Origin of the sequence: Methylohalobius crimeensis 10Ki, from assembly GCF_000421465.1 — a bacterium.
Taxonomy (GTDB): Bacteria; Pseudomonadota; Gammaproteobacteria; order Methylococcales; family Methylothermaceae; genus Methylohalobius; species Methylohalobius crimeensis.
This window is the reverse complement of record NZ_ATXB01000001.1, coordinates 2,702,710-2,752,995: the sequence shown is the minus strand read 5'-3', so window position 1 is coordinate 2,752,995 and position 50,286 is coordinate 2,702,710. Positions and strand designations below refer to the sequence as shown.

Here is a 50,286-nt window from a genome sequence, read left to right as displayed (position 1 = left end):
ACGCCGGCTTGGCGATGGAGCGGCGCTGGTTACCGCCCGCTGAAGTGGTGCGTGGATGCCGGCCAGGTGCGTTATTACCACACTGTTTATCTCTGGAAGGTGCATGAAGCGGTGAACGTGGCCGTGGGTTGGGAAAAAGGCGCCAAGGAACCCTGGCTGATCCTGAGCGATGAATGGACCGATGAAACGACCCTCGCCGATTACGGCAAGCGTTTTGCCATCGAGGAAGGGTTTCTGGACCATAAATCCAATGGGTTTCAATGGGCGTCTTCCCGGCTTCGGCAAGCCGAGGTCTTGGATCGGCTGTGCTTTGTGATGGCGGTGGCCACCTGGATCGTGACCTGTCAGGGGACGGCAGTGGTAGCCGAGGGGCAGCGTAGAACCGTCGATCCGCATTGGTGTCGGGGCTTGAGCTATGCCCGTATCGGCTGGAACTGGATCCACCATGCCCTGGCTTGCGGGAAGGCGCTTATCGATCGGTTGTGGTTGCCTTCCGCCGACGACCCCGCTCCCGTGCCTACGGCCTCGGATCGTTCGCGCTGGATGGAGGAATTACCTTGGCAATATACCTTTTGTATCCCTGACTCCACTACATGACTGATTTTGCATGGAAAAATGAGTTTTGTCAGGCAGTCAGCTCTATACCTAGAAATTTTCTTCCTGTTTGCGATTCTATAAAACGCTCTAAAGTTGTTAATGGAAATTTTGGGTTCTCCACTGCTTTACGAGTCTCTGCATCCAAATTGAGCGACAATGCAATACGGTGAAGTTTTTCTGAATTTAGAAAACTTCGAATCTGAGCTAATGAAACACCTACTTTATCAGAAATTTCTACTGAAGTAAGACCCTCCTCAGCCAATTCATGATAAAACTTTGCTTGTTGAAGTGATGACCATCTTCGCTTGGAATCACCGGTGTGTAATGCAGCGATTATTGGTGCTGCCGATAGTCTGTTTTGAACAATCAAAACATCGATCACTCCTAATGCTGCTAGGTCTGCTTTGGAAGATAATTTCCTAAAAGATCTTACTTGTGAGGGTGTAGGAGCTAATTCTGGGTTTAAAAGTAATTTAATTGCTGCAAGGCGCCGATTTCCCTCAAGAACTATATATCGGCGTCCTGTACTCATTACTATGAGACGTTCGTTTTTAAATAAACCATGCTTTGAAATAGAAGCCGCCAAGCTTTTAATGTCTTCATGGGCAAGCAATTCATGTAAAAGTTGCCGCTGGTTATCCGACCGCCTGTCAGCAGGAATTCGAGTATTTTTAGAATCGAATAAAAAGCTTCCTACTTTAACCTGTGTGGATTTTGCATCTATCGGCAACTTGCTTCTCCTATAATAATAAAATAGGTTCATAATAAATCGGTAAAAAACCGGATCAGACACCATTTTCGCAGAAAACAGAGAAAACAGGGTCAGACACGATAAGAAAAAGGTACACTTCCTTCAATCATTCAATAATTTCCCGCAAAAACACAAGCTTTGGCACCATATTATGTTTCCGGTCGCTTTGAAATATTATGGTCGCGTTCCCTTTGAACTTTCGCTTTTCATAAAGCCTTTCAGGACTGACTCCGGGATCTAATTGCAGCTTTATGCGTTCTTTGCCGATCGCTGGAACCACTACGGCCCAGCCGCGCTTTGTGCTGTCTAGATCGGTAGCGCGCAATTCCATCGAGATTTTTTCGAAATCCTGAACAAATTCTTCATTCTCGGGGTCGGAGACGATATCCGGGATCGCTTTGACCGTTTCAGGAGTAATTCGCAATTCCTCGTTGCCGTTGAAGGTGATGGAAGCCCCAGGGTCATTTTTGGCCGGTTTCACCACCCGGGCCGCGTATTTAGCCAGCTTTGCCTTATTGGCTATTGCACCATCCACGAGTGCCTTGAATTCCTCGGCTGACATTTCCATCATGCCGGCGCCGATATTGATGATGGTGTTATTGTTCGCTTCGATGGTTGCCTGTTGTTCGGGCGTGGCCGACTGCTCCCGGCCGAGATAATAAGCGACGCTGCTTAGGATAAGGACAAGAATGATCGCCGATAGTAGTTGTGGATTGCTCATGATTTTATCCATGCCCATACGCTTGCGTGCATGGCTTATAAATTGATCGAGGTTTTCTTGGCTTCCGAATAGGAATTTGACGACAACATCTTCCCAAATGCTATCAGAACGTAACTCCTTTATAAAAATATCGACCGCTTGGACCTTCGTTCCCGGAAAAAGGGATTCGAGAACTTTTGGCGAATGACGGATCACTTCCTCTAAAGACAAGAGTGATTCGGCCACTTCCTTGATCGGCACCAGCTTCTTGTTGGAATAGTAAATTTGCTGGCTTACGGTCAGCTCCATTAGCGTGCTCTCCTCATATCCCTAAGCCAAAAAAGTGAAAAAGGGGGGGTAGACAAGGCATCACTCGGATTTCGGCGCCGGCCTGACTTTGGTGACCTTCAACAAGTCCCGCCAACTGATGATCCCAAGCGGCTTGTTCTCGTCATTGACGACGGGTATGCAGGAAATCGTGTGCTGGTTGAATATTTCAAGCGCATCCCGGACATCCGCATTCAATGGCAAGGTGATGGGGTCCCTGGTCATGATTTGATGCGCCTTTTTATGCAGGCATGCCCGATCCTTTTCCGTCTCGGCGAGGGTTCCTATCCTCGGACTCAGGACTTTCAACAGATCTCTATCGGAAATCACGCCACGCAAGATGCCCGATTCGACGACCAGCAAATGATGGAAAGGGCTGTTGTCCAGGATGTCCTTCACGATGAGGAGCGGGTCATCCATCTGTACCGTGACGGCGCCATGGGTCATCACTCTTCCCACATCCATTCTTATCCGTAGCCTCCTAAGAAAAGGGGATGTCTCTCATAAACACTTCGCCATTGACGATCCCGTTCATTTGCCACAACAGCGTTGCTGTTTTTGAATTGGCGGGCAGGGCACATCGCCAAACGAGCAAAACACGCAACAATCGCCCTCATTCGGCCGTAGCAGGGCGCCGCAGCCCTTGCAGTCATAAAAGTACTGACAGGCGTCCCGCGGCATTTGCTCTTTCTCGGAATGGCCGCACTTGGGGCAGGTGATGGTTGACTCAAGGATAATTGCCATTGTCGTTGCCTACTCTGAGTGGGTGTCCTTCACAGACCCGGCGGTAGGGCCTCGAACGACGCCCGCTGTTTCTGAAAAGCCTTGATTTATTTTCCAAGTCTAGCCGTTGGATCGGGTTTCGCAAGGCATGGTCTTCTTACCACGAGCTCACTATAGCCGCCTGAAGCTCGTCCCCAGTGACCGTTATAACCAAAATTCGATTTGAAAAAGGACTTTTTTGGCCATTGGGAGGTCCAATTATTTGGCCTTCATAAAAAAACGAGGAGGAGAGCGATGAAGATCCTATCTTTTTTAGCCGTTAGCCTGCTACTTACTTTGAATCTTCCTACATCCAGCCGAGCGGATGTGACCCACACCACGGCGTTGGCGCTTGAACACGCCGGGGCCTCGGTTGCCCATGCCGAGGACGGACAAGTGCCCAACGCACTCGAAGATGCCCAGGAAGCCTTGGAAAATTCCCAGGCTTCGGTGAAAGCGCATGAAGAAGCCCACGAGCACATTTCCAAGGCGATCGAGCATCTCGAGAAAGCGGTCGAAAAAAAGGAAACCGGAAACATCGCCGAGATCAGGGAGCATGTCCACCGGGCTATGGAGCATATTCATTCCGCGCATACGTTCGCCGGCGACATGTTCGCCATGCGGGCCCTCAGTCAGGCGGCAATGGCCTGGGCCCACGGAGAAGATGAAAACGCCCAGCGGATTGCCCGCGACGCATCGGAGGCACTGGAGTACGCGCGTCAATCGGCCAAACTGCACGACAAAATCCACGCGCACATGAGCAAGGTGGTCGAGCATCTGCAAAAGGCGGTGACGGCGCTCCAAGCCAATGACGGCAACGCCGGCCGGGAACATGCCCATCGCGCCCTGGAACATCTGGAGCTGGCTTCCAGCGTCGCCCGTTCTAACGCGGGAACGATGCATTCGATGCTCGCCTTGGAACATACCGGCGCGGCGAAGGCCCATTGGATGGCCGGCAAAATGGACCTTGCCACGAGCCATACGAATGAAGCATTGGAGCACCTCAAAGCCTCCATCAAGGCCCACGAGGATGCCCATGCCCACATGCTCAAAGCCGCCGATCATGTTGAGCTGTCTTTGGAAAAAAAGACAACGGACAAGGAAGCCGCGATGGAACATCTCAGCAATGCGATTCATCATATCGAGACCGCCAACCAATGATCCCTTCAGAAACAGAGGGCAGGGATGCCCTCATCGTTTTCTAGATTTGACAAGAATTTTCCGATTTGAAAACTGTCTTATAAAGGGGACAATACTGTCCCCTATTTAATAAATAGCAGAAAAGGAGAGGAGGTTAGATCATGGCATTGCGCATTAACGATGAAGCACCCAACTTTACTGCGGAAACCACCCACGGACCTATCAATTTCCATGATTACATCAACGATGGGTGGGCGATCTTGTTCTCTCACCCTAAAGATTTCACCCCGGTCTGCACCACGGAATTGGGCTATATGGCCGGCTTGGAAGCTGAATTCGCCAAACGCAACTGTAAAGTCATTGGTCTCAGTGTGGATTCAGTGGAAGATCACCTCAACTGGGAAAAAGACATCGAAGAAACCCAAGGCCACAGAGTCGGCTACCCGATGATCGCCGATACCGATTTGGCCGTGGCCAAGCTGTACAACATGCTGCCGGCGGACGAGTCGGGCACCTCCGAAGGCCGCACCGCCGCCACCAATGCCACAGTGCGCTCGGTTTTCATCATCGGTCCGGATAAGAAAATCAAAATGATGATGACCTACCCCATGACCAGCGGACGGAATTTCGACGAAATTCTGAGGGTACTCGATTCCATTCAACTCACCTCCCGACACAAAGTCGCCACTCCGGTGAACTGGAACAACGGCGACGACGTCATCATTGTCCCGACGGTATCGGACGAAGAGGCCAAGTCCATTTTTCCGGAGGGATTCAAAACCCTCAAGCCGTATTTGCGCTTGGTCAAGCAGCCCGATTAATCCGCCACCGAAGACCGATTGTGGGCTTTTCCGAGCCGGCAGGATTTCCAAACTCGAGGAGGGAGAGCAACTGCTCTCCCTTTTGTTTTTTTAGACTACACTTCAATTTGGGGGAGTTCGCTACTTAAGGGGATAAATTTTCCCGTTAGAAAGGCAAAAATTTTCAGCGCGATATAGCTCCTCCAAAAAAGAAAAAAAATCACCGCCGGCGTATACCGGCGGTTTTTTTTTTGACTCTTGATGACCAAAAATTAACACTAAATAGGCTAAATCCCATGCCAAAAGCCAAAATTCAAATCCGACCGTCGACACAAAACAGCGTGACCAAATTGTGACTTGCTCTTGTCAAATCGTGGGAAATTGTGGCTATTTTTGTCACACTCACGCGGGGCTATCGATTTAAGTTGCTGATTTAAAACAACCTATATTTATCTTTCTGCCTTCGGGAGGCAGAAGTCGCTGGTTCAAATCCAGTCACCCCGACCATTTCCCGCAAAGCCGTCACGGTATTCTAAATTTCCAGGTTGGTAGCGATGCAGCTCGGACTGTTCAGCAGTTCCGACAGGGGCATGGGCTTACCGAGAAGATGTCCTTGAATGTTTTCCACTCCTGTGGACCAGGCGCGATAAAGGTCTTGTTCGGACTCCACGCCTTCCAGCACCGCCCGAGTGCGCAGTTGTTGGCACATGCGCACGGTCAAATCCAAAAGACCGCGCAAATTGCCGCCGTGTTCGAGAAGCATTCGATCGATTTTAATCTCGTTGAAGGGCAGGTGGGCCAGTCGCTCCAGATTGGCGAAGCGGCGTCCGAAATCGTCGATTGAGATCTGGACCCCAAGCATGTGGGTGCGAATGATCGAACAATAGGCCGTGACGTCGTGCTCGACGAGTTCCGACTCGGGGATTTCGAGTACGCAAGCCGAGGGTTTGACGTCCCAGGCATTCAATTGCCGAAGCAACCAATTGGGGAACTCCCGGTGCGCCAGGTCCTGGGTCGTCAGATTGATGCTGAAATGAATGTCATGGCCTGTGGCGGCGAATGAACGCTGAGCATGGGCGCCGGCTTCCAGCATTTTTTGGAGCAACTCCCGGTTGCGGTTGGTTGCGATGAGATAGGGCAAAAAATGCCCCGGTTCGAGGATGCCCCGGCCGGGATGTTCCCAGCGCGCAAGCACCTCGAATCCGGTCAGCCTCAAATCCGGTAAGCGGTATTGGGGCTGGAAGTGGGCAATGATTTGGTCTAGGTGGGGCGAATCGCCGTTGGTCTCTTCGTGCGCATGGCCGGTATTCGGGCAGCGATCGAGCAGTGCCTTCAGGGCGCGAAGGCTCAGGGGCTTGGCCAAAATGCCGATTACCTTGAGTCCCAGGTATTGGCCGTAATGACGAAAGGTTTCCAGCTCGGTATCGCCCCACCCCGAGATGAGAATCACCGGCGGAGGCTCAAAGAGATCGGCGAGCCGTTTCAACACATCCAGGCCATCGCGTTTCTCTCCGTGTAAATCGACGACGAGGGCGTGGTAGCCGGACAACTTTTCGGGAATATCGGGGTGATTGCAGGTGTCGGTTGGTATGCCTTGCCTGCTCAAATGCTCACCGAGTTCCTCGAGCAGTTGCCGGTCGTCGTCAACGACCAAAACCGGTTTATCGATCGTCGTCATCTTCTCTTCCTGGCGCACTGAAAATTCACCCCCCTTTTGGGCGGCTCTATCGTCAAGATTCAGTGGAATTTGCGTAAAAAGGAGAACGAGCCTTGGAAGCGCGACGCGGCAGATTCGCTCTGATTTTGCTCAGTTGTTCCTGGACTCCCATGGCATCGTGCAAAGGAATCGTCCGAAAGACCGGAATTCCAAGGTTTTTCGCTGCCCGTTCCGTTTTATGAGTGCCGGGCTCATCGTTCCCTTCAGTGACGATGACCAACGCATCCACTTGTGTGCCTTGCTTCAGTCGATGGAAAGCGTGGTCATCGTCGACAGCGATAAAGGGGTACATTCCCAGGAGATATGCCGTTTCGATCCATAGATCGATGAAAACAGGGGGTAGTCCAAGTAGGAGCAGGTGCGGATTTGACACAGGTATGTCCATTGGGCGCTCCAAAAACAAGATAAGGGGCATATCTATAGTGGAATGTTATGAGATGACGTGTGTTTTTGTCGACAAATAACGCTTTCAAAATGAGACCGTTATTGGCCCTCTGGGGGGCGGCGGTAATTTTTTCTTTTCTACGTTAAAAATCTGGGTGAAGCCTTGAGAAGAAAGCTTTCAAAAAATTAATGAATCCAATAGCTTCCAAGAATTTTTCCGGGCATTATTGAGGAAAATCCCTAAACGTGGATGTGGTCGTGCTATTAAATGGTATAAAGTAACGATAACAACGGGCCAATATATAAAGGATTGTTTGAGTCCGTATATTGACGTACCGACTACCTGAGATTTTGGATTAACCGCGAAAGGAGTTAACCATGAGAAAAAACAATTCCTCGGATAAAAAGGGCCTAACGGGGCTGGCTGGTTTGATCGAAAAGCTTAACCGGTTGGGAAAAAACAGCGATAGCGATGAAGGTCGGCAAGAGTTGAATGGAAAAAGGGTTCGTACCCCGAAAATCGAACCCCCTATTCCGCCATATGGCAAATTTTATTGGGAGTGGGATCCTCGCTACACGGGAGTACCGGAGTTATTGAACCCGACGGTGGATGTATTCGAGGAAGTGGATCGCATCCTGGTGATAGCGGAGGTGCCCGGAGTGGGGTTGGAGGAGGTGGACGTCGAAATCAATGACAATGCACTCACCTTTGAAGCAGGCCGTTACAAGAGAAGATATCGAAAAGAGTTACTGTTGCCGCGCTTCTATTCCCGTGACCAGATACAAGTGGACTGTAACCACGGGCTGTTGGAAATCAAATGCTTGGATCATTAGCTTTTCGCCGTTTCCACAATCCTCAGCGAGGATCCGATTGGCGAAATGACACGGATGTCTGCGGGAAGGTGTACTTCCACCGAATGCAGCATACCCACAAATAACAATCCACATTCACCCTTCCTTAGTGTTTTATCGATCCGCTCGGCGATGAAGGCGTCGCGTTTGCGGAGAAGTTCAGCGGCTCTGTTTTCTATCTCTTGTAAGTCAACCTGTTCCCCGGTCAAATAACTTTGCTGTAGGCGATATTCTTCCAGTAAGAGTGGTAGCGATTCGGTTCCCATAAGCGTCGCCCCTTTTTGGCATAACGCCAGAAGCAGTTGATGGTTGCGGCTTTCGGTACATGCCAAATCGGATACGATTTGGTGTTCGTCGCCGCATATGGGAAGGCCGTCTTGATAAAGACGGCAACGGGAATAAGGCAGCTTCAAATGTTCGATGACTTCCTCTATTTGGGACCAACCTTGTTCTATGGAGCGGCAATGCTCCTCCCAGCGTGTCTTGCCCCATTTATCGATGATCTGCTTTGCGGCTTTCTCTTCCAATTCTCCTAGTTCGGCCCGGCCATGCAGAATCGGAAAGAGATATAAGGTCCTCTTTCGGCAAGTCGTCCGGGCTGTATTCCCTTTTTCCGATGCCGTCGAGTTCGCGATGGGCGGTTTCGAACCCTCTGTGCCAGCGGGGATCGATACCTTCGATTCCATCTCGCTCAAGCGTTGCTCCAACCCGGTTAGCGTTTCTTCCAGTAGGGAAAGCTCTTGGTCCTGCCCGGACTTGTCAAAGACAGCCGGCCGATTCCACCAATCCAGGCCGATTTCCTTGGCCCTGTCTATGGAGCACACCACCAGGCGCAGTTGAATGGTGAGCAGTTCCACTTGAACCAGATTGATCCGAATATCACCGGCGATGACGACTCCCTTATCCAGTATGCGTTCGAGCAGATCGGCCAGGGTTGCGCTGTCGGTGGCATGTTGCAGGCTGTGGGAACGGTTAGGCATGATTCAGTCCTTATTCGTCAAAGAGATGGCCTAGCGGGCCGAGATCGAGGTTCAAATCCTCCGGGCGTAGATTCAGGAGTTCGCGCAATCGATCGATTTCTCTTGCTTGCTGCATGAGGGTTTGTCCCAACTGTTCGATGCGTTCTTCGCTCAATTCATCCGTCTCCATGCGTCGCAGGGCTTGGCGTTCCAGTAATTCGTGCAACAATTTGATCAGGATCAGCACCAATTGGGCCAAGCCGTTGGCGGTTCTTTCGCCGACCAGTTGAGGCGAGGAAGAATCGTCCGGGGGCCATGCGTGGTCCGATGCCTCGGCGGAATCGGCCGCGGAGAGACTGATTCGCAGGCCGTGATTCATGCCGAGTCCTCCTGTCGCGCGGCGGAACTCAAAACCAGTTGAAATTGTAAGCGGAGTAAATCGATGTCGGCCACCGTAAGAGTCGCATCTCCCGCGACGACCACGCCGGTCGACAGCAGGCGGTCGAGAGCGCCGCACAGAGAACCCTGCTCCAGTCCTTGGCGGACTTGAGCGGATGCTATGGTGTCTGCCGAGGTTGTGGGAATGGTTTTATTCGTCATTGGCTTGTCGGACGTCGATGCCATAGCCTTGTTCCTCCAATTCTTCCATTCGGTCAAGTAAACGTTGCTCCTGGATGTCGAATTCTTCTTCCTCCATTTCACCCTTCTCCAGCTTCTCATAAAGCTGGCTTAGATCAGCGGTGATCGATTGATACTCTTCGTGAAGGGATTCTTCCGCGACCTTGTGGATTTCGCGGAAAATCCACATGATTCCCCGCGCCGGAGACATGATGATGTTGTCGATGAGCAGCATGGTCAAAGCGCGACGTCGATAGTCACGAAATTGTGGGGCGGCCAGGGACCGTTGTAGCGGAATACAACATGATCATCGTCGAACTGCTTGGCCGCTTTGTTGACGGCGCCTTCGAAATCAGCTAATCCGTCCCGAGCGACCAAGCAGGCCATATTGACGACTTCCTTTACTTCTTTGACCGCGTTGCGACGGTTCTCCAAACAAACCGCATCCAAGGTTTGGGTGATGGTTTCGTAGGCTTGATCGCGTGCCTGTTCCAGGATCTCTTCGAAGCGGCGCCCCACTTCCACCATGTCTTCGCGGCGACTGCCGTTTTGCAGCATTTGGTCGCGCAGCATCCGGAGTTCCGGGAATCGGCGGACGTAGTAGTCGAACTCGTTGGATGTCTCGAGGATGACCCGCAACCCCATTTCCACCTTGCCCGAGAGCCGTCGCAAATGATCAAGGAAAGAGCGCTGATGAATATTTAGCATTTGCCGCACTTCGGTAGGGCAGTCGGCGATGATCCCGAACGCCATGGGCAAGAGACTGTCAATCTCCATGAGATGGCGTAGCACTTTGTGATGCGCAGCGATATGGCGACGTTCGGGCCGGATGCGGGTGGCCTGGATGTCGCTGATGATCGCCGTCGTTTCACCTTCGCTCAAGGCATAGATCGGTGCTCCGCTAATGCCGGTGACAGCAGCTTTGCGAAAAGGAGCTGAAGATTTCACCACGGCATACAAATAACAGCCAGAGCGGTGCTGTTTGTTGTTGGTAGCGGCGTGATTCATTTCCGTCAACCCTCCGAAGATGTCGTTGCCGTTCTTTTCCTATTCGACGAACGCCGAGGCTGATTAGATGCCTTACGGGTGTTGGAAGCCGCCGTTTGGGTTGGCTCCACGGTCGGCTCGGTAGAGGATTTCCAACCCTCCATCCGGCGAAGGTTGCCGGCTTCGGTTTTTATTTCCATCAGAGCGCCGCAGACCCAGCAGCGCACCGGCCCGGTATAGTCGTCGTAGGCTTCGTCAAGCTGGAAGTTATGGCCACAAGTGATGCAATTGATTTTCATCCCTCAGTTCCTCTCTATGTCGATGGATCGATAAACTTCATTGCGATCGACGTCGTACTCAATATTTCAAGCGGAGACTCGGCGGGTGTGGTTCCTTGGCGGAACAAGTTCCGGCGGAATTATTTGTTCTTTTCTGGCTTGTGGAGCCACGCCGGTATGCGCTGGCGGTATGGGTTCTCATCCGGCGTAATTGACGTTGCAATGTTTGTTTTTCGGTTTCGATTTCTCGCAAGCGCGCGTTGATTTCGGCAAGGCGTGTTTTTGCGTTTTTCAGTTCTTGCAGGCGCCGGCTTTTTTCCAGCTCCAGGCAAGTCATTCGCATATAAGCTTTGGAAGGGGTGAATTTCCGGGTAGATCGACCGGATAAGGTACGTAGGTTATTCAGCCCTTTGCGCTGGGTGACCATGATATTTCTCTCCTCGGCGTTGCGTGGGATATGACTTGGTAGGTTTACGGATGTTTTCCCCGTGCGTTTCGAGGGTTTGTCGAGGCTGGACGGCGGTCGCAGAGTCGTTGTCCTCGGGAGAGGGCGGAAATTCGAGGAACGCCGTGGCTTCCGTTTCTTCCACCCTTTCGGATGCATAAATCTCCTCAACAAGGGTTGGCAACGTGGTAGCATCGATTCCCGCTATATCACGACATACCCACTGGAACACCGGATCTTCGGCTGAGACTTGGGCTCCGCGATGAACCAGTACTTTGGCGATGGCGATGGCGGCGCGGATGGTGGGGCGGTGACCCTTTTTCCCTCGGATATGACGGATCAAATCGACGATTACTTCCGCATCGCTCGGGCCGATGCCGGATTTTGCGCGGATAATTTGGATTTCGGTTTGACGGTCGGGATGGTTCACGTCGATGGTGACCATGCGATCCATGAGGGCGTCCGGGGTTTTGTGGGCACCGACGTATTCCTCCGGATTGGAAGTGAAAATGGCCCGAAATTGAGGATGGACCTCGATGAAACCGTTGCCGCCGCGCCGCTGTTGATTGGGAAGGTTCAAGATCCTTTCGGCCAAGACGCTGAGCAAGGCATTGTTCGCTTCGGCCTGGGAACGGTTGAATTCATCGTAGATCAGTACGTAACCCTGCTCGCAGGCGGTGGTCAGGCGATGGTTCATCCATAAGGGAGTCATTTGTTCTTCGGTTTTCAAAACCGAATGAACGAAATTGTCCACCACCCGGGACTTTCGGTAACCGGAACCGCGTCCCACCAAGTCGCTGCTGGTGAATTCGTGGTCTCCATGGAGCAGCATCACCGGACGCTGCAATTGGGCCGCCACGTGCAAAGCCAGCGTGGTTTTCCCCGTTCCCGCGGGACCGGCCAGATGCACGGCGCACCCAACCGCAAGGTAAGTAAGTGCCCGTTCGGTCAACTCCTGCACATAGGGGGTATTGACGAACTGTTCGCTCGCTTCGAGTACCACATGTTCGTTTTCAGCGGTTGGTTCCGCTGTATCGTTGGCGGTCTTGAGGCTCGTGTCGTGTCTAAACGTATTCATATCAATTCTTAGCAACGTGTTGAATGGAATCAGCGATATGGACCCTGATAATCCTAAGTTTCCGCCGGATGGCGGCCATCCCTGGCGACCGGGTCATTGCTCCCGCCAGGCCCGGCTGGCACCATTCAAATCGTCGGCGGTTGTGCGCAGCATATCCGTGACGTGGCTGCGCAGATCATTGACTTGGCGGGTCAAATCCGTGATGAATGCTTCACGTTCCCGACGGCCGCTTGCGGCCATATTTTCGTGTGCCTGACGGAAGGCCGTCCGGAAATCGATCGTATCGTGCCTTAAGGTTTCTATCGCCTGGGTCAGTTCCCGTTGCAGGATATGCCTGTTTTCATAAAGACCATTGATTTCGCCCCGCAAGCGGGTCATATCATCGGTAAGCTTGCCCATAACATTTCTCCTTCGGAAAAATCGAAGCGATGGCTTGCCCATCGAAAAGTCTCTGGACAAGCCATCGTGCAAGGTGTGAACGAGTTTGGCTATCAGGCCGGTGCCGCCGCGCTGGCGGTCAGTCCGATCGCTTCGGCATACTTCAAATAAGACTCGACCGAAGCAACCACCACACGGGCCTCCACGGACAGCAGCTCAATGCCGACCAAGGAAACTTTCGCCCAGACATCGACCACGACCCCTTTGTCGAGGATGCGGTCGACGACTTCAGCCAAGCTTGAAGAGTCGGTGGATTTTTGGATTTTTGCCATCGTCATTTCTCCTTCAAAATAATGGGTCATTTTTCGATGAATCCGGCCACAGGCCGAATCGATATCAGATAAAGCATGTTTTGTGCCAGAGGGTAATTATATAGTTAACTATGTGATTTCTCTGGCAATTCACTTACTAGAATTTTCGCGTCGAGCCGTATTGGAAGAAACCGTTTCCATACTTTTATGGAATAGATTCCATCGATACTTTTCTTTGCATAGATATCTGGCATGGTCAATGGTTATCTGTAACTCAGATCGACCATTTCCGAATGGCAAAGCTTTCAAAATGGAACCGTTATCAGCGAAGTTGGCAGTCATTTATCCGATTCTTCTTGAAAGCAATTTTTTAAAAATTGCTTTCAAAAAATGAATGAATTTGGTGATCTCGGCTTTTCGAGGATTCAAATTTTCTCTATTCTTGTCTTCAAGATGCTTTTAGCAGGGGAGAAAAATAATAATTTAGAATCGATCAACCGAAAATACGTATTCTTAGTTTGAAATGGGTCACGCCGATTGTTTTCCGAATTCTGTTTCAGAGATAAGGTGGGAAGATGGAAATAGGGGGTCGCTCGGGTTTGCCTTCGCAATACGCAGGTTAACCGTTTTTTTATCATGTCGGAGGAAGTTAAATCCAACAATTGAGAGGCAGGGCTGAGCATGACTTCGAACAGACTGAAAGGAACGATCCTGATTGTGGACGACGAGCCAGCCATTTGCACCATGTTGGCCCATCTTGTCAGCAAGGCGGGACTGCACCCTCGAATAGCATATGCGGGTGAGGACGCTCTCCACTCTTTGCAGATTAAGCCGCCGGATTTGTTATTGTTGGATTACCGCCTGCCAGACATAACAGGGGAAGAAGTTTTACAGGAAGCACGGGCAAGACTCCCCCATCTCCCAGTTATCGTGATCACCGCCTATGCCGATATCGGCACGGCGGTGGCTTCCATGCGGGCCGGCGCGGTGGATTATCTCGCCAAGCCCTTCGATCACAAACACTTGCTGGCTATTATTCGCGCCAATCTCCCGGAACCCGAAACGGCGATGCCGTTGCATGGAGCAACGACCGTCCGGACTCGAATCGAAGAAACCATGGGTCGAAGTTCGGCGGTTCGGCGACTAACCAACGACGTGGTTCAGGTGGCGGGCTCAAACTTCAACGTCCTGGTCATCGGGGAGACGGGAACGGGCAAGGAATTGGTGTCGAGGGCGATACATGATGCCAGCCCGCGTTATGGGGAACCGTTCGTTCCGGTGGATTGCGGAGCGCTCCCCGAAAGCCTGGTGGAAAGCGAGTTGTTCGGGCATGAAAAGGGGGCTTTTACCGGGGCGTGCGTCCGCAAGCCCGGTAAATTCGAGCAGGCCAACGGGGGTACCTTATTTCTCGACGAGATCTCGAATATGGCGGCTTCCGCTCAGGCGAAACTGCTGCGGGCGATCCAGGATCGCATCGTATATCGCGTTGGAGGGACGCATGCCTTGCCCGTGGATGTCCGTATCGTCGCGGCATCGAATATGGATTTGGCAAGCCTGATGGAGCAAGGGAGTTTTCGCAGCGATCTTTTTTTCCGGCTGAGCGAGTTCACCGTCTACGTTCCGCTGTTACGCGAACGGTGCGACGACATTTCTTTTCTTGTTCAACGTTTCGTGCGCGAGGCGAATGCCGAGCTCGACAAGGAAATACGCGGTACGACTTCCGAAGCGATCGAACGTCTGATCGGCTATTCCTGGCCCGGAAACGTCCGCCAGTTGCGCAACGTCATTAGGCGCGCGGCACTGCTTGCTGAAGACCGGATTGAAGTCAATCATATCGATTTTTTTTCCTCTCCCGACCGAATTGAAGATACGGCGGTTTCGAGTCTCGAGCAGGAAAATATTCCACTTCGCGAACTTGTCCGCCGGAACGTCGTTGTGGTCGAGAAAAAGGCACTCAAGTTGACCTTGCGCAAGACCGGAGGGAACAAACTCCAGGCGGCACGAATGTTGTCCATCGACTATAAGACCCTGCTCAACAAGGTCAAGGAATATGGAATCGAATGTTAGCGTATCGAGTGAGAATTTCCATTAACCACCAGTGAGAAAAATCATGAGCAAACGAAAAGATAAAGGCGATACGGAAAATCCGGCGGGAGAAGGAATACTGCACGGGTTGACCACCTTGATCGATAAACTCAACGAATTGGCCAAAACCGGCAAGGAATTGAGGGAAAGCGGCGAATTCGGCGGCGGCGAAGGCGAGCGAAAATGGCGCGGCGTCTACGGGGTCAGGGTTCGGAATCTCGGAGACGAGACCCCCGGCATCGAACCGTTCGGCAATCTGCATCGACAACAAGGCCAGGACTATATGGTAACGCCGGAAGTATTAGAGCCGCTGGTAGATATATTCGAGGAAGCCGATTACACCCTGGTGGTTGCGGAGGTACCGGGGGTGAGCCTGGAGGACGTGCGCGTGGAAATCGAAGACGACATTCTCACGCTTGAGGCCGCCAACGATCAGAAAAAGTACCGCAAAGAGGTGCTGCTTCCCCGACCTTATTCCGCCGAGCAACTGAAAGTCAGCTGTAACAACGGCATTCTGGAAATCCGATGTCTGAAATCGGGGGAGAGCCAATGAATAATCCAGGCAGCCCCGCCTTTCCCCGCTTCAAGGTGGCAGAGGCGCTGCCCAAAGACGTGGGGCGCGCCATCGCACGGCTCGACCCGCAAGATATCGACGCGCTCGGAATCAGTATCGGGGACTTCGTGGAAGTGCGGGGAAAACGCGCCACCGTCTGCCGGGTCATGCCCGCCTATAAGGAAATGCGGGGGCAGGCACGGATTCAATTGGACGGCTTGAGCCGGGCCAACGCCGCGGCCGGGTTGGACGAGTATGTGAGTTTGCGGCGCCTGGATTGCCCCCTGGCGGAACGAGTGGTCATCGCGCCGGTCAATCTCGCTCTGAAGGAAGGCGACCTGGAGTATATCGCGGGTCTGCTGGATGGGCTGCCGGTCGTGGAAGGCGATCGCATTCGGGTCAATCTGTTCGGCAGCCGCAGTGCCGAATTTACGGTGTCGAACACGATCCCCAGGAGACCGGTGTTGATCGGGCCGCCCACGCAGTTGATTTTGGAAGGCAGGGAAAAGGAAGCGAAGCAGGCGGTGGCGCAACGCCTTTCCTATGAAGACATCGGCGGACTCAAGCCGCAATTGCAACGTATTCGCGAGATGATCGAGCTGCCTTTGCGCTATCCCGAGGTATTCGAGCGACTGGGCATCGGGGCGCCTAAGGGGGTATTGCTGTACGGTCCTCCCGGTTGCGGCAAAACGCTCATTGCGCGGGCGATTGCGCATGAGACGGAGGCGAATTTCTTCGCCGTCAGCGGGCCGGAGGTCATTCACAAATTCTATGGCGAAAGCGAGGCGCATCTCAGGAAGATTTTCCAGGAAGCGGCTAAGCACAGCCCCGGCATCATTTTCCTCGATGAAATCGACGCCATTGCTCCCAAGCGGGAGCAGGTGGTCGGCGAGGTGGAAAAACGGGTGGTCGCCCAGTTGCTAGCCCTGATGGATGGCCTCAAGCAACGCTCGAACGTGATCGTCATCGCCGCCACCAACCTTCCCAACGCCATCGACCCGGCGCTGCGGCGGCCGGGGCGCTTCGACCGCGAAATCGCGATTCCCATCCCCGACAGTCACGGCCGCCTGGAAATTCTGGAAATCTACAGCCGGGGCATGCCGCTGGCCAGGGATGTGGATTTGGAGCACTTGGCGGAAATTACCCATGGGTATGTCGGTGCGGATTTGGAAGCGCTTTGCCGCGAAGCGGCCATGCTCTGCCTGCGCGGTACGATTCAAACCATCGATTTCGGTGCGACGGTGATCCCCTACGAGCAGTTGAGCCAGCTTGAGATCTGTATGGAGCATTTCATGGCGGCCTTGCGGGAGGTGGAGCCGTCGGCGGTTCGGGAGGTGTTCGTGGACAGGCCCGGGACGCGCTGGCGGGATGTGGGGGGGCTGGATACCGTCAAGGAGCGTTTGATAGAGGCGGTCGTCTGGCCGTTGAAATACACCCGGGTTTTCGAGCAGGCGGGAACCCGTCCTCCCAAGGGGATTTTGCTCGCCGGTCCACCGGGCTGCGGCAAGACCTTGTTGGCGAAGGCGCTCGCCAATGAAAGCGGGGTCAATTTCATTTCCGTCAAGGGACCTGAACTGCTTTCCAAGTTCATCGGAGAATCGGAACGCGGGGTACGGGAAGTCTTTCGCAAGGCCAAACAGGCTGCTCCCTGCATCGTTTTTTTCGACGAGATCGACGCCCTGCTTCCGGTACGCGATGCGGGGGGAATCGATGCGGGGGTGGCCGAGCGCGTGCTCAGCCAGTTTCTGGCCGAATTCGACGGCGTCGAAGAGCTCAAGGGCGTCTTGATCCTGGGCGCGACCAATCGGATCGATATCCTCGATCCCGCGGTGGTGCGTCCCGGTCGATTCGACGAGATCATAGAGATTCCCCCGCCGTCGGAAAACGACCGCGCCGCCATCTTTCGCGTTCATCTGGCCGGAAAACCGGTGGCGAAAGAAGTGGACATCGAGTGTTTGATCGCCTGCAGTGCCGGATTCAGCGGGGCCCGAATCGCCGCGGTGTGCCAACGCGCCGCCTTGCGCGCCATCCGAAGGACAGTACGCAGCCTCGAATCCGGAGAGAAGGAACCCGCGGCGCTCTCGATCGGGGGGTCGGATTTGGATGTGGCTTTTACGGACGAGAAAACGGTGCACTGATGGAAAAAATCGCCCTTTATCTTTATTGCCTGACCCCGGCGAACAATCTCGATGTATTGAAGGAACTTGAATTGCCGAAGTTGTTGGGTCCGATATGCGGCGAGGAAGTGAACGGCGTTGGCGCAGTCGTATCTCCGGTGACCGATATGTCATCGTGGCAAGATGGCGCCCGCCTTAATTCACTGGACTGGGTCACACCCCGAGTTCTCCATCATGCCCGAGTGATCGAACGGTTCTGGCGTGAAGCGCCTGTGTATCCCAGCGGTTTCGGCACCCTGTTCAGTTCCCGCAACCGCTTGCGGTTGCTGATCGAGGGGCATAAAATGGTGTTGGAAGATTTTTTTGCAGCAACCGGCGGGATGGCGGAATGGGACATCAAAATCTTTTTCGATCCTCGCCATGCAGAGGAATGCTGGAAGGCGGAGCAGCTCCGGAAAAAAGCGGAGTTTTCCGGATTGCCGGCAGGCCGTCGTTACCTTGCCGAGCAGTATCTTCGGAAAGAATCCCAACAGGGAGCGGTAGCACGCCTGGAAACCCTGTCGCGACAATGGGCGGTGCGTTTGGCTCAGGAAGGAGAAGGGTTTCGAGAGCGTCCCCTTCCGCCGGCGCAAGAGTCGCGCCGCCAAGCGGTGGGGCATTGGGCCGTCCTCTGGCCTGAACGGGCATCCAACCTGGTGGACTTGATGGAACAGGCGGCCGCGGAGTTTCAATCGGTGGGGGCCGATTTGCAGTGGAGCGGGCCATGGCCTCCCTATAGTTTTCGGCCGGTTCTGGAAACAGATGGTTGATCTGGAGAGGGCAAAATGCGACGAAAGCGCGTCGCACGAGCAAAACGCCAAGTGGTACGCGATGCTCTTCAATGCCATCCCTTCGTCGGTGCTGGTGATCAACCGGGACTTTCGCATCGTCTCCGCCAACCGCAACTTTTTCGAGAAAAACCGCTGTTCGCCCAATATCACCCTGGGCTTTCGGTTAAGCGAGGTATTTCCTCCCGGAATTTTGGATTACACCAATATCACCACCCGGATTCGGCAGGCATTCACCGATCATCGCGTCAGCCTCGGCGAACGAATCAGTTACCGCACGCCGGGCCAGCCCAAACGTTATTACTACTATCGCGTCATCCCCTTCGTCTGGAACGGCGTGGTGGAAAGCGTCATGCTTCTCATGGACGATGTCACCGAGCCGGTCCTGTTGAGCGAGGAAGTCCGCAGGGTGGAACGCCATTTGGCGAGCGTCGTTGAAAGCGCCCACGATATCGTCCTGTCGGCTACGGTGGAAGGACGGATTTTGACTTGGAACAGCGCTGCGGAGCGCGTTTCCGGCCATCCATTCGAAGCGGTTCGGAACCGGAATTTCATCGAATATTGCATCGAGCAACATCGATCTCTCGTGGATAAAGCGTTTGAGGAAATCCGAACGAGGGGTGTCTCGCAAAGAGGGGAATGGCATGTTCTCGCCAAAAACGGGGTATCACTGCCGGTTTTCTGGGTTTGTTCGCCCATGTGCGAGGAGAGCAGCGGCAAAGTGACCGGGATCGTGGCTATGGGTCGGGATCTTTCCGAGTACCGCAAGCTGGAAATGCAGTTGATTCAGTCGCAGAAACTCGCAGCACTGGGGGTGATGGCGGCGGGGATCGCCCACGAAATCCGCAACCCCTTGGCCATTTGTTTTTCCGCGGCCCAATTTCTGGCCGAAGACGACGGTGATGAGAAATTTCACAAGGCATGCGTGGATAACATCAGAATCGCGGTCAAAGAAGCCTCGACGATCATCGAAAACGTATTGCGTTTTGCGCGACCTTCCGCTCACGACGACTTGATCTCCGTGGATGTGGTTCAGATCCTTGACGAAGCCGTCCAGTTGATCAGCAACCAAACCAGAAGCCGAAAGATCGAAATTATTTGCGAAACCCTTCGGGAAGGCGTCCGAGTGCGCGGAATCCCCACCCAGTTGCAGCAGGTGTTCATGAATCTTTTTGTCAATGCCATGAATGCGATGCCGGCAGGCGGATTCCTCAAGGTTCGGGTGTATCCGGAAGCGACCGAGGTTTGCATTCAGGTGGAAGATACTGGTTGTGGTATCACGGAAGCGGACATCGATAAAATTTTCGATCCTTTTTACACGACTTCGCCGGTGGGGACGGGTCTGGGATTGTCGATTTGTTATTCGATCGTGAAAGAGCACGGGGGCGTTATCGAGGTGCAGAGCGTGCTTGATAAGGGCACCACGTTTAACGTCCGGCTACCGCTATCCGCGGAGTAGATGCCTGCGATTGCAAGTTTCTGGACCACCGAGCCTGCGTATTAAAGCGCTCTAGTAGACCTTCAATTTAATATTGCCTAATGTTAATGTGCTTTCTCAATGTTATCCAGCAACATGCTGAGAAGGCGTATGAAGAAGAAATACATTGTCCGCCTGACGGCGGAGGAGCGCCAGAGCTTGGAAGCTTTGGTGCACAAAGGCAAAACGGCAGCCTATCGACGCATCCACGCGCAAATACTGCTGTGGGCCGATGAGGGCGATCAAGGCCCGGGCCTGCTGGACAGCGAAGTGGCTGAGACTGTCGGGGTCAACGCACGCACGGTGTCGCGGTTGCGTCAACGCTGTGTAGAGGAAGGCCTCGATGCGGCCTTGGAGCGCAAGCGGCGTATGCGGGAAAAGCGGCGCGTCCTCGACGGTGATGGCGAGGCGCAGTTGGTGGCGCTGATGTGCAGTGAGCCGCCACCGGGGCAATCGCGCTGGACGTTGCATCTGTTGAGCGATCGACTGGTTGAGTTGGGTGTTGTGGAGTCGATTTCGCACGAATCGGTAAGACGCGTTTTAAAAAAACGCCTTTAAACCGTGGCGGAAAGCGATGTGGTGTATTCCGCCCAAACAGAATGCCGCGTTTGTGTGCGCGATGGAGCGCGTCCTGGAGGTTTACAAGCGCCCCTTCGATCCGGACTATCCGGTGGTGTGCATGGACGAAACCAGCGTGCAATGTGTGAGGGAAGGGCGACCTCGCGTGCCGGGCAAGCCCGGGCAAATCGAGCGCTACGATGTGGAGTACGAGCGCAACGGTGTCGCCCACCTGATTCAGTTTTATGCCCCGTTTAGGGGGTGGAGACGGATAGAGGTCGCAGACAATCATGCGGCGCCGCAATGGGCAGAGGGGGTTCGGGCGTTGGTGGAGAAAGACTTTCCGGATGCCCGGCGTATTACCCTGGTCATGGATAACTTAAGCACACATACGGGAGCTTCTTTGTATAAAGCATTTGAGCCACAGGTCGCACGCGCTCTGCTGGATAAACTGGAATTTGTGTATACACCAAAGCATGGCAGTTGGTTGAATATGGCGGAATGCGAATTCAGCGTGTTGTCGCGACAATGTCTTGATCGGCGGCTACCGGATAGGAAAACCGTGCGCAGAGAGGTCGAAGCCTGGGCGACGGTACGCAACCAAGCTGCGGTGACCGTCGATTGGCGGTTTACGACTGAGGATGCCCGGATAAAGCTGAAACAGCTCTACCCGACAATATAAAATTGAAAGAGCACTAGGGTGCTTCCAGTAATCGGGTCACATATTCTATGGTGGCCATCAGTCTACGGATACCCACCGGCTTTTTGAGCAGGGTGCGGAACGGTTTTGTTTCCAGTCTTTCCAGTGAGGAATCGGATGTGTGGCCGGAGACCAAAATGAAGCCCCGCTCCGGTCCTTCCATTTCCGCCGCGAGCTTGGCCAACTCCAGGCCAGACAGCCCCGGCAGGCGCAGATCGGTCACCACGATCCGGATTTCAGGATGAGCCCGCAGCAGCGGAAGGGCCGCTTTGCCGTCGGTGCATGTGACGACCTCGAACCCTTGCCGGAGCAAGCCCTCGCTCCATTCCTCGAGCAATTCCGGCTCGTCGTCGGCGATCAAAATGTTTTTCATCAATATGGTCGGTTGTTCCGGGTTTGCCGGTACCCCCTGTTTGCCATGATGCTCAGGTGGTTTCCGCGATGGGTAATCGAATGTGAAACAGAGCGCCGTCAAAGGTGTTGCGAACGGTCATGGTTCCCCCCATTTGCTCGATGAAATTGAACGATAGCGACAGCCCCAACCCCATGCCCTTGCCGATCGGTTTGGTGGAAAAAAAGGGGTCGAAGGCGTGATGAAGCGCCGCATCGTCGAGCCCTCCCCCATTATCCGAGACCTCCACACGACATTGGGAGCCTTCGCGTACCACCGATACGGATATCCAGGGATCTGGCACCTGTCTCTCGAGCAATACATCACGTGCATTCACCAGTAAATTGATCAGGACTTGCTCGAAATTGAGGCGGTTGCCTGAAATTTGGATGGCCGATGCCTCCTTGGGAAAGGCGCAGCGAAGGTCGATGTTCGAAGCGCGCAGTTGACTCTCCAGCAGCTCCGCCACCCCCGCCACGGCTTCCGATAAGGGAAAGCAGTCCTTTTCCGCTTGTTCGTTGTGGCCACCCAGCCGCCGGACCTGGCGGACGATCCCCGCCGCCCGTTCGATTTGCTCGAAAATACGGGTGAGCTTGCGCCGGGCGTATTCGTTCGAAGGGTCGAGAGTCGACTCGAGGTTTTCGGCCGCTAGATAAATCACGTTCAGCGGTTGATTCAGCTCATGTGCGATCCCCGCGGCAATGAGACCTAAACTGCTCAAGCGGGCCGAGTGCGCCAATTGGGCCTGGGTTTGCTTGTGCTCGGTCACGTCCTGGCAGACCAGTACCGTTTTGATGGACTTATCGTCCGAGTTCGGAACCATTCGGGCGTTGGCCAGAACATGGGTGATTGCACCGCTCTTTTGGTTGCACCATCGGATTTCAAGATCCTTGATCGGCAATTCCAGGGACAACTTCTTGAGCGCTCTTTCCAGGCGTTGCGCATCTTCGCGGTGACACACTTCGATGGGGAAGGGGCGTCCCAGCGCTTCGCCTCGGGGGATGCCGGTCAAGCGTTCCGCGGCAGGATTCCATTCGCTGATCTTTTGGATGTGGTCGAAGGTGATGATCGCGCTGTCGACGGCGGCAAAGATCTGCCGCAAGCGCTCGGCGATCTTGCGCTGGGCGTCCAAGGCTTTGCGATTCTGTCGGTGAGCGGTCATCAAAGTGGCGTGGAGCAAACCGAATTCCATCACCAGAAAATTCGCGTTGTCGGTGTGGGAGTGGACGTTTTGCGGGGGGTGGATCGCTTCGGCCGTCAAGCACTCGAGCTCGCGGCTGACCCGGCGGTGAATCAGACCGCCGAGCATCAGGCCGGCCACCAAGCCGGCAAGCCCGGTCACTAGGCAGCGGATAGTGATTTCGCGCACCTGATCGACCGAAGGTTCGAGCGGTGATGCCAGCAGCAGCTTGTACTCGGGTTGCTCCGGCAAATGGGCGGCTAAGAAGAAATAACCGCTGCGCCATGCCAGCATTTTCGGCAAGCCGGGAGAGGCGGGGAGGATGACCCCACTGTCGCGTTCGGGGGTATAGTTCGCCAAGCGCCAGTCGGCTGGAATGCCGACTATTTTCCGACCTTGATACTCCAAGACCGCGTGCTGCCGGGAGGGGAGGATTTGGGCGAGTCTTTTCGCCAGTCTGGCGTGCTGCTCACCGGTCGATTCCGGGAGTGGCGTGGTTGGCAAGCGTCCTACCTGCTTGGAGAAATGATCGAGCCGGGTTTTCAGCATCGCTTGGGCGTGCTTGGATTGCAGTTCCAATACCACCCGGTTGAACCAAAAAATGCCCATCACGGTCGGTACCGAGGCGGCCACGACGAAGCCGGTCAATAAAAAGCGGCTGAAGGGTTGACGGCGGTCGGTATGGGTCTTGGGTCGGAAAAACAGATTGAGGTGCAACAACAGGGATGCAAAGCCGGCATTGATCATTCCGTTGACCGCTTGTTTGAGTACCTCCGTGGTGGTGTCCAACCACGGTATCTTCATCCCGTAGCGAAATAGCAGCGCGACCGGTACGATTGCCAGCAGCCAATAGATCAGGTCGATCACCACCAGATGCTGTTGGGGCAGACGCCGGTGCATGAGGGCGATAAAAAGCGTTTCGAGCGTGAAAATCGCCACGCCCGCTGGATGTCCCCATAGCCCGATGGTGTAAAGGCTGCCGATCAGGGAGATCGGGACCGCCCAACGACAGTTGCAACGTACCGCGGCGACAGTGGCGAAGACGCTGCCGAATACCAAGTCGATCCCGAACATCAGGGAAAGATGCAGCCAATAGCCGGCGATGGTCAGGGTGCCGAGGGCCACTATCTGGATGAAGGACGACATGGGCAAACTACTGGAAGCACTTAATAGATTTCATCAGTCAGGGAAGGCATTCGGCCTATGTCTCGATATCTCCTCACGCCGCTTTGCCTAACCGTATCCGAGCGATTCCGGTGTCACCGACGCCAGATATTCCCGCATCCGGGCATCGCCGTCGGCGGTCATGGCGATCACGGAACGGCGACGGTCGTTGCCGTCGCTCTGTTTGGTAACGAGACCGAGGGTTTCCAGGTCGGCGATATGCCGTAATGCGGTGGTGATCGAGATGCCTGCGCCCGCGGCCAGACTGGACGGATATTCGGGACGGCCTTGCTGGTGTGCGAAACCAACTTGCAACAGGATCTCCCAGGTCGCTCCGGAACAGACCGCGGAGGGAAAAAAACGAGAACGAAGAGAACGCTGGTGTTGCCATAAGCGAGCCGCATCCCGGAGCGCCCCTTCTTTTGTCGGCTTGGGATTGGCGGCACGGACGGGTGTCTCTCCCCATCCGTTTTCCACTCGTCGAAGCGCTTCGAGCATTTCGACCGATGAAAAAGGTTTGATGAGAAAATCCGCGGCGCTGGCCCGGATGGCGAGCACCAATGTTTCCATGGTCGCGTAGCCGCTCATCAAAATCACTGAAGGTCGCGGTGGCGGCCGTTGGGCGATGCTGCGCGCGAATGTCAGGCCGTCTTGCCCCGGGATTCGAACGTCGAGCAGCAGGATATCGATATTTTCCTTGTCGATGAGGCGTCTGGCGGAGGCTATCGATTGTTCCGCAAAGACTCGATAGCGATGATGTTCTAGGATCTCGCTGATGTCGCTGAGCAATTCCTGTTCGTCGTCCAGGACTAAAATTCGGGTATTAAGCATAAGCTTCGAGAGCCTGATGCAATCTGACGAACTTGAGTCGGGTGGAGGAAACGCGCTCTCGAGAAGTGGCTTGTCGAAGGCGGTTTTCGCCGTGGATGGCAAGGGGTATTAGGGGGTGGACGGAAATAGGTGGAAAATTCGCGCCATTCGGATTCGCCATATCGAGCAAGATCCGGCAACGGGCGTGCGGGTTTGCGTCGGCCCGGCGATCCAGGGTAGATTGCCGGGTTGCCGATAAAAGCGGCTTCAGCTTGTGTCGTGGCTGTCGCCCACACGTGTTTGAACATGACATTATCCTTCGGGTTCTTGATCCTTGCTCGATGGGTTCCATTGAAATCGCACGGGCGATGAACAAAATGGACTGGCTTTGAAACCTCCCGAATACCAAACTTGAAGTAAATTGAACCTAGTTCACGGAAAGTAAATCAACCCGAGATTAAAATAAAGATGAATGGATCTCATTTGTTAATTTTTTGGGAGTTTTCTTTCCTTGCGATCCACCACCTGCAATCGTTCGACTTTTCTTGCTTGATTGCAAGACCCTACTTACGGTTCCGCCACTTCTTGAATCGATACCTCTCTTTCTGGTCGGCATACGAGGCACTGCCACCGGCTCTGTGCGTTAGCTGGCTGACCGGAATTGTGCGTTCACGAACAGCATAGGTAACTGCGTCAAGTCTAACATTCCAACTGACGCCCCCTAGCTAGCGGCAGCAGGGGTAGGTCTTGCAATGCCGCAGATAACAAGCCTTGGCGAAGCAGGGAACATCCCTCCGCTCCCTCCTAAGCGCGCCAGTGTAGTGGTCTAATTAGAATTGGACGACTCGGACCGTCATCAGATGAAAGGAAACCCTGTTTAAGCGGGTATGGAATCAGCCGTTGAAGAAATCCAGAACATCCATGTTCTGATGCGGGATGCCGATAATGCCGATCCCGTCATCGCGCATGAGGTAAAAAATCAGATGGGCACCTTGCGGGAAACGATAATAGCCTTCCAGCATATCCGGCCGATGCTTGCCCAAATGCGGGTTTTGCGCCAGCCATGCAAAACGGTGGTCGAGATTACGCAAATACCGATCACGCTGCTCCCTGCCCCAGATGCGCCCGCAGCGCATCCAGCTCGATTGTCGCTTCCAGGAAGGTGACCGCCCGCCCGGAGAGGAGGACGCGCTGACCGCTTATTTGGCAATGCACGTCTCCCCCGCGCTTGGAAAGCTGCCTTGCCGCCAGGCTGTGTTTGTTGAGTCGGGAGGACCAATAAGGGGCGAGTTCACAGTGCGCCGACCCGGTGACGGGGTCTTCCGGAATGCCGTACTTGGGCGCAAAAAAACGGCTGACAAAATCAGCATGTTGTCCCGGTGCGGTGACGACAACCCCTCTTAGATCCAGCTCAGTCAACGTGGTCATGCTCGGAGCGATGGCACGAATGGCGGCTTCATTCTCGAATACCGCGATATAGTCGTCGGCCGACAACACTTCGAGGGGCGTTGCCTTCAACCCTTCAAGCAGCTTGGACGGGGGCGGACACGGCCTTGGCGGGACGCTGGGAAAATTCATTACCATCCGTTCGTCTTCCCGTTCGACCGTGAGCTCTCCGCTCCGGGTGTCAAAGGTCACCGATTTTCCGGTGTGGCCGAGATGGTTGAACAGGACGTGGGCCGAAGCCAAGGTGGCATGTCCGCAAAGGGCCACCTCTCTAATGGGGGTGAACCAGCGAAGCCGAAATCCTTGTTGGCCGGGAACGAAAAAAGCCGTCTCGGCAAGGTTGTTTTCCTCGGCAATGGCTTGCAATATCCGGTCTTCCAGCCAGTGATCAAGCGGGCAGACGGCGGCCGGATTGCCCTCGAAAACCCGGTTGGCAAAGGCATCGACTTGGTATTGCTGGATTCTCATTGGAAAAAACCGCTTCAAATTTCGGAGTTCCGGTAGTGTAAGGCAAAATCTCACCCACTTTATATCTTGAAAAGTGCGGCGTGTGGCTGTATCTCAACCACTTTGCCTGAACCAGTCCCTTGTTGGCCGTTCAGGTCTTTGCGTTGTCCAACAGTTCATTGAACTCCAGGACATTGCCGTCCGGATTGCGAATGAAGAGCGTCCGGCGTCGCATCGGCGATCCGCGCCTGGGGCGAGACGTCGAGACCGGCAACGAGTCTACGGATATAGGAACGCAACTCGGATTTATGCTGCTCGATCACTGCTTGGATCTCGCCGCCGAGCGTCGGCGATTCGGACATCATATTGAGAAAGGCGCATCCCCGGTATCCCGAGGCAGGTAGCCAGTCGGCGAGAAAATCGAACAAGAGAAAACAAGGAGAAATCACATGAAAGTCTGACGCGTCCTTACATCGATAGTCGCCGAGTGCTTCGTGGACCATATCGACATATTCGGCGAAGCCTTCTTATCCTCGCTGAATGTGGCCAAGGGATCCGCGGAAGATGAAATGCTCGCATAGAAGAGATGGAATTGCGCTCTTGTCATGAGCTGTTCTACAGCACTTCGTAAAAATCTTCGCACTTGATCTTTTTTTTTGCACGCTCATCATCTGACCTGGATCGTGCGCTTCCCCTGGAGAAAGGCGATATCGTCATATTGGCATTTGCCTTCGGTTCGCTGGAAGAGGCTGACGGCGATGAGCCAGACCCGCACGATATTCTCTGGCATCGGACCGCCGATCGCATCAACATAGTCTTGATACACATCCCGCGCCTCATCGATCCACTCGCCCAGTCCTTGCTCCCCCGATCGAACGACCACACGCGTTTCCCGGGCGTTCCAGGTGGGAATCGGGCATCGATACACGGTGCCGACGGGCAGTTCCGCGCTCCAATAGTAGGTGATGTCCTGGCTGTCGAATTTCACGTCGATGCCGGTATCGAACCAGGACGCCCGGTCCGAGGCAAGGTCGAAAAAGGCGTAATCCTGGAGGGTCCCTTCCGGCATTCCGTCGAGCAATGCCTGGAGGCGCGATTTGAATTCGGGAGCTTCAAGCAAAACGGTGTCATTCATCGTCTCTCTCCGGTGGCTGGTATTTGTCCTAACATGGAAATCACCCCTGGAATCTGCTAATTTCGCTTTTCCGGCAAAAGGGAGCGACCATGAGCGAGATATACGGCGAGCAGCAGCGTGCGATGCAGGCGGCGTTCGAGACGGAAGCGTTGGCCGACCGTCTGAACGAGGTCATCGTGGCTTCGGAAATTTCCGATCCACATAAAGCGTTTATCGAAGGCCGCGACATGTTCTTTCTGACGACCGTCGACCATCGCGGTTGCCCCACCTGTTCCTACAAGGGCGGCGAGCCGGGGTTCGTGCGGGTGGTGGACCGAAAAACCTTGGCGTTCCCGAGCTTCAACGGCAACGGCATGTTTCTCTCCCTGGGGAACATGGGTGCCCACGATAAGATCGGCATGCTGTTCATCGATTTCGAAACGCCCCAGCGGGTGCGGGTACACGGCAGGGCGACCGTCAGCGATCACGATCCTTTGATACGGGAAATCCCGGGCGCCGAGCTGCTGGTGAGGGTGACCGTCGATGAGATTTTCGTTAACTGCCCGCGCTATATCCACCGATACCGGAAGATCGCTGCTTCCCGCTACGTCCCGAAGGCCGATTGCCCCGCGCCCCCACCGCAATGGAAGCGCATCGACGGGCTTCAGGATGCCTTGCCCGAATGCGACAAGAAAATCGCGACCTCGCTGGGCGGCGAAATCACGCCTGAGGAATATGAGGAGATGATCCAGCAAGGGGAGGCTTGAAAGAGTCTCTCCGGCTCAGAATGGACAAGTGATTTCCCCGTAAAGGGCGATTCGGAAAACCGCTTCCATTCGGTTCAACGTTCAGAAAAGACCGCTATCGGCCAGAGTCATTCCCTCGGTCGATGGGGCCATTCGACGAGGAGTATTCGGTCCCGTGGCAGATAGCCATGTGCGAAAGCCGCCCCCACTCGAATCCCCCCATGGGGAAACAACATCAACATGAGCGATCGGGGCGGGGGAAAATAGCGTCCGCTTGAAAGGGCGCGGTGCTGCAGTTCGCCGTATTGCCTGGCAAACCAGGTGCGCAGGCTCGACAAATAAAGTCGAGTCCCGTAGCGCCAGCAATGATTTCGCGCCAGCGGCAAGGCCAAGTCAATCTGCACGCCGCCTTCCGGCGCGGCCGGCAGAATCTCGAATAACTCATCTCCAATGTCCCGATGGTGGACGGCGAGCGCATGCGCAACTCGGCTCATCAGTCCACGGAGCCGCTTAACCGGCACGCGGCATGCCGTATCCGAGCGCCCCATGCGTGCCGCGGCGGTGCGCCCCCTGAATTCGGTAGTTAAAAAGAAACGCGAACGGACCCGACAAACCGGTCTCGGGCGAGCCGACCATTTCGGCACCGACCCAGCGGCCGTCGCCTTCGTCCGTTACCGTAAGCGTTTCGACCGGGACGATGCGCCAAGGTCCGACGGGATAGGCTACTTCCGCCAGCATGGGTTCGTGGTGACGGAATACCCGTCTGACCTGGCCGGCGCCGTATTCGGGATGGCGTACCCAGGCTTGTTCTGTCACTTTGCCGGCCGGCAACGCCGGCGGCGCGGGCCAATCGATCGCGGGCGCCCGGGCGGACAGGTCGGCGTGCAAGGCGTGAAGAAAATGCGCCAGAGACGTCAGGCTTCCTTCACGCCCGCTACGCCAGCCCTTATCCAGGGAATCCCGGCTGGATCGGCGCAAGTCGGGATGACGGCTCATGAAATTGTCCATGTGAAACGACCACAACCGGTCGCCGCCAAGAAAGTCGTCGAGCACGTCCGCGCATCTATCGCCCAAAGTCTCATGCCGCGATTCGCTCCCTTCCTGCCAATCCAGAAAGTCCAACGGCCAGGGTTTTCGGCCGTGTTCGCACCGCCAAGCCGATAATGCGGCATGAAGCGCATTCCACGCCCAGCGACGCAGGAGCCTGTGATGCGCCGGGTCGTCGTCGAGCAGGCTGAGGGGCAGGCGGGCGGGCGCAAAGGCAAGCGCCAGGCGCCACCAGAAAAGGGATTCGCGAGCGTCGTTGTCTTCGGGCAATGCCCCCAAGTCCGCTTGCCAATCGATCCAGTCGCCCGGGCGGACAAAATCCATCCGGCGAGTGGCCGACCAGGCTTCGCTCAGGCGTGCCCGCAAGCGGGTAAACCAATCGAAGCGCGGCGGGAGAATTCCCGCTGTTTGAATTGGATCGCCTGATCCCCAGGCCGAGAGCCAGAAGGTGTGTATGCGCAGTCTCACTTCGCCGGTTTTCTCTCCCGGAAGGGCCGTCAGTTCCACCTCGGCGAGCATATCGCACACCATCAATGGAAACCGGCATGTCACCGGCAGCCGCTTTGCATCGATCGCGGCAAGCCATGCCCACAACCGTTCCGGCGGACATTCCCAATCGTTCAAGGCAAACCGAACCGGGCCGATGGCGACGGACAAATCCGTTTCGCGCCGATCGGTTTCGACCGCCGGCGAGGTCGAGACCCATCTCCTGAAATTGTCCTCGAACGACAGTGAAAGGCGATTCGGTTCCGTCATGGAGGATGTGTGCTCTCCCAGCCCGGTTGACTCAAGCGTGATCGCATTCACAGAAAAATCAAAGCAACTTCCATATCCTCCCCCAAATTTTCCAAACGTCATGAGTGATTGGCGCTTTTGGCGGTTAAACCAATAAAGAAAGAGGGCTGGGAGGGGACTCGTCTACCTAACTTGGATGGGCGCGAAAACGTGCGCTCCAGGTTAACGGCGATGTTAGGCAATAGAGGAGGGAATCTGACCCCGAATATTTCGATGGAATGTGTCTCAAACGGGTTATCGGTCACTCGTAGAAAATATTGAAGTTGGATTAAGCCGCTCCATCAGATATCCCAGGCAGTCCTGGCGAATGATGCGTTCGTCCCGACTCAGCATGGAAGGCATGACCATGCGATTGAGGAGCAGTTTCCCGCCCTCCACGGTGAAATAACGTTCGCTGACCTCGTTGCCGTCTTCGTCGATGGCGATGACCGGCAAGTTTTCCGTATGCACCTCGCTCCAGACGATACCCGCGGGCAATTCGGTGAAATTGAGGTGATCCAGATCTTCCCGAAAGACGACATCGGCTTCCCGGTCGTGGAAGCTGCAGCGAATGCCTTCGCGAAGTTTCACTTGCGCGACGGTATGGAACAGATCGATGGCGTGGGTGGCCGGGGCGGTATCCGGAATGCCCGCCAGATGCAGACAAGTATCGATGAAATCGAAGGCGTGATCGATGCCGTTGTCCTGGCCGGGACGACCGCACTCCAGGGTCACCGCCGGACCAAGCCGAGCGAAGGCCATCGACTGGACGCCGGCGGGACGGAGGAAATACACCACCAGGCGACCGAACAGGGAGGCCAGGTTGAGAAAGCGCCGATCCAGGTGGTTGATGCAAGCGTAGTGAGGATTGCGGCCGGTATTGTTGTGGACGTCGATGCTGGCGAACACCTGCCGCTCGGCCATGGTTTCCCATACTTGCCGCATCAGCCGGACTTCCGGGCAATCAGGATGATCGGTACCGGGCCAGACCCGGTTGTAGTCCGGTTGTCCGTCGAGCCGTCGCATGTCTGAGCGGGCGGCCGAGATGTTGCCGATGAAAATGCTCAAGGCGCGAGGCAGGGGGTGAGTTCGGTACTTTTTCAATAGGCGCTGGATCGCCGCAAGGCCGGTGACTTCGTTGCCGTGCAGGAGGACGGAAACGAACAGAGGACGGGGGTCCTTGCCTTGCAGGTGAAGCAGGGTGGGGCCGGGCAATAATTCGTGCAGATGCCCGGCGGAGATGTCCACCAGGCCATCGGGGACGTGGTCGAGTTGATGCAGGGTCAAAGGGGCCATGTATGAACCGGTTGATCTTGGCGTTGAAGGTTGAGATAGGTCTGGGTCATGGCGGTGAAATCCAGGCCATGGGCGGCCACGAAGCCGCGTTGCCACTGACTGCCGTTTTGACCGGTCAAAGTCCGCTGGCGTACCAGATCCAGGTAATACTCGCTGTCGCGGCGGTGGATGCCCAGTTGCTGCAAGCCTTCCCGGGCGCGCGGTATGAGTTCGTCCAGAAGCAGCTGGCGCAGTGCCCAACGGCGCTGGGCGCTCCAGACGATGTGGGCGGCTAAGCCGTGGATGGCGGCCAGATAGAAATTGTCGCGTGCCTGGGCGAAGGAAACGGGGGCCGGTTCCAGGCTCAGGCTTTGAGCGAGGCCGTAATAGAGGGCGGCATTGGCGGTCATGTCCACGAGGGTGGGGCCGGCGGGACAAACCCGGTGTTCGATCCGGAAATGGGGGGTACCGTCCCTGTCAAAACCCACCAGCGGCCGGTTCCAACGCCAGATGGTGCCGTTGTGAAAGCACAGATGGGCAAAGCGTTGGCTCGGTTCGTCGAACCGGATAGGGAGCAGGATGGGAAAGTGTTCCAGGTTTTCCCGAAATACCTCGCTCAGCGAGCGGCGCGCGTAATCCGAGCCGTAACCGACCCGGCGCAGCGGCCCATAGGTGGTGGCGCCGAAACCGCCGATGCCGATCGCCTGTTCGAACAGAGGGATACGGGTTTCCGCCCACAAATCCTTGCCGAAGAGATAGGGGGAGTTGGCGCCCACCGCCACGGTGGCGGCCGAGGCCAGGATGGAAGCGTTGTACAGGGCCACCGCCTGATCCTGGGGGACTTGCAGATGGATTTGGAACGAGGTGGCGCCGGCCTCCAACATCACGTCGTCGTGGAGGCATTCCAGATGTTCGCGCCCGGTGATTTCCAGGTGCAGCGGTTTGTCCCGGTGCTTCAGGATTCGTTCGTTGAGGGCTCGATAGCGGTTGAGATTGGACATGTTGTCCAGGGTCAAATCGCTTTGCCGGAGGGTGGGTAAGGTGCCGATCATCAATAAGCGAACGCCGATATCGGCGGCGGTGGCGTCGGCGCGCCGCCAAATTTCGGTCAGGTCGTGATGGAAGCGCCGAAGGGCGTCTTCTCGCAGAGGTCGGGGGGGATTGTTGAGCTCGACGTTGAATTTGGCCAGCTCGGGCGAGGCCAGCGAATCGGGAAGGCGGGCCATAAAGCGTTGGTTGGCCGGCACCGGGCGCATATCGTCGTCCACCAGCCAGGCTTCGATCTCGAAACCGGCGACCGGGGGATGAGAGGACAGGCGCGACCGGCTTTCCAGTTCCTCCAAACGCCGGGTGTCCGCTTCCAGCTGCGCTTGGAAGCGCGCCTCATCGGCGGGGGTGAAATCGACCCCTTGGATCTCCTGGCCCATGGCGCACCTTCAAGCGTTCGCCGCCGCGTGGGTGGGGGCGAACGCCTCCCATACCGGCGTTATTCCGGGAGGGAGGGGGGGCAAGCGCCCCAGATCGATCCAGGGAAACGCCGGGTCGTGGAAATCCGAACCCACCGAACCCAGCAGCCGGTAGCGGCGGGCGTAGTCGGCGGCGGTTTCGATCTGCGCCGTTGTGCTGTTGCCGCATACCACTTCGATTCCTTGCCCGCCGTGGCTTTGGAAGGCGGTCAGAAAGCGCCGCAACCAGCTGGCGGTCAGCCGGTAACGTAGGGGATGGGCGAGGACGGCCACGCCCCCGGCGGTGGAAATCCAATCCAGGGCGGCCTCCAGCTCGGCCCAGCGGGTGTTGACGTAGCCGGGTTTGCCATGTACCAGGTAATGACCGAATACGTCCGACACGGTTTCGGCAAAACCTTGTGCCACCAGGAAGCGGGCAAAATGGGTGCGGGTGATCATGCCCTCGCCGGCCATGGTCCGGACCGCCTCGAGTGCGCCTGGAATCCCGTGTTTGGCCAACCGGGCCGCCATCCGCTCGGCGCGTTCGATCCGTATACGCTGCAATTGGCCGAGTCCCCTGCGCAACGGTTCGGATTCCGGATCCACGTAGAGACCGAGGACGTGGAAGCATTTGCTTTCCCAGGTGACCGAGATTTCCACCCCGGGAACGAGTTCGATGTCGAATGCGTCGGCCGTGGCTTGGGCCTCATCGATTCCCGCGACGGTATCGTGGTCGGTCAGCGCCAGATGGCGGACGCCGTTTCCGGCGGCGCGGCGGACCAGTTCCCGGGGCGTCAAGGCGCCGTCGGAGGCGCTGGAGTGGCAGTGAAAGTCATAGATGGAAATCAAAATCAAGCCTGCTGATATTCGCCGTAGAGTTTGGCATAGAGACCATTATAAGCCAGGAGATGTTCGTGTTCCCCCTGTTCGCAGATCCGGCCGTCTTCGAAGACATAGACCCGATCCGCCTGTCTGACCGCGCTTAGGCGATGAGCGACGATAATGGTGGTGCGCTGTTTGAGGAATTCGCTCAAAGCCTGATGGAGGCGTTGTTCGGTGTCCGTATCGAGGGCGGAGGTGGCCTCGTCCAGAATCACCACTTTGGGGTCGCTCAAGATCATCCGGGCGATGGCCAGGCGTTGGCGCTGCCCTCCCGACAGGCGGATGCCGGCCCGACCGACCACCGTGTCCAACCCCTCGGGCAGGGACGCGACCGTATCTTGCAACTGGGCGATGCTCAGAGCGCGCCAGAGATCCTTGTCGGCATGGAGGCGGCCCAAGGTGAGATTGGCGCGAATGGAATCGTTGAGCAGGACGGGGTGCTGCAGTACCGTCACCACGTGTTCGCGCACCACGTCCATGCCGATGTCGGTGACCGGGACGCGGTCGTAGTAGACCATTCCCCGGCTGGGAAGATAAAGTCCGATCAGTACCTGGATCAGAGTCGATTTGCCACCGCCGCTGGCGCCCACCAAGGCGACTTTTTCCCCTGGGCGAATGTGGAGGCCGACCCCTTGCAGGACGTCCGGGCCGCTGCCGTAGGAAAAATGCAGATCTTCCACCGTCACGCCCACGGTGCGCTTGCTCCGAAACGGATTGATCCGGTGGGGGTAACGAGGTTCCTGCTTCAGAACCAGGAGGCGATTGATGCGGGTCAGGGCGGCCTGGGCGCTGTAGAAAGCGTATTGGATGCCGAGCAATTCCTGGACCGGGGACATCATGAACCACAAATAACCGAAGACCGCCAGCATTTGCCCGATGGTCAGATCGGAGAATACCACCATCAGCATGGCGGTGGCGCGGAACAAGTCCACGCCGTGAAGGAACACCACGAAACTGAGACGGTTCAGGCTATCGCTTTTCCAGGCGTAATTGGCGGCATGGGTTTTGACGTTCCGGGCCCGCTCGGTCAGGCGGCCGAAATAGAAGTGTTCGCGATTGCCGGCGCGAATCTGCTGGATCGCGTCCAGGGTTTCGGTCAGCGCCTGTTGGAAGGCCTCCAGGGCGGTGTTTTCCTGTTTCTTGAACCGTTTGACCTTGCCTCCCAGGGCCTTGGTGAAGTAGATCACCACCGGATTCAGGCAGAGGATGAACAGCGCCAGGGGCCAGTGAATCCAGAGCAGGATGGCGGCCGTCCCGATAATGGTCAGCGAAGCGATCAGGGAACGGCTGATGGTGGTGCCCAGGAAATGATCCAGGGTGTCCAGGTCGGTGACCAGGTGGGTGACCACGGTGCCGCTCCCCAGGGTTTCGTATTCGGCCATGGAAACCCTTTCCAGCCGCCGGATCAGGTCGGTCCGCAAACGGTAGATGACATGCTTGGAAATTTCGGTGAATTGCCGCGTCTGCCAGACGTTGAATATCAAGGCGGTCAGGCGCAGCAGAAAGGAGACGCCCAGGATCACCGCGATGTACCATACCGCCCCCTGCCAGGCCGGGGGAAGCCAGTGATCGGGGAGCCAACGATCGATGAAGGCAGTCACCGGACCGGCGTGGTCGAGCAGGACTTCGTCCACCAAGGTGGGGATCAATAGAGGCACCGGCACCGCCGCCAAGGCCGCCAGCAGGGCGATTGCCTGGGCGCCGAGCAGTTTGCCCTTGTGATGCAGGGCCATGCGGATCAGCGTGCGCCACTGAAAGGAGTGCGGCGCCGGTTCGCGCTGTTCGGGTGGAAAATCGTGGCGTGGCGGGGAACAGGTATCGGTCATTTCAGATTCGCAGACAAGGATGAATTTGTTGAATCTCATCCAGGGAATGTGTGGCTGCCGGGGGCGCCAAACGGCCGTAGGCGGACAATTCCGTGAGGGGCATGGGACCGGCGATATTTTCCAACTCGGCCAGTTTCAGGCCCTGGCGGACGATATAGAGCAAATAGGTGTGACGAATCGCTTCGGGGGTGATGGTTTCCCCGCCCCTCAGTCCGGCTTCGACCGCGGCCAGATAGATCAGTTTGGCCAGTTCTTCCTCGGCTGCGGGGACCAAGGGCGCGCCGCCGCTGGCCGCCAACCAGGTTTTCAGGCGGGGAGCCAGGGACAGGGCGCGGCGATGGGGCGGCGGGGGGAAAAGCTTGTCCTGGCTGAGATCGAGGTGAGCGGCGTTCAGGCGGAGCGTCTCGTCCGGCGTCAGCCCGCTAAGCAGTAGCGCGATGGATTGGCGGGTGCGCAGGTCGGCGTTGGCGAGCAAGGATTCCAGTTCGTCGCGGCTCAGTTCCCGGGGGAAAGGGGTTTCCAGTTGGGGCGGCGGGCTCGCTTCTTCCAGAATTGCCTGATCTTGCACCGCCCGGTTCAACAGATTCGAGGTTTCAGGCTTCGCGTAGACGTGGACTCCGGCCAGGGTCAGGCGGGTTTCTCCGCCGGCTCCGTTGGCTGAATCGGTTTCCTGGCGGGTCAGATATTCCGCCAACCAGACCGCCAGCAGCCCGAACCCCACCGAGGCGGCGACGACCCAACCCGCATCCCGCCAGTAATGAGGCCGGACCGGGTTTTTCGGGCGGTACGCGCGTTCGACCACTTCCACCGGGGGATATTTTGCCGACTGCTTGACTTCCAATTGGGTGATGCGGTCCTGGAACTCCCGTTGGCGTTCTTCCATTTGCTCCAATTCTTTAACCAAGGTTTCGTGCTGAGCGAAGCGGGTGCTGAATTCCGACGCCAATTGTTTGTGTTCGTCCAATTGGCGCCGGGTTTCCGCCACCGCTTGCCGGGCGCTGGCATACGCCTGCTCGGCCTGGGTCAGGACCACTTGCTGTCCCTCGCCCACCAGCTTCCGAATTTTGTCCTCGACTTCCCGAAGTTGCTCGGGGACCTTGCTGTAAGCGGGGTTGAGGCGAATGTAGTCGGGCGTGAAACGCTGCTTGAGGGCGGTCAATTCTTCCCGCAGTGCCTGGGCGCGCGAAACCAAGGTGGCCAGCACGCGCTCCTCGCTGTCGGGAACCACCGGCTTGTCGGCGGCGATGGCTTCGCGGATGGCCTCCACGCGCGCTTTGGCTTTGACCGCTTCTTCGCTCACCTGGTTCATGGTTTCGTTCAATCCTCGAAGGCGCGCCAACACATCGTTTTCGCTGCGTTCCAGGGAGGCGATATCGTAGCGTTGCCGAAACGTCTCCAGTTCCCGGTGCTTGGCGGCGATTTTTTCGTCCAATGCGGTCAACTGTTCGTTCAGTGCCGCCAGGGTGGCGCCGGTGGTGGCCTGGATTTCACGCGCCCGGGTCGCCATATAGACATCGATCCAGGTGTTGACCAGGGGGGCGAGCAAATCCCGCTTGGGGCCCTCGGCGCGCAATTCCACCAGATTGGTGTCGGGAGTGGGATGGACGGCGAGCATGTTTTTGAGATCTTCCGGGTCCAGTTCCAACGACGACAGGAAGCCTTCCCCTTCCAACCGTTCCCGGGTTTCCACCAGCAGCGGCTGGCCGGTGAGCAGGACCTGCTGGATGGCTACATGTTGGGGGTCGACGATGGTTTCGGTGTGATCGGCGGCCGGAGGCGAGGTGGTCAACAGCGAGGCGCTGGCGCGATAGATGGGTGGGCGCAGAAAAACCACCGCCAAGCCGATCAGCAAAACGAGCGAAGTCGCGATGGCGAATATCTGCAGCCGCCTAGATCGATACCAAGGAGGCGTCTCCGGAGCGGCTCTATGGGAACGCTCCGGCCCGACCAAGCGCTCGATCTGGATGCGGTTTCGCGGTTCTTCGAGTGGATCGGCCATAGCGGCACCTCGTGTGGAATTTAAGGCAACTGTCCCAGCAAATGATGGAGGCGGTCCTCCAGCGTGTTTTCAGCATCCGCGCGTACGGTGGTATGACCCACTTTGCGTCCCGGTCGTTCGGCCTTGGCGTAATAGTGGCCGTGGACGCCGGCTTGTTCCAGGACATCGGTCAAATTCGGCAGCATCCCGATGAAATTGACCAGGGCGGCGTAGCCGACCGGCTCGGTGCTGCCCAAAGGGAGATCCAAGATCGCTCGCAGGTGATTCTCGAATTGGCTGGTTTCCGCGCCTTCGATGGTCCAGTGGCCCGAGTTATGAACCCGGGGCGCCATTTCGTTGGCGAGCAGGCGGCCGTGCACGTCGAAAAGTTCGAGCGCCAGGACGCCCACGTAATCGAGATGTTCCAGCAGTCGCCGGATATGGCTTTCGGCCTGGCCGGTTTGGGAATCGTTCGGGCGGCTGCGGCTCAGATGCAGAATGCCGTTTTTATGCACGTTCTCGCTCACGGGATAGAAGGTGGTCCGTCCGCTTCGGCTCCGGACGGCGATGATCGAAAGTTCCCGCTGGAAAGGCACGAAGCTTTCTCCGATCAGCGCCTGTTCCGCCAATGTTTCCCACGCCGCTTCCATGTCGGCGGTGGTGCGGATCAGTGCCTGGCCCTTGCCGTCGTAGCCGAAGCGGCGGGTTTTGAGCAAAAATGGCCAGCCCAGGATTTGGGGGGCGTTTTCCAGATCCTGGCGGTTGTCGATGGCGAAAAATCGCGGAGTGGGGATATCCAGCTTCTGAAAAAGGGTTTTTTCCCGCAACCGGTCCTGACTTTCCGCCAGCGCCGCAAGGGGCGGGTGAATGACCGCCTGGGCGCTCAGTCGTTCGAGTCCTTTCAAGGAGACGTTCTCGAATTCGTAGGTGATGACGTCGCAGCGCTCCGCCAAACGATCCAGCGCGTCCGGATCGTCGTAGGGAGCTTGGATATGTTCGCATAGCTGGGCGGCGCAAGGGTCGGGAGCCGGGTCTAACACGACAAATCGAAGCCCCAGGGGATAGCCGGCCAATGCCAGCATCCGCGCCAGTTGGCCGCCGCCGATGATTCCGATGGTGGTCATGAGCGTTCCTCCCGAGGGTCGGGGTGCGTCAATACCGCTTCGGTCTGGCGGTGGCGGAAAGTATCCAGCGCGGCGGCGATCTCGGGATGGTGATTGGCCAGGATGGCCGCCGCCAATAAGGCGGCGTTGGTTGCTCCCGCCTTGCCGATGGCGAGCGTTCCCACCGGAATGCCGGCCGGCATTTGCACGATGGACAACAGGGAGTCGAGGCCGTTCAAGGTCCGCGATTGCACCGGCACGCCCAGAACCGGCAGCGTCGATTTGGCGGCCACCATGCCCGGCAGGTGGGCGGCGCCGCCGGCGCCGGCGATGATCACTGCCAGTCCGCGTTCTTTGGCATGGGTTGCGTATTCGAACAGGAGGTCGGGGGTGCGGTGCGCCGAGACCACCTGTACTTCAAAGGGAACGGACAATTGCTCGAGCATATCGCCGGTATGGCGCATGGTATCCCAATCCGACTTGGAACCCATGATGACGCCTACCAGCGGTTTGGGCTTGGAGGTTCTGTGGCTGGTCATGGAGTGTTGTTTTGCTAGATTTAAAAAGACGGATTTTCCTTCCGCCTATTATGACAAATCCTGGCACTCTATGGCGCGTCTGTCTGTGGTTCCGATGTTTACCGGCGGGCGAGTGGATTACGGGAATAATGGTCGCGGCTCGCTAAGGCTTCGAGTCTAAGGAAGGGATGGAGTACAATTCTTATTTTTACGATGTAAGGGGAATACGGTGCTGGAAATCATCAAGGCCGGCGGTTTTTTGATGTGGCCGATTCTGGCGTGTTCGGTTCTGGCCACGGCAATTATCTGCGAGCGTTTCTGGAGCCTCCGACCCAAGCGCATTCTTCCGCCTCGCCTGGTCGCTCAGGTATGGCAACTGTACCGCAAACGGCAGTTGGATTCGACCCATTTGCGGCATCTGCAAACGTCTTCGCCCTTGGGCGCGGTCCTGGCGGCGGGATTGGCCAACTACCACTACGGTCGGGAGGTGATGAAGGAAGCCATCGAAGACGCCGGCCGTCAGGTGGCGCATGAACTGGAGCGGTTTCTCAACTCCCTGGGCACCATTGCCTCGATCACGCCGCTTTTGGGACTGTTGGGTACGGTGCTGGGGATGATTAAAGTATTTTCCGCCATTACCACGCTCGGGGTGGGAGACCCCAAAGTCCTGGCCGGCGGTATTTCGGAGGCCCTGATTACCACCGCGACCGGGCTTTCGGTGGCGATACCGACGCTGATTTTTCATCGCTATTTTCAGGCGCGGGTGGATGAATTGGTCTTGGGAATGGAAAACGAAGCCCTGCGATTCATCGAAATCATGCATAGCGAACAAGACACATCGGATTTGGAAAGCTCCGAAGCATCTTCCGCGAGCTATGTGAAGCAATCCGCGGAGGCCGATGCATGAATTTTCGCCGTCATCGCCGGGAGCGGATCGACCTGAGCCTGACGCCGATGATCGATGTGGTGTTTTTGCTGCTGATTTTTTTCATGGTGACCACCAGTTTCGAACGGGATTCGGAGCTCAAGATCGAATTGCCCGAAGCCCAAAGTCAGCAGCGGACCAAGCGTCAGGTGCTCGAGGTGGCCATCGACGCAAGCGGTCGGTACTACATCGATCGACACGAGTTGGTCAATTCCCGCATCGAGACCCTCAAAAAAGCCTTGCGTGAAGCCCTGAAGGAAGATGCTCGGCCCGTGGTGGTGATCTCCGCCGATCGGAGAGCCTCCCATCAGGCGGTGATTCGGGTGCTGGACGCCGCCCGCCAGCTGCAGCTGACCCATATTTCCTTCGCCACCCAAAACGCCACTGGGGAATAATTATCTGGGGAAAATTTAATCGATGGATAACAAGTTGCTGGATATTTTGGTCTGCCCGGTTTGCAAGGGCGAATTGATCTACGACGCCGAGGCTCAGGAGTTGATCTGCAAGGCGGATCGGCTGGCCTATCCCATCCGGGACGACATTCCGGTGATGCTCGAGGAAGAAGCGCGCAAGCTTAGCCTGGAAGAATACGATCGGCTGCCATGACTGCCTTCAAAGTGGTCATTCCGGCCCGTTACGCTTCATCCCGTTTGCCCGGAAAGCCCCTGCTGGAATTGGCCGGTCGCCCGATGATCGCCCATGTCTGCGAACAGGCTCTCCAGGCGGGAGCGGAAGCGGTGGTCGTGGCCACCGATGACGAGCGCATCGGGGCGGCGGCCGAAACCGCGGGCGTGACCGCGATTCTGACCGATACAGCCCATGCCAGCGGCACCGAGCGGATTCAGGAGGTGGTGCGGCGGATGGGTTGGCGCGAAGATGAGATCGTGGTCAATTGGCAGGGTGACGAGCCGCTTCTGGCGCCCGAGCTGGTCCATCATTTGGCCGAATCGTTGGCCGGCCATCCCCGGGCGGTGATGGCGACTCTGGCCACGCCCGCCACCGCCGAGGAGGTGTTCAGTCCCCATGCGGTCAAGGTGGTGATGGATAACGACGGCTGTGCCCTCTACTTCAGCCGGGCACCGATCCCCTGGTGCCGGGACGGTTTCGCCCAATCACCGCCCCGGGTGCCGGACGAGATCCATTGGCGCCACATCGGGGTTTACGCCTATCGGGCGGGGTTGCTGCATCGGTATGTGAATTGGTCGCCCGCGCCGCTGGAGAAAGTGGAAGCGCTTGAACAATTGCGGGTCCTGTGGCAGGGTGAAAAGATTTTCGTGGTGACGGTGTCCCACGCGCCCGAGGCGGGGGTGGATACGCCGGCGGATATCTCCCGAGTGGCGGACCGGCTGCGGGAGCGCGAGGCTGAAAATGCGAATCGAGGTGCGAGATGATTCGAGTCTTGTTTGTTTGCATGGGCAATATCTGCCGGTCCCCCCTCGCGGAAGGGGTGTTTCAGCGTCTATTGGAAATACACGATCTGGCCGATCAGGTTTTGATCGATTCAGCCGGAACCCATGCTTATCACGTGGGTAAATCGCCGGATTCGCGCGCTGTCCAAACCGCTTTCGCCCGCGGCATCGATTTGAGTCGTCTGCGTGCCCGTCAGGTGGACGGGGGGGATTTCGATGAATTCGATCTGATTCTGGTGATGGACGAGCACAACTACGATACGCTTCTGTTTACTTGTGCCGAACGTCACCGGGGCAAAATGCGGTATCTGCTCGATTTCGCCCCCCATCTGGAAAGCCGTCATGTGCCCGATCCCTATTACGGCGGGGAGGCCGGTTTCGAACGGGTGATGGATATGATCGAAGATGCCTGCGAAGGGTTGCTGAGGCATTTGCAGGCACAACTTCAACGAGAGGAGCCCTGATGATGCGTCGATTCATGCTTGTGTTGCTGTGCCTGTCCATCGGCTGGTGGGGAACCGCGTGGTCCGGCAGTTTGGCCAAATCCGGCCAGCTCAAACACGTGGTCATCGTCTGGTTGAAGCAACCCGACCAAGTGGGCCGCTTCATGGCCTTGAGCAAACGATTGGTCGATTTGCCCGGGGTGGTGGATTATAGCGTCGGGCCGGCCCGGCCGGGAGAGGAGCATGCCGACGGCGAACCTTTTCAGGTGGGGGTGGTGGTGACCTTGGAGAACCGCCAAGCGCTTTACGATTACATGCGTCACCCCAAGCATTTGGAGGTGATCGAAGCGATGCAGCCCTTGGTGGACCGCATTACCGTATACGATTTCATCACCCGGTAAGCGGAATTCCACCTCGGTTGCTTGTTCCATCACCCTTGAACCGGAATCGACAGAATCGAATTGGGAGGAAGAGAGATGACCATTCAGACCCGGGAAGTGGCGTATTTCGATGGCGACGTTCGTCTATTGGGGTTTTTGGCCTGGGATGACGCCATTGCCGAACCAATGCCGGCGGTGCTGATCTCCCATATGTGGGGCGGCCGGGAAACATTTGTCTGCACCAAGGCCGAGGCCTTGGCGGCCCAGGGGTACGTGGGATTTGCCCTGGATCTGTTCGGTGATGCCCGCTTGGGGTCGGGTCGCGAGGAAAATACCCGCTTGATCCAACCCTTTCTGGAGGATCGGGCGTTGCTGCAGCGGCGCATGCTGTTGGCCCTGGATACCTTGCGCGGGCAGGAAATGGTGGATAACAATCGGGTGGCCGCCATCGGTTATTGCTTCGGGGGCTTGTGCGTTTTGGATTTGGCCCGCACCGGCGCGGATTTGAACGGGGTGGTCAGTTTCCACGGTTTGCTGAAACCGCCGGAAAACACCCAAGGCAATCGAATCCGGGCCAAGGTTCTGGTGCTCCACGGCCACGACGATCCCATGGCCCCGGTCGAGGATGTGGTGGCGCTGGAGCGGGAACTGACCGAAGCCGGCGCCGATTGGCAGGTGCATGCCTACGGGCAGACCATGCACGCTTTTACCAACCCGATCGCGAACGACCCGGATTTCGGTACCGTCTATAATCCGGTCGCCGACCGGCGCTCCTGGGTCGCCATGCAAAATTTCTTGGAAGAGATCTTCACGACGTCATGAATCTAAATTACCTGGACTTTGAACAGCCGATCGCCGAGCTGGAGGCAAAAGTCGAAGAGCTCCGCCGCGTCGGCTTCGACAACGAAATCAATATTTCCGAAGAGATCAACCGGCTGGAGGAAAAAAGCCGGAAGTTGACCGCATCGATCTTTTCTTCCTTGTCGGCATGGCAGATCTCCCAGTTGTCGAGGCACCCCCTAAGGCCCTACACGCTGGATTATATTCAGCAAATCTTTACCGATTTCCACGAATTGCACGGGGATCGCGCGTTCGCCGACGACGCGGCCATCGTGGGCGGTCCGGCCCGCTTGGAAGGTCGCCCGGTGATGGTGATCGGTCACCAGAAGGGCCGCGACACCAAGGAAAAGATTCACCGCAATTTCGGCATGCCCAAACCGGAGGGTTACCGCAAGGCGCAGCGTTTGATGCAGATGGCGGAACGCTTTCGGCTGCCGGTCATCACCTTTATCGACACCCCCGGTGCCTATCCGGGCATCGACGCCGAGGAGCGGGGGCAGAGCGAGGCCATCGCCCGCAATCTGTTCGTGATGGCGCAACTCAAGACCCCCATCCTGTGCACGGTGATCGGCGAGGGCGGTTCGGGAGGTGCGCTGGCGATCGGAGTGGGGGATCGGTTGTTGATGCTCGAATTCAGCACCTATTCGGTGATTTCGCCGGAGGGCTGTGCCTCCATCCTTTGGAAAAGCGCCGACAAGGCGGAATTGGCCGCCGAAGCCATGGGTATCACTTACCGGCGGTTGGAGGAATTGAGCCTGATCGACGATGTGATTCCGGAACCCTTGGGCGGCGCTCATCGGGACAAAAAGCAATCGGCCGCCAATATCAAGGAAGTGCTGCTCAAGCACCTGCAGCAGTTGGAGCGAACCCCTTTGCCCCGCCTGCTCGATGAGCGCTACCAACGATTGATGAGTTACGGAGTGTATACCGAAGAATCCGCATGACCGGCTTGCTGGGCGGTTTAAGGCGATTCCTTTCGCAGCATCCCGCCAGCTTTTATTGGATTGGCTATAGCGGGGGAGCGGACTCCCACGTTTTACTGGATCTCTGTGCCCGGCTGGGGAGCAAGGAGGCGAGGTTCGGTGCCATGCATGTCAACCACAATCTCCATCCCGACGCGGGCCGCTGGGCCGAGCACTGTCAAAGTGTGTGTGGTCGCTTGCGTCTTCCCTGTCGCGTGTTGTCGGTCGAAGCTCGTCCCGGCGTCGGGGAAAGCCCCGAGGAGGCGGCGCGCAACGCCCGCTATCGGGCTTGGGAAGAATGGCTGGAAGCCGGTGCCGCGCTCCTGCTGGCCCAACATCAAGACGATCAAGCCGAAACGGTGCTGTTGCAGTTGTTGCGCGGCGCGGGGCCGGGGGGATTGGCGGGCATGCCACCCACGGCCGAACTGGGCGCCGGGCGGTTGCTGCGTCCCTTGCTGGACGTGCCCCGGCGAACCTTGCTCGATTACGCCGAAAGTCGCCGGCTGGATTGGATCGAGGACCCCGCCAATCGGGATTTGGCTTTCGATCGCAATTATCTGCGTCACCGAATTTTCCCCCTGATCCGTGCCCGCTGGCCCGCGTGCGCTCGAACCATCGCCCGCAGCGCCCGTCACTGCGGCGAAGCCCGGGCATTGTTGGACGAGACCTTGACGCCGCTTCTACAAACGGCGATCGATGCCGGCGGCGGCTTGGATGCAGCCGTGCTGGCCGGTCTTGATCGGCCCCGGAGCCGTTGGTTATTGCGGGCTTGGTTGAAACAACGCGGATTCCGCAGCCCTTCGGAGGTGCTGCTTGAGCGAATTGCCACCGAAGCGGTCACTGCCGCCACGGATCGGCAGCCCAGGATCGAATGGCCGGAAGGTCAAATCCGCCGCTATCGGGGGCGGTTGTATGCCTTGTCGCCGCAGCTCCTTCCCGAGCCCGGTTGGCAGGCGGATTGGGATGGAGACACGCCCATGAAGTTGCCGGGGGGCGGGGAGCTTGAATCCGTGCCCGCCTTTGGAGAGGGTATCGCCAAACGGGTATGGCGCGGCGGCGGTATTCAGATCCGCTATCGACGAGGCGGCGAACGGTGCCGTTTGCCGGGCCGGGAAGGCCGCCGTTGTTTGAAGAAATTGTTTCAGGAACGGGGGGTGCCGCCGTGGACGCGGGCGCGATTGCCGTTGATATTTATCCGCGGTGAGTTGGCCGCGGTGGCCGACTTGTGGGTCTGCGAGCCGTTTGCCGCGGAACCGGGCGAGGAGGGAATTTTATTGCACTGGAAGGTGAGCGGGGGCTTTGCATATGACGCGGTTGTGATAGAATCCTAGAGCGTGTGACAGCTATGGCTGTCACTTAGGCTGTACTCATTCAGCTGCCATAAAGCTTAGTAATAGTATTTTATATTTTTTGATAAGAATCACCGAAAGGGGTTTGACTGATGAAAACGATTAGAAAGGTACTGACCGCTGCCATGATCGCCGCTTCGGCGGGGACTATGGTGGGCATGGCTCCCACAAGTGCGATCGCTGCCGAGTCCGCAGAGGGGGTTAATCAGGCCATTTCCGACGTCAAAAAGGCGGTCACCGAAGCGATTGCCATTTCCAATGAAGGCACTGATGCCGATGCGTTGCTGAATAAAATCAGCGAAGCTAAGCAGTACTATAAGGAAATCACCGGTGATGCGTACGGTGCCAAAATCCAACGGTTGTCCGGTCGTTTGCGCCAGGCTCGCGGCATGACCAAGCGGGGGGATTTCACCGGCGCAGGAGAAAAGCTGGAAGAGGCCTTGGAAATTGCCAATTCTCTGCCGCCTGCCTGATTGATTGATTGTCAGGAGGGAAAACCCTTCCCTCATCATCCGCCCCGGTTTTGGCCGGGGCGGATTTTTTGCGTCATAAAAACGTCTTTTTATCGGGCGGGATGCGATTGCCTCGATGCAAGCCGGGAGTCGGCGGAGTCTTTCCGGCAGAGTCGCTTAGGATAGTTAAATGCATGTGAGGCACCAATGAAAAAGGGGCGAGTCCGATTTCTCGGGCTCGCCCCTTTCAGGGAATTGGTGCCGAGGAGAGGACTTGAACCTCCACGGGGTCTCCCCCACATGGACCTGAACCATGCGCGTCTACCAATTCCGCCACCTCGGCGAATAAAAGGAAAATATAGCGCCTACGTGCTAAGATGTCAACTTGAGATTACAAATTATAGAAATTGTGTGTATGGCAAGGAATCCGAAAAACGGCCCAAGCAAAAATAAAACCAAACGTCCCGCTAAGACCGGGGCTCGGCAGGCGCCGGCTCAAAAGCGCGGAAAGCGCCTCCCCAAGGAATCGGCCGCTTCAAATTCGCGACGATTTAAAATTCAGGACCCTTACGCCGAACGCGAGGCCCGAAAATACGAACGCCCGATCCCCAGCCGCGAGGCGATTCTTCTCTTGCTTAAAGAAAAAGGGATTCCTCTGGCTTTCGAGGAAATCGCCGATTGCCTGGGCGTGGAGGAAGCGAGTGACTTGGAATCCCTGCAGCATCGTTTGAAGGCGATGGCCCGGGACGGTCAGCTGCTTCGAAACCGGCGCGACCGTTATTGTTTGATTAACCGCGAGGATCTGATGAGCGGCCGCGTGATCGGGCATCCCGACGGTTTCGGTTTCCTGACCCCGGATGAAGGCGGCGAAGATCTCTTTCTGTCGCCGCGGGAAATGCGGCAAGTGTTTCACGGCGATCGCGCCGTCGCTTGCGTGACCGGGGTGGATCGCCGAGGGCGCCGGGAAGGGAGCATCGTGGAGATTCTGGAGCGCGGCCACGAAAGGGTGGTGGGGCGCTTGTTCGTCGAGCGCGGCATCGCCTATGTGGTGCCGGATAACAAGCGCATCACCCAGGATATTCTGATTCCCGAAGAACTCCTGAATGACGTCCAACCCGATCAAATCGTCGTGGCCGACATCGTCGAACAGCCGACGCGACGCAGGCGCCCCATCGGACGGATCGTGGAAGTGCTGGGGGAGCACATGGCGCCGGGAATGGAAATCGAAGTGGCCATTCGGGCCTTCGGCATTCCGTCCCAATGGCCCGAGGAAGTATTGGAGGAATCCCGCGAGTTCGGCGAGGAAGTGCCGGAAGCGGCCAAGCAGGGGAGGGTCGACCTGCGCGATGTGCCCCTGGTGACCATCGATGGGGAGGATGCGCGCGATTTCGACGATGCGGTTTATTGCCGGCCGACCCCCAAGGGTTGGCGTCTGATAGTGGCCATCGCCGACGTCTCCCACTATGTCCGGCCCGGTAGTGCCCTGGATCAAGAGGCGCTCAAACGGGGCAACTCCGTGTATTTTCCGCAACAAGTGATTCCCATGCTCCCGGAGGTCCTATCCAACGGCCTCTGTTCCCTCAATCCCCAGGTGGACCGCCTGTGCATGGTGTGCGAGATGCTGATCGACCGGGACGGCCGCCTGGTGCGTTCCAAATTCTACGAAGGCGTGTTGCGCTCCCATGCCCGCCTGACCTATACCGAGGTGGCGGCCATGCTGGTGGACAAGGATCGCACCCTGCGCAAGAAATATCGGGATTTGGTCGAACATCTGGAAAATTTATATGGGGTTTATCACGCCCTGCGCCGGGAGCGGGAACGGCGCGGCACCATGGATTTCGATACCGACGAGGCGCGGATCGTCTTCGGAGAAGCGCGCAAGATCGAACGCATCGAACCGGTGGTGCGCAACGACGCCCATAAGTTGATCGAAGAGTGCATGATCGCCGCCAACGCCGCCACCGCGCGCTTCCTGGACCGCAAGAAAATGCCCTATCTGCGTCGCATCCACGAAGGCCCCGCTCAAGATAGGGTGGCCGAGGTGCGTCAGTTTCTGGCCGAACTGGGTTTGAAGCTGCCGGGCGGGGATCAGCCCGAGCCGGGAGATTTCATGGCGGTGCTCAAGCAGGCGCGCGATCGGCCCGACGCCCATCTGATCCGGACCATCCTGCTGCGTACCCTCTCCCAGGCGGTCTACAGCCCCGAGAAAAAAGGCCATTTCGGCCTCGCGCTGGAATGGTACACCCATTACACTTCGCCGATCCGGCGTTACCCCGATCTCCTGGTTCATCGCGCCATTCGCCACGCATTGCAAGGAGGGCAGGCGAAGGATTTTAGCTACTCCCAGTCGGAACTCAAGACCATCGGCGAGCACTGTTCCATGACCGAACGGCGCGCCGACGAGGCCTCTTGGGACGTGATCGCCTGGCTCAAATGCGAATATATGCTGGATAAGGTGGGCGAGGAATTCGACGGGGTGATCTCGGCGGTCACCTCCTTCGGTTTCTTCGTGGAACTCAAGGACATATTCGTCGAAGGATTGGTGCATATTTCCACCCTGGGCCAGGATTTTTATCACTTCGACCCGGTTCGCCATTGCTTGATCGGAGAGCGCACCCACATTCGTTACCGCACCGGTGACGTGGTGCGGGTCAAGGTGGCGCGGGTGGACCTGGACGAGCGCAAGATCGACCTGGAATTGATCGCCCCGCTGGCGCCTGCCAAGCCCAAGTCCAAGTCCAAGCGCAGCCGTCGGCGGCGCAGCAAGAAAGCGGCGGCGTGATCGGCATGCGGATTTTCGGCTTGCATGCGGCGCGCACGGCGCTGGAACACGTTCCGGAGCAAACCCGCCGGGCCTGGCTGAACCGAAGTCCGGACCGCAAGCTTCTGGCCCTGCGGGAACGCTTGGAGGCGCTCGATATTCCCGTGGAGACGACCGATCGCAAGCGCCTGGACCGGCTCGCGGACAGCTCCCACCATCAGGGAATCGTATTGGAGGTGGCTTTGCCCCCCGAGAAGGGTGAGCGCGAGTTGGAAGAACGACTTTCGGCCACGGAAAAGCCCCTCTTCCTGGTCCTGGATCAGGTTCAGGATCCCCACAACCTCGGCGCGTGTCTTCGAACCGCCGACGCCACCGGAGTCACGGGGGTGGTCGTGCCCAAGGATCGCACGGTGGGGTTGACCCCCACCGTGTACAAGGTCGCCTGCGGCGGTGCCGAAACGGTACCCATCTATCGGGTCACCAATCTGGCGCGCACCTTGCGCCGTTTGAAGGAGGCCGGGGTTTGGATTGCCGGGGCGGCGGGGGAAGCGGAACAAGTGGCGTTCGAGGCGGATTTGAAAGGGCCGTTGGCCTTGGTCTTGGGGGCCGAGGGCAAGGGGCTTCGACGTCTGACCCGCCAATGTTGCGATTTTCTGGTCAAGCTGCCCATGGCGGGATCGGTGGAAAGTCTGAACCTGTCGGTGGCTGCCGGCGTACTTTTGTACGAGGTACTGCGGCAGCGCGAAATGAAAAATTCAGATCTTGGGTGTGTATAAGACATTGAGTCAATCCAGCGTTCACGATGAGAGCCGGAGAGAGCGCTCCGGAACCGCAACCCCCTTGCCCGGTACACCCGATGTTCACGTCTCTAACCTAAAGAAACATAGGTCGTTTCAAAAATGGGAGTGATGCGATGACACAAACAGATTCGAACAGCGACGAGAAGGCATTTCGACTCGAAAAAGACAGCATGGGGGAGGTGCGAGTACCGGTCGAGGCGCTCTACGGTGCCCAGACCCAACGCGCGGTGGAGAATTTCGCCGTCAGCGGGTTGCGCCTGCCGCCGGCTTTCATCGACGCGGTGGCCTTGATCAAACGGACCGCTGCCGAGGTCAATCGGGATCTGGGGTTGCTCGACGAGCCCATAGCCGATGCCGTCGTTCAGGCGGCCGATCGGATTTTGGCCGGGGAATATTCCGATCAGTTTCCGGTGGATGT

Annotated in this window: 53 protein-coding genes, 1 tRNA gene and 1 pseudogene (1 of these 55 only partly in view); 24 read left to right on the top strand and 31 right to left on the bottom strand. The window is 57.0% G+C overall.

Translation table 11 applies throughout. The features are described from left to right. Positions 1–597, top strand: a pseudogene (locus H035_RS22005) (transposase); the annotation flags it as partial. 28 nt (positions 598–625) lie between these two features. Here H035_RS22005 and H035_RS21460 read toward each other — a convergent pair. The 4 genes from H035_RS21460 to H035_RS22505 form a co-directional block, all read right to left on the bottom strand. Continuing rightward, a complete protein-coding gene (locus H035_RS21460) occupies positions 626–1,327 on the bottom strand; it encodes a ParB N-terminal domain-containing protein (RefSeq protein ID WP_200861551.1) in 702 nt (233 codons plus the stop codon). Positions 1,328–1,454: 127 nt separating this feature from the next. After that, positions 1,455–2,357: a hypothetical protein gene (locus H035_RS0113520; RefSeq protein WP_022949502.1), complete on the bottom strand. Its 903-nt coding sequence runs from the start codon at positions 2,355–2,357 to the stop codon at positions 1,455–1,457. A gap of 60 nt (positions 2,358–2,417) precedes the next feature. Further along, positions 2,418–2,840 carry a CBS domain-containing protein gene (locus H035_RS0113515; RefSeq protein WP_022949501.1) on the bottom strand — a complete coding sequence of 141 codons (423 nt, stop codon included), beginning with the start codon at positions 2,838–2,840 and terminating at the stop codon, positions 2,418–2,420. A gap of 66 nt (positions 2,841–2,906) precedes the next feature. Further along, positions 2,907–3,119: a GDCCVxC domain-containing (seleno)protein gene (locus H035_RS22505; RefSeq protein ID WP_084684923.1), complete on the bottom strand. Its 213-nt coding sequence runs from the start codon at positions 3,117–3,119 to the stop codon at positions 2,907–2,909. Positions 3,120–3,392: 273 nt separating this feature from the next. Here H035_RS22505 and smbP point away from each other — a divergent pair, with 273 nt between their 5' ends. Beyond that, complete coding sequence (gene smbP / locus H035_RS20915) at positions 3,393–4,298, top strand: small metal-binding protein SmbP (protein WP_022949500.1); 906 nt, start codon at positions 3,393–3,395, stop codon at positions 4,296–4,298. A gap of 140 nt (positions 4,299–4,438) precedes the next feature. After that, on the top strand, positions 4,439–5,098 hold the full coding sequence (locus tag H035_RS0113505) for a peroxiredoxin (RefSeq protein ID WP_022949499.1): 660 nt from the start codon (positions 4,439–4,441) through the stop codon (positions 5,096–5,098). A gap of 511 nt (positions 5,099–5,609) precedes the next feature. On the opposite strand, the gene H035_RS0113495 is transcribed toward H035_RS0113505, so the two are convergent. Both H035_RS0113495 and H035_RS0113490 read right to left on the bottom strand, forming a co-directional pair. Next, a complete protein-coding gene (locus H035_RS0113495; RefSeq protein ID WP_022949497.1) occupies positions 5,610–6,755 on the bottom strand; it encodes an EAL domain-containing response regulator in 1,146 nt (381 codons plus the stop codon). A gap of 52 nt (positions 6,756–6,807) precedes the next feature. Further along, the gene (locus H035_RS0113490; protein WP_022949496.1) at positions 6,808–7,179 is read right to left on the bottom strand and encodes a hypothetical protein; all 372 of its coding nucleotides are present in this window, start codon (positions 7,177–7,179) and stop codon (positions 6,808–6,810) included. Between the two features lie 377 nt (positions 7,180–7,556). Between H035_RS0113490 and H035_RS20910 the strand changes: the two genes are divergently transcribed. Beyond that, positions 7,557–8,012, top strand: a complete 456-nt coding sequence (locus H035_RS20910) for an Hsp20/alpha crystallin family protein (RefSeq protein WP_022949495.1) — start codon at positions 7,557–7,559, stop codon at positions 8,010–8,012. Here the strand turns inward: H035_RS20910 and H035_RS22240 are convergent. From H035_RS22240 to gvpA, 8 genes are all read right to left on the bottom strand, one after another. Then, positions 8,009–9,010, bottom strand: coding sequence for a gas vesicle protein (locus H035_RS22240; RefSeq protein WP_051149790.1), 1,002 nt, complete (start codon positions 9,008–9,010; stop codon positions 8,009–8,011). The two genes, H035_RS20910 and H035_RS22240, sit on opposite strands and share 4 nt — an antisense overlap. Positions 9,011–9,020: 10 nt before the next feature. After that, a complete protein-coding gene (locus tag H035_RS0113475; RefSeq protein ID WP_022949494.1) occupies positions 9,021–9,368 on the bottom strand; it encodes a gas vesicle protein K in 348 nt (115 codons plus the stop codon). Next, positions 9,365–9,589, bottom strand: coding sequence for a gas vesicle protein (locus H035_RS0113470; protein ID WP_022949493.1), 225 nt, complete (start codon positions 9,587–9,589; stop codon positions 9,365–9,367). The genes H035_RS0113475 and H035_RS0113470 overlap by 4 nt, the downstream gene beginning before the upstream one ends. After that, positions 9,579–9,842: a gas vesicle protein GvpG gene (locus tag H035_RS0113465; RefSeq protein WP_022949492.1), complete on the bottom strand. Its 264-nt coding sequence runs from the start codon at positions 9,840–9,842 to the stop codon at positions 9,579–9,581. The genes H035_RS0113470 and H035_RS0113465 overlap by 11 nt, the downstream gene beginning before the upstream one ends. 2 nt (positions 9,843–9,844) lie before the next feature. Next, the gene (locus tag H035_RS0113460; protein WP_022949491.1) at positions 9,845–10,615 is read right to left on the bottom strand and encodes a GvpL/GvpF family gas vesicle protein; all 771 of its coding nucleotides are present in this window, start codon (positions 10,613–10,615) and stop codon (positions 9,845–9,847) included. A 655-nt stretch (positions 10,616–11,270) separates the two neighbouring features. Beyond that, the gene (gene gvpN / locus H035_RS19760) at positions 11,271–12,395 is read right to left on the bottom strand and encodes a gas vesicle protein GvpN (protein WP_084684920.1); all 1,125 of its coding nucleotides are present in this window, start codon (positions 12,393–12,395) and stop codon (positions 11,271–11,273) included. Between the two features lie 93 nt (positions 12,396–12,488). After that, positions 12,489–12,794 (bottom strand): hypothetical protein, encoded by a 306-nt coding sequence (locus tag H035_RS0113445; RefSeq protein WP_022949488.1) that lies wholly within the window; start codon positions 12,792–12,794, stop codon positions 12,489–12,491. Between the two features lie 92 nt (positions 12,795–12,886). After that, positions 12,887–13,135, bottom strand: a complete 249-nt coding sequence (gene gvpA, locus H035_RS0113440) for a gas vesicle structural protein GvpA (protein ID WP_022949487.1) — start codon at positions 13,133–13,135, stop codon at positions 12,887–12,889. 630 nt (positions 13,136–13,765) lie between these two features. Between gvpA and H035_RS0113435 the strand changes: the two genes are divergently transcribed. The 6 genes from H035_RS0113435 to H035_RS21445 all read left to right on the top strand — a co-directional run bounded on the left by H035_RS0113435 (position 13,766) and on the right by H035_RS21445 (position 21,383). Continuing rightward, positions 13,766–15,151 carry a sigma-54-dependent transcriptional regulator gene (locus H035_RS0113435; RefSeq protein ID WP_022949486.1) on the top strand — a complete coding sequence of 462 codons (1,386 nt, stop codon included), beginning with the start codon at positions 13,766–13,768 and terminating at the stop codon, positions 15,149–15,151. A gap of 43 nt (positions 15,152–15,194) precedes the next feature. Next, positions 15,195–15,722, top strand: coding sequence for an Hsp20/alpha crystallin family protein (locus H035_RS0113430; RefSeq protein WP_022949485.1), 528 nt, complete (start codon positions 15,195–15,197; stop codon positions 15,720–15,722). Continuing rightward, positions 15,719–17,860, top strand: coding sequence for a CDC48 family AAA ATPase (locus H035_RS0113425; RefSeq protein ID WP_022949484.1), 2,142 nt, complete (start codon positions 15,719–15,721; stop codon positions 17,858–17,860). The genes H035_RS0113430 and H035_RS0113425 overlap by 4 nt, the downstream gene beginning before the upstream one ends. Continuing rightward, positions 17,860–18,648, top strand: coding sequence for a GvpL/GvpF family gas vesicle protein (locus tag H035_RS0113420; RefSeq protein WP_022949483.1), 789 nt, complete (start codon positions 17,860–17,862; stop codon positions 18,646–18,648). The genes H035_RS0113425 and H035_RS0113420 overlap by 1 nt, the downstream gene beginning before the upstream one ends. Beyond that, complete coding sequence (locus tag H035_RS0113415; protein ID WP_022949482.1) at positions 18,641–20,125, top strand: PAS domain-containing sensor histidine kinase; 1,485 nt, start codon at positions 18,641–18,643, stop codon at positions 20,123–20,125. The genes H035_RS0113420 and H035_RS0113415 overlap by 8 nt, the downstream gene beginning before the upstream one ends. Positions 20,126–20,254: 129 nt before the next feature. Next, a protein-coding gene (locus tag H035_RS21445; RefSeq protein WP_152486028.1) for an IS630 family transposase occupies positions 20,255–21,383 on the top strand; the annotation gives its coding sequence in 2 pieces (ribosomal slippage) (positions 20,255–20,688 and positions 20,687–21,383; 1,131 coding nt in all). Positions 21,384–21,396: 13 nt separating this feature from the next. On the opposite strand, the gene H035_RS19755 is transcribed toward H035_RS21445, so the two are convergent. The 7 genes from H035_RS19755 to H035_RS0113370 all read right to left on the bottom strand — a co-directional run bounded on the left by H035_RS19755 (position 21,397) and on the right by H035_RS0113370 (position 27,974). Next, positions 21,397–21,774: a response regulator gene (locus H035_RS19755; protein ID WP_022949481.1), complete on the bottom strand. Its 378-nt coding sequence runs from the start codon at positions 21,772–21,774 to the stop codon at positions 21,397–21,399. 52 nt (positions 21,775–21,826) lie between these two features. Then, the gene (locus H035_RS20900) at positions 21,827–24,118 is read right to left on the bottom strand and encodes a PAS domain-containing sensor histidine kinase (protein WP_022949480.1); all 2,292 of its coding nucleotides are present in this window, start codon (positions 24,116–24,118) and stop codon (positions 21,827–21,829) included. A gap of 87 nt (positions 24,119–24,205) precedes the next feature. Further along, the gene (locus H035_RS20895) at positions 24,206–24,967 is read right to left on the bottom strand and encodes a response regulator (RefSeq protein ID WP_022949479.1); all 762 of its coding nucleotides are present in this window, start codon (positions 24,965–24,967) and stop codon (positions 24,206–24,208) included. 872 nt (positions 24,968–25,839) lie between these two features. Further along, positions 25,840–26,037 carry a type II toxin-antitoxin system RelE/ParE family toxin gene (locus tag H035_RS0113385; RefSeq protein ID WP_200861550.1) on the bottom strand — a complete coding sequence of 66 codons (198 nt, stop codon included), beginning with the start codon at positions 26,035–26,037 and terminating at the stop codon, positions 25,840–25,842. 7 nt (positions 26,038–26,044) lie between these two features. Further along, complete coding sequence (locus H035_RS0113380; RefSeq protein WP_022949477.1) at positions 26,045–26,860, bottom strand: PhzF family phenazine biosynthesis protein; 816 nt, start codon at positions 26,858–26,860, stop codon at positions 26,045–26,047. 155 nt (positions 26,861–27,015) lie between these two features. Further along, complete coding sequence (locus tag H035_RS0113375) at positions 27,016–27,342, bottom strand: hypothetical protein (protein ID WP_022949476.1); 327 nt, start codon at positions 27,340–27,342, stop codon at positions 27,016–27,018. Between the two features lie 164 nt (positions 27,343–27,506). After that, positions 27,507–27,974, bottom strand: a complete 468-nt coding sequence (locus H035_RS0113370) for a DUF3047 domain-containing protein (protein WP_022949475.1) — start codon at positions 27,972–27,974, stop codon at positions 27,507–27,509. Between the two features lie 89 nt (positions 27,975–28,063). Between H035_RS0113370 and H035_RS0113365 the strand changes: the two genes are divergently transcribed. After that, the gene (locus H035_RS0113365) at positions 28,064–28,720 is read left to right on the top strand and encodes a pyridoxamine 5'-phosphate oxidase family protein (protein ID WP_022949474.1); all 657 of its coding nucleotides are present in this window, start codon (positions 28,064–28,066) and stop codon (positions 28,718–28,720) included. 107 nt (positions 28,721–28,827) lie between these two features. Here H035_RS0113365 and H035_RS0113360 read toward each other — a convergent pair whose 3' ends face one another. The 9 genes from H035_RS0113360 to purE all read right to left on the bottom strand — a co-directional run bounded on the left by H035_RS0113360 (position 28,828) and on the right by purE (position 39,568). Beyond that, positions 28,828–29,193 (bottom strand): hypothetical protein, encoded by a 366-nt coding sequence (locus H035_RS0113360; protein ID WP_022949473.1) that lies wholly within the window; start codon positions 29,191–29,193, stop codon positions 28,828–28,830. Positions 29,194–29,209: 16 nt separating this feature from the next. Further along, positions 29,210–30,502 (bottom strand): hypothetical protein, encoded by a 1,293-nt coding sequence (locus tag H035_RS0113355; RefSeq protein ID WP_022949472.1) that lies wholly within the window; start codon positions 30,500–30,502, stop codon positions 29,210–29,212. A 273-nt stretch (positions 30,503–30,775) separates the two neighbouring features. Then, a complete protein-coding gene (locus H035_RS0113350) occupies positions 30,776–31,816 on the bottom strand; it encodes a M14 family metallopeptidase (protein ID WP_022949471.1) in 1,041 nt (346 codons plus the stop codon). Then, entirely contained in the window at positions 31,804–33,222 is a 1,419-nt protein-coding gene (locus tag H035_RS0113345) for a glutamate--cysteine ligase family protein (RefSeq protein ID WP_022949470.1), read from the bottom strand. Before H035_RS0113345 ends, H035_RS0113350 begins: the two co-directional genes overlap by 13 nt. A 9-nt stretch (positions 33,223–33,231) precedes the next feature. Then, the gene (locus H035_RS19740; protein WP_040575050.1) at positions 33,232–34,089 is read right to left on the bottom strand and encodes a PHP domain-containing protein; all 858 of its coding nucleotides are present in this window, start codon (positions 34,087–34,089) and stop codon (positions 33,232–33,234) included. Positions 34,090–34,091: 2 nt separating this feature from the next. Continuing rightward, positions 34,092–35,948, bottom strand: a complete 1,857-nt coding sequence (locus H035_RS0113335; RefSeq protein ID WP_022949468.1) for an ABC transporter ATP-binding protein — start codon at positions 35,946–35,948, stop codon at positions 34,092–34,094. Between the two features lies 1 nt (position 35,949). After that, on the bottom strand, positions 35,950–37,947 hold the full coding sequence (locus H035_RS19735) for a GumC family protein (protein ID WP_022949467.1): 1,998 nt from the start codon (positions 37,945–37,947) through the stop codon (positions 35,950–35,952). 20 nt (positions 37,948–37,967) lie between these two features. Continuing rightward, positions 37,968–39,050, bottom strand: coding sequence for a 5-(carboxyamino)imidazole ribonucleotide synthase (locus tag H035_RS0113325; RefSeq protein WP_022949466.1), 1,083 nt, complete (start codon positions 39,048–39,050; stop codon positions 37,968–37,970). Beyond that, positions 39,047–39,568 carry a 5-(carboxyamino)imidazole ribonucleotide mutase gene (gene purE, locus H035_RS0113320; protein ID WP_022949465.1) on the bottom strand — a complete coding sequence of 174 codons (522 nt, stop codon included), beginning with the start codon at positions 39,566–39,568 and terminating at the stop codon, positions 39,047–39,049. The genes H035_RS0113325 and purE overlap by 4 nt, the downstream gene beginning before the upstream one ends. Before the next feature lie 208 nt (positions 39,569–39,776). Between purE and H035_RS19730 the strand changes: the two genes are divergently transcribed. From H035_RS19730 to H035_RS0113270, 10 genes are all read left to right on the top strand, one after another. Further along, the gene (locus H035_RS19730; protein WP_022949464.1) at positions 39,777–40,454 is read left to right on the top strand and encodes a MotA/TolQ/ExbB proton channel family protein; all 678 of its coding nucleotides are present in this window, start codon (positions 39,777–39,779) and stop codon (positions 40,452–40,454) included. After that, a complete protein-coding gene (locus H035_RS0113310) occupies positions 40,451–40,867 on the top strand; it encodes an ExbD/TolR family protein (RefSeq protein WP_022949463.1) in 417 nt (138 codons plus the stop codon). Before H035_RS19730 ends, H035_RS0113310 begins: the two co-directional genes overlap by 4 nt. A gap of 22 nt (positions 40,868–40,889) precedes the next feature. Beyond that, on the top strand, positions 40,890–41,078 hold the full coding sequence (locus tag H035_RS0113305) for a Trm112 family protein (RefSeq protein WP_022949462.1): 189 nt from the start codon (positions 40,890–40,892) through the stop codon (positions 41,076–41,078). After that, positions 41,075–41,863 carry a 3-deoxy-manno-octulosonate cytidylyltransferase gene (gene kdsB, locus H035_RS19725; RefSeq protein ID WP_022949461.1) on the top strand — a complete coding sequence of 263 codons (789 nt, stop codon included), beginning with the start codon at positions 41,075–41,077 and terminating at the stop codon, positions 41,861–41,863. The genes H035_RS0113305 and kdsB overlap by 4 nt, the downstream gene beginning before the upstream one ends. Then, positions 41,860–42,345, top strand: coding sequence for a low molecular weight protein-tyrosine-phosphatase (locus H035_RS0113295; RefSeq protein ID WP_022949460.1), 486 nt, complete (start codon positions 41,860–41,862; stop codon positions 42,343–42,345). The genes kdsB and H035_RS0113295 overlap by 4 nt, the downstream gene beginning before the upstream one ends. Beyond that, on the top strand, positions 42,345–42,725 hold the full coding sequence (locus H035_RS0113290; protein WP_022949459.1) for a Dabb family protein: 381 nt from the start codon (positions 42,345–42,347) through the stop codon (positions 42,723–42,725). Before H035_RS0113295 ends, H035_RS0113290 begins: the two co-directional genes overlap by 1 nt. Positions 42,726–42,800: 75 nt before the next feature. Continuing rightward, entirely contained in the window at positions 42,801–43,526 is a 726-nt protein-coding gene (locus H035_RS0113285) for a dienelactone hydrolase family protein (RefSeq protein ID WP_022949458.1), read from the top strand. Next, positions 43,523–44,488 carry an acetyl-CoA carboxylase carboxyl transferase subunit alpha gene (gene accA, locus H035_RS0113280; RefSeq protein ID WP_022949457.1) on the top strand — a complete coding sequence of 322 codons (966 nt, stop codon included), beginning with the start codon at positions 43,523–43,525 and terminating at the stop codon, positions 44,486–44,488. Before H035_RS0113285 ends, accA begins: the two co-directional genes overlap by 4 nt. Continuing rightward, entirely contained in the window at positions 44,485–45,837 is a 1,353-nt protein-coding gene (gene tilS, locus H035_RS19720) for a tRNA lysidine(34) synthetase TilS (RefSeq protein WP_022949456.1), read from the top strand. Before accA ends, tilS begins: the two co-directional genes overlap by 4 nt. A gap of 110 nt (positions 45,838–45,947) precedes the next feature. Further along, positions 45,948–46,328, top strand: coding sequence for a hypothetical protein (locus H035_RS0113270; RefSeq protein ID WP_152486027.1), 381 nt, complete (start codon positions 45,948–45,950; stop codon positions 46,326–46,328). A 235-nt stretch (positions 46,329–46,563) separates the two neighbouring features. Here H035_RS0113270 and H035_RS0113265 read toward each other — a convergent pair. Next, positions 46,564–46,650 (bottom strand) — tRNA-Leu (locus H035_RS0113265). A 72-nt stretch (positions 46,651–46,722) separates the two neighbouring features. Here H035_RS0113265 and rnr point away from each other — a divergent pair. The 3 genes from rnr to H035_RS0113250 form a co-directional block, all read left to right on the top strand. Next, positions 46,723–49,089, top strand: coding sequence for a ribonuclease R (gene rnr, locus H035_RS19715; protein ID WP_022949454.1), 2,367 nt, complete (start codon positions 46,723–46,725; stop codon positions 49,087–49,089). Positions 49,090–49,094: 5 nt separating this feature from the next. Then, on the top strand, positions 49,095–49,844 hold the full coding sequence (gene rlmB, locus H035_RS0113255; protein WP_407635339.1) for a 23S rRNA (guanosine(2251)-2'-O)-methyltransferase RlmB: 750 nt from the start codon (positions 49,095–49,097) through the stop codon (positions 49,842–49,844). A 137-nt stretch (positions 49,845–49,981) separates the two neighbouring features. Next, on the top strand, positions 49,982–50,286 hold the beginning of the coding sequence (locus H035_RS0113250; protein WP_022949452.1) for a class II fumarate hydratase. The gene runs 1,108 nt beyond the window's last position; 305 of the gene's 1,413 nt are visible here — the first part of the coding sequence; the start codon lies at positions 49,982–49,984; the stop codon falls past the right edge of the window.

What these genes read in the sequence shown, in the direction of transcription:
- H035_RS0113520 (WP_022949502.1), bottom strand. Translation starts at nt 2,357, where the DNA reads ATGGAGCTGACCGTAAGCCAGCAAATTTACTATTCCAACAAGAAGCTG.
- H035_RS0113515 (WP_022949501.1), bottom strand. Translation starts at nt 2,840, where the DNA reads ATGGATGTGGGAAGAGTGATGACCCATGGCGCCGTCACGGTACAGATG.
- H035_RS22505 (WP_084684923.1), bottom strand. Translation starts at nt 3,119, where the DNA reads ATGGCAATTATCCTTGAGTCAACCATCACCTGCCCCAAGTGCGGCCAT.
- smbP (WP_022949500.1), top strand. Translation starts at nt 3,393, where the DNA reads ATGAAGATCCTATCTTTTTTAGCCGTTAGCCTGCTACTTACTTTGAAT.
- H035_RS0113505 (WP_022949499.1), top strand. Translation starts at nt 4,439, where the DNA reads ATGGCATTGCGCATTAACGATGAAGCACCCAACTTTACTGCGGAAACC.
- H035_RS0113495 (WP_022949497.1), bottom strand. Translation starts at nt 6,755, where the DNA reads ATGACGACGATCGATAAACCGGTTTTGGTCGTTGACGACGACCGGCAA.
- H035_RS0113490 (WP_022949496.1), bottom strand. Translation starts at nt 7,179, where the DNA reads ATGGACATACCTGTGTCAAATCCGCACCTGCTCCTACTTGGACTACCC.
- H035_RS20910 (WP_022949495.1), top strand. Translation starts at nt 7,557, where the DNA reads ATGAGAAAAAACAATTCCTCGGATAAAAAGGGCCTAACGGGGCTGGCT.
- H035_RS22240 (WP_051149790.1), bottom strand. Translation starts at nt 9,010, where the DNA reads ATGCCTAACCGTTCCCACAGCCTGCAACATGCCACCGACAGCGCAACC.
- H035_RS0113475 (WP_022949494.1), bottom strand. Translation starts at nt 9,368, where the DNA reads ATGAATCACGGCCTGCGAATCAGTCTCTCCGCGGCCGATTCCGCCGAG.
- H035_RS0113470 (WP_022949493.1), bottom strand. Translation starts at nt 9,589, where the DNA reads ATGACGAATAAAACCATTCCCACAACCTCGGCAGACACCATAGCATCC.
- H035_RS0113465 (WP_022949492.1), bottom strand. Translation starts at nt 9,842, where the DNA reads ATGCTGCTCATCGACAACATCATCATGTCTCCGGCGCGGGGAATCATG.
- H035_RS0113460 (WP_022949491.1), bottom strand. Translation starts at nt 10,615, where the DNA reads ATGAATCACGCCGCTACCAACAACAAACAGCACCGCTCTGGCTGTTAT.
- gvpN (WP_084684920.1), bottom strand. Translation starts at nt 12,395, where the DNA reads ATGAATACGTTTAGACACGACACGAGCCTCAAGACCGCCAACGATACA.
- H035_RS0113445 (WP_022949488.1), bottom strand. Translation starts at nt 12,794, where the DNA reads ATGGGCAAGCTTACCGATGATATGACCCGCTTGCGGGGCGAAATCAAT.
- gvpA (WP_022949487.1), bottom strand. Translation starts at nt 13,135, where the DNA reads ATGACCCATTATTTTGAAGGAGAAATGACGATGGCAAAAATCCAAAAA.
- H035_RS0113435 (WP_022949486.1), top strand. Translation starts at nt 13,766, where the DNA reads ATGACTTCGAACAGACTGAAAGGAACGATCCTGATTGTGGACGACGAG.
- H035_RS0113430 (WP_022949485.1), top strand. Translation starts at nt 15,195, where the DNA reads ATGAGCAAACGAAAAGATAAAGGCGATACGGAAAATCCGGCGGGAGAA.
- H035_RS0113425 (WP_022949484.1), top strand. Translation starts at nt 15,719, where the DNA reads ATGAATAATCCAGGCAGCCCCGCCTTTCCCCGCTTCAAGGTGGCAGAG.
- H035_RS0113420 (WP_022949483.1), top strand. Translation starts at nt 17,860, where the DNA reads ATGGAAAAAATCGCCCTTTATCTTTATTGCCTGACCCCGGCGAACAAT.
- H035_RS0113415 (WP_022949482.1), top strand. Translation starts at nt 18,641, where the DNA reads ATGGTTGATCTGGAGAGGGCAAAATGCGACGAAAGCGCGTCGCACGAG.
- H035_RS19755 (WP_022949481.1), bottom strand. Translation starts at nt 21,774, where the DNA reads ATGAAAAACATTTTGATCGCCGACGACGAGCCGGAATTGCTCGAGGAA.
- H035_RS20900 (WP_022949480.1), bottom strand. Translation starts at nt 24,118, where the DNA reads ATGTCGTCCTTCATCCAGATAGTGGCCCTCGGCACCCTGACCATCGCC.
- H035_RS20895 (WP_022949479.1), bottom strand. Translation starts at nt 24,967, where the DNA reads ATGCTTAATACCCGAATTTTAGTCCTGGACGACGAACAGGAATTGCTC.
- H035_RS0113380 (WP_022949477.1), bottom strand. Translation starts at nt 26,860, where the DNA reads ATGAGAATCCAGCAATACCAAGTCGATGCCTTTGCCAACCGGGTTTTC.
- H035_RS0113375 (WP_022949476.1), bottom strand. Translation starts at nt 27,342, where the DNA reads ATGGTCCACGAAGCACTCGGCGACTATCGATGTAAGGACGCGTCAGAC.
- H035_RS0113370 (WP_022949475.1), bottom strand. Translation starts at nt 27,974, where the DNA reads ATGAATGACACCGTTTTGCTTGAAGCTCCCGAATTCAAATCGCGCCTC.
- H035_RS0113365 (WP_022949474.1), top strand. Translation starts at nt 28,064, where the DNA reads ATGAGCGAGATATACGGCGAGCAGCAGCGTGCGATGCAGGCGGCGTTC.
- H035_RS0113360 (WP_022949473.1), bottom strand. Translation starts at nt 29,193, where the DNA reads ATGAGCCGAGTTGCGCATGCGCTCGCCGTCCACCATCGGGACATTGGA.
- H035_RS0113355 (WP_022949472.1), bottom strand. Translation starts at nt 30,502, where the DNA reads ATGACGGAACCGAATCGCCTTTCACTGTCGTTCGAGGACAATTTCAGG.
- H035_RS0113350 (WP_022949471.1), bottom strand. Translation starts at nt 31,816, where the DNA reads ATGGCCCCTTTGACCCTGCATCAACTCGACCACGTCCCCGATGGCCTG.
- H035_RS0113345 (WP_022949470.1), bottom strand. Translation starts at nt 33,222, where the DNA reads ATGGGCCAGGAGATCCAAGGGGTCGATTTCACCCCCGCCGATGAGGCG.
- H035_RS0113335 (WP_022949468.1), bottom strand. Translation starts at nt 35,948, where the DNA reads ATGACCGATACCTGTTCCCCGCCACGCCACGATTTTCCACCCGAACAG.
- H035_RS19735 (WP_022949467.1), bottom strand. Translation starts at nt 37,947, where the DNA reads ATGGCCGATCCACTCGAAGAACCGCGAAACCGCATCCAGATCGAGCGC.
- H035_RS0113325 (WP_022949466.1), bottom strand. Translation starts at nt 39,050, where the DNA reads ATGACCACCATCGGAATCATCGGCGGCGGCCAACTGGCGCGGATGCTG.
- purE (WP_022949465.1), bottom strand. Translation starts at nt 39,568, where the DNA reads ATGACCAGCCACAGAACCTCCAAGCCCAAACCGCTGGTAGGCGTCATC.
- H035_RS0113310 (WP_022949463.1), top strand. Translation starts at nt 40,451, where the DNA reads ATGAATTTTCGCCGTCATCGCCGGGAGCGGATCGACCTGAGCCTGACG.
- H035_RS0113305 (WP_022949462.1), top strand. Translation starts at nt 40,890, where the DNA reads ATGGATAACAAGTTGCTGGATATTTTGGTCTGCCCGGTTTGCAAGGGC.
- kdsB (WP_022949461.1), top strand. Translation starts at nt 41,075, where the DNA reads ATGACTGCCTTCAAAGTGGTCATTCCGGCCCGTTACGCTTCATCCCGT.
- H035_RS0113295 (WP_022949460.1), top strand. Translation starts at nt 41,860, where the DNA reads ATGATTCGAGTCTTGTTTGTTTGCATGGGCAATATCTGCCGGTCCCCC.
- H035_RS0113290 (WP_022949459.1), top strand. Translation starts at nt 42,345, where the DNA reads ATGATGCGTCGATTCATGCTTGTGTTGCTGTGCCTGTCCATCGGCTGG.
- H035_RS0113285 (WP_022949458.1), top strand. Translation starts at nt 42,801, where the DNA reads ATGACCATTCAGACCCGGGAAGTGGCGTATTTCGATGGCGACGTTCGT.
- accA (WP_022949457.1), top strand. Translation starts at nt 43,523, where the DNA reads ATGAATCTAAATTACCTGGACTTTGAACAGCCGATCGCCGAGCTGGAG.
- tilS (WP_022949456.1), top strand. Translation starts at nt 44,485, where the DNA reads ATGACCGGCTTGCTGGGCGGTTTAAGGCGATTCCTTTCGCAGCATCCC.
- H035_RS0113270 (WP_152486027.1), top strand. Translation starts at nt 45,948, where the DNA reads ATGAAAACGATTAGAAAGGTACTGACCGCTGCCATGATCGCCGCTTCG.
- rnr (WP_022949454.1), top strand. Translation starts at nt 46,723, where the DNA reads ATGGCAAGGAATCCGAAAAACGGCCCAAGCAAAAATAAAACCAAACGT.
- rlmB (WP_407635339.1), top strand. Translation starts at nt 49,095, where the DNA reads ATGCGGATTTTCGGCTTGCATGCGGCGCGCACGGCGCTGGAACACGTT.